Annotated in this window: 54 protein-coding genes and 2 tRNA genes (2 of these 56 cut by a window edge); 24 read left to right on the top strand and 32 right to left on the bottom strand. The window is 63.6% G+C overall.

Annotation, left to right across the window (positions count from 1 at the left end; all coding sequences use genetic code 11):
- A protein-coding gene (locus JNB89_RS07475) for a lytic transglycosylase domain-containing protein (protein WP_220361795.1) crosses the window boundary here: on the bottom strand, positions 1–351 show its 5' end (the start). 861 nt of this gene lie to the left of the window's left edge; 351 of the gene's 1212 nt are visible here — the first part of the coding sequence; its start codon is at positions 349–351; its stop codon lies beyond the left edge, outside the window.
- Positions 352–953: 602 nt separating this feature from the next.
- On the opposite strand from JNB89_RS07475, the gene JNB89_RS07470 reads away from it, so the two are divergent.
- Both JNB89_RS07470 and JNB89_RS07465 read left to right on the top strand, forming a co-directional pair.
- Complete coding sequence (locus tag JNB89_RS07470) at positions 954–2522, top strand: UbiD family decarboxylase (protein WP_220361794.1); 1569 nt, start codon at positions 954–956, stop codon at positions 2520–2522.
- A 50-nt stretch (positions 2523–2572) separates the two neighbouring features.
- Positions 2573–3268, top strand: coding sequence for a LysE family translocator (locus JNB89_RS07465; RefSeq protein ID WP_220361793.1), 696 nt, complete (start codon positions 2573–2575; stop codon positions 3266–3268).
- 72 nt (positions 3269–3340) lie between these two features.
- Here the strand turns inward: JNB89_RS07465 and JNB89_RS07460 are convergent, their stop codons facing one another.
- The 3 genes from JNB89_RS07460 to JNB89_RS07450 form a co-directional block, all read right to left on the bottom strand.
- Positions 3341–4324 carry a threo-3-hydroxy-L-aspartate ammonia-lyase gene (locus JNB89_RS07460; RefSeq protein WP_220361792.1) on the bottom strand — a complete coding sequence of 328 codons (984 nt, stop codon included), beginning with the start codon at positions 4322–4324 and terminating at the stop codon, positions 3341–3343.
- A gap of 173 nt (positions 4325–4497) precedes the next feature.
- The gene (locus JNB89_RS07455; RefSeq protein ID WP_013340236.1) at positions 4498–4794 is read right to left on the bottom strand and encodes a hypothetical protein; all 297 of its coding nucleotides are present in this window, start codon (positions 4792–4794) and stop codon (positions 4498–4500) included.
- A gap of 431 nt (positions 4795–5225) precedes the next feature.
- Positions 5226–5387, bottom strand: coding sequence for a hypothetical protein (locus tag JNB89_RS07450; RefSeq protein ID WP_013340237.1), 162 nt, complete (start codon positions 5385–5387; stop codon positions 5226–5228).
- 255 nt (positions 5388–5642) lie between these two features.
- Here JNB89_RS07450 and JNB89_RS07445 point away from each other — a divergent pair, with 255 nt between their 5' ends.
- The 4 genes from JNB89_RS07445 to JNB89_RS07430 all read left to right on the top strand — a co-directional run bounded on the left by JNB89_RS07445 (position 5643) and on the right by JNB89_RS07430 (position 7909).
- Entirely contained in the window at positions 5643–6572 is a 930-nt protein-coding gene (locus tag JNB89_RS07445; protein WP_135892887.1) for a Rossmann-like and DUF2520 domain-containing protein, read from the top strand.
- Between the two features lie 77 nt (positions 6573–6649).
- Entirely contained in the window at positions 6650–6970 is a 321-nt protein-coding gene (locus JNB89_RS07440) for an EthD family reductase (protein ID WP_135892888.1), read from the top strand.
- 217 nt (positions 6971–7187) lie between these two features.
- On the top strand, positions 7188–7751 hold the full coding sequence (locus tag JNB89_RS07435) for a YggT family protein (protein WP_013340240.1): 564 nt from the start codon (positions 7188–7190) through the stop codon (positions 7749–7751).
- Between the two features lie 84 nt (positions 7752–7835).
- Positions 7836–7909: transfer RNA gene (locus JNB89_RS07430), tRNA-Gly, on the top strand.
- A 32-nt stretch (positions 7910–7941) separates the two neighbouring features.
- Here JNB89_RS07430 and JNB89_RS07425 read toward each other — a convergent pair.
- The gene (locus JNB89_RS07425; RefSeq protein WP_135892889.1) at positions 7942–8325 is read right to left on the bottom strand and encodes a hypothetical protein; all 384 of its coding nucleotides are present in this window, start codon (positions 8323–8325) and stop codon (positions 7942–7944) included.
- 431 nt (positions 8326–8756) lie between these two features.
- On the opposite strand from JNB89_RS07425, the gene trmB reads away from it, so the two are divergent.
- Positions 8757–9536: a tRNA (guanosine(46)-N7)-methyltransferase TrmB gene (trmB, locus tag JNB89_RS07420; RefSeq protein ID WP_135892890.1), complete on the top strand. Its 780-nt coding sequence runs from the start codon at positions 8757–8759 to the stop codon at positions 9534–9536.
- A 140-nt stretch (positions 9537–9676) separates the two neighbouring features.
- Here trmB and JNB89_RS07415 read toward each other — a convergent pair whose 3' ends face one another.
- From JNB89_RS07415 to JNB89_RS07405, 3 genes are all read right to left on the bottom strand, one after another.
- Positions 9677–10519 (bottom strand): undecaprenyl-diphosphate phosphatase, encoded by an 843-nt coding sequence (locus tag JNB89_RS07415; RefSeq protein WP_013340243.1) that lies wholly within the window; start codon positions 10517–10519, stop codon positions 9677–9679.
- 85 nt (positions 10520–10604) lie between these two features.
- Positions 10605–11195, bottom strand: coding sequence for a DUF1439 domain-containing protein (locus tag JNB89_RS07410; RefSeq protein ID WP_220361791.1), 591 nt, complete (start codon positions 11193–11195; stop codon positions 10605–10607).
- A 70-nt stretch (positions 11196–11265) separates the two neighbouring features.
- On the bottom strand, positions 11266–11538 hold the full coding sequence (locus JNB89_RS07405) for a YkgJ family cysteine cluster protein (RefSeq protein ID WP_346656197.1): 273 nt from the start codon (positions 11536–11538) through the stop codon (positions 11266–11268).
- A 332-nt stretch (positions 11539–11870) separates the two neighbouring features.
- Here JNB89_RS07405 and hemN point away from each other — a divergent pair, with 332 nt between their 5' ends.
- Complete coding sequence (gene hemN / locus JNB89_RS07400) at positions 11871–13256, top strand: oxygen-independent coproporphyrinogen III oxidase (RefSeq protein WP_220361790.1); 1386 nt, start codon at positions 11871–11873, stop codon at positions 13254–13256.
- Between the two features lie 105 nt (positions 13257–13361).
- Positions 13362–13446, top strand: a tRNA-Leu gene (locus JNB89_RS07395).
- Between the two features lie 160 nt (positions 13447–13606).
- Here JNB89_RS07395 and JNB89_RS07390 read toward each other — a convergent pair.
- Positions 13607–14992 (bottom strand): amino acid permease, encoded by a 1386-nt coding sequence (locus JNB89_RS07390; RefSeq protein ID WP_220361789.1) that lies wholly within the window; start codon positions 14990–14992, stop codon positions 13607–13609.
- A 212-nt stretch (positions 14993–15204) separates the two neighbouring features.
- Here JNB89_RS07390 and JNB89_RS07385 point away from each other — a divergent pair, with 212 nt between their 5' ends.
- Complete coding sequence (locus JNB89_RS07385; RefSeq protein ID WP_220361788.1) at positions 15205–16065, top strand: alpha/beta fold hydrolase; 861 nt, start codon at positions 15205–15207, stop codon at positions 16063–16065.
- A gap of 61 nt (positions 16066–16126) precedes the next feature.
- Here JNB89_RS07385 and JNB89_RS07380 read toward each other — a convergent pair whose 3' ends face one another.
- The 9 genes from JNB89_RS07380 to JNB89_RS07340 all read right to left on the bottom strand — a co-directional run bounded on the left by JNB89_RS07380 (position 16127) and on the right by JNB89_RS07340 (position 25971).
- A complete protein-coding gene (locus JNB89_RS07380) occupies positions 16127–16960 on the bottom strand; it encodes a M55 family metallopeptidase (protein WP_013340249.1) in 834 nt (277 codons plus the stop codon).
- Positions 16960–18084: a P1 family peptidase gene (locus JNB89_RS07375; RefSeq protein ID WP_220361787.1), complete on the bottom strand. Its 1125-nt coding sequence runs from the start codon at positions 18082–18084 to the stop codon at positions 16960–16962. Before JNB89_RS07375 ends, JNB89_RS07380 begins: the two co-directional genes overlap by 1 nt.
- On the bottom strand, positions 18081–18986 hold the full coding sequence (gene gsiD / locus JNB89_RS07370) for a glutathione ABC transporter permease GsiD (RefSeq protein ID WP_220361786.1): 906 nt from the start codon (positions 18984–18986) through the stop codon (positions 18081–18083). Before gsiD ends, JNB89_RS07375 begins: the two co-directional genes overlap by 4 nt.
- A gap of 7 nt (positions 18987–18993) precedes the next feature.
- On the bottom strand, positions 18994–19914 hold the full coding sequence (gene gsiC, locus JNB89_RS07365; protein ID WP_027212326.1) for a glutathione ABC transporter permease GsiC: 921 nt from the start codon (positions 19912–19914) through the stop codon (positions 18994–18996).
- A gap of 111 nt (positions 19915–20025) precedes the next feature.
- Positions 20026–21588, bottom strand: a complete 1563-nt coding sequence (gene gsiB / locus JNB89_RS07360) for a glutathione ABC transporter substrate-binding protein GsiB (RefSeq protein ID WP_135892899.1) — start codon at positions 21586–21588, stop codon at positions 20026–20028.
- Positions 21589–21690: 102 nt separating this feature from the next.
- On the bottom strand, positions 21691–23613 hold the full coding sequence (locus tag JNB89_RS07355; RefSeq protein ID WP_220361785.1) for a dipeptide ABC transporter ATP-binding protein: 1923 nt from the start codon (positions 23611–23613) through the stop codon (positions 21691–21693).
- A gap of 58 nt (positions 23614–23671) precedes the next feature.
- Positions 23672–24667, bottom strand: a complete 996-nt coding sequence (locus JNB89_RS07350) for an isoaspartyl peptidase/L-asparaginase family protein (RefSeq protein WP_220361784.1) — start codon at positions 24665–24667, stop codon at positions 23672–23674.
- Positions 24664–25683, bottom strand: coding sequence for a MurR/RpiR family transcriptional regulator (locus tag JNB89_RS07345; RefSeq protein WP_220361783.1), 1020 nt, complete (start codon positions 25681–25683; stop codon positions 24664–24666). Before JNB89_RS07345 ends, JNB89_RS07350 begins: the two co-directional genes overlap by 4 nt.
- A 21-nt stretch (positions 25684–25704) precedes the next feature.
- The gene (locus tag JNB89_RS07340) at positions 25705–25971 is read right to left on the bottom strand and encodes a hypothetical protein (RefSeq protein ID WP_220361782.1); all 267 of its coding nucleotides are present in this window, start codon (positions 25969–25971) and stop codon (positions 25705–25707) included.
- 176 nt (positions 25972–26147) lie between these two features.
- On the opposite strand from JNB89_RS07340, the gene JNB89_RS07335 reads away from it, so the two are divergent.
- Together JNB89_RS07335 and JNB89_RS07330 are read left to right on the top strand one after the other, a co-directional pair.
- Positions 26148–26867: a pseudouridine synthase gene (locus tag JNB89_RS07335; RefSeq protein ID WP_220361781.1), complete on the top strand. Its 720-nt coding sequence runs from the start codon at positions 26148–26150 to the stop codon at positions 26865–26867.
- Positions 26868–27046: 179 nt separating this feature from the next.
- On the top strand, positions 27047–27235 hold the full coding sequence (locus JNB89_RS07330; RefSeq protein WP_013340258.1) for a hypothetical protein: 189 nt from the start codon (positions 27047–27049) through the stop codon (positions 27233–27235).
- Positions 27236–27437: 202 nt separating this feature from the next.
- Here the strand turns inward: JNB89_RS07330 and JNB89_RS07325 are convergent, their stop codons facing one another.
- Entirely contained in the window at positions 27438–28478 is a 1041-nt protein-coding gene (locus tag JNB89_RS07325; protein ID WP_220361780.1) for an NAD-dependent epimerase/dehydratase family protein, read from the bottom strand.
- Between the two features lie 157 nt (positions 28479–28635).
- Between JNB89_RS07325 and JNB89_RS07320 the strand changes: the two genes are divergently transcribed.
- The 3 genes from JNB89_RS07320 to JNB89_RS07310 all read left to right on the top strand — a co-directional run bounded on the left by JNB89_RS07320 (position 28636) and on the right by JNB89_RS07310 (position 31734).
- Positions 28636–29667 (top strand): CDP-6-deoxy-delta-3,4-glucoseen reductase, encoded by a 1032-nt coding sequence (locus JNB89_RS07320; protein ID WP_013340260.1) that lies wholly within the window; start codon positions 28636–28638, stop codon positions 29665–29667.
- 398 nt (positions 29668–30065) lie between these two features.
- Positions 30066–31250, top strand: coding sequence for an acetylornithine transaminase (locus tag JNB89_RS07315; protein WP_220361779.1), 1185 nt, complete (start codon positions 30066–30068; stop codon positions 31248–31250).
- Positions 31251–31266: 16 nt separating this feature from the next.
- Positions 31267–31734 (top strand): GNAT family acetyltransferase, encoded by a 468-nt coding sequence (locus JNB89_RS07310; protein WP_220361778.1) that lies wholly within the window; start codon positions 31267–31269, stop codon positions 31732–31734.
- Positions 31735–31900: 166 nt separating this feature from the next.
- Here the strand turns inward: JNB89_RS07310 and JNB89_RS07305 are convergent, their stop codons facing one another.
- The 7 genes from JNB89_RS07305 to JNB89_RS07275 form a co-directional block, all read right to left on the bottom strand.
- A complete protein-coding gene (locus JNB89_RS07305; RefSeq protein ID WP_085955117.1) occupies positions 31901–32605 on the bottom strand; it encodes an ABC transporter ATP-binding protein in 705 nt (234 codons plus the stop codon).
- 17 nt (positions 32606–32622) lie between these two features.
- Positions 32623–33396, bottom strand: a complete 774-nt coding sequence (locus JNB89_RS07300; protein WP_013340264.1) for an ABC transporter ATP-binding protein — start codon at positions 33394–33396, stop codon at positions 32623–32625.
- 79 nt (positions 33397–33475) lie between these two features.
- On the bottom strand, positions 33476–34645 hold the full coding sequence (locus JNB89_RS07295) for an ABC transporter permease subunit (RefSeq protein ID WP_220361777.1): 1170 nt from the start codon (positions 34643–34645) through the stop codon (positions 33476–33478).
- A 22-nt stretch (positions 34646–34667) separates the two neighbouring features.
- The gene (locus tag JNB89_RS07290; protein ID WP_013340266.1) at positions 34668–35618 is read right to left on the bottom strand and encodes a branched-chain amino acid ABC transporter permease; all 951 of its coding nucleotides are present in this window, start codon (positions 35616–35618) and stop codon (positions 34668–34670) included.
- Between the two features lie 229 nt (positions 35619–35847).
- Entirely contained in the window at positions 35848–37050 is a 1203-nt protein-coding gene (locus JNB89_RS07285; RefSeq protein ID WP_013340267.1) for a branched-chain amino acid ABC transporter substrate-binding protein, read from the bottom strand.
- A 540-nt stretch (positions 37051–37590) separates the two neighbouring features.
- Positions 37591–38550 (bottom strand): 4-hydroxy-3-methylbut-2-enyl diphosphate reductase, encoded by a 960-nt coding sequence (gene ispH, locus JNB89_RS07280; protein WP_013340268.1) that lies wholly within the window; start codon positions 38548–38550, stop codon positions 37591–37593.
- Between the two features lie 2 nt (positions 38551–38552).
- Positions 38553–39008: an FKBP-type peptidyl-prolyl cis-trans isomerase gene (locus tag JNB89_RS07275; RefSeq protein WP_025601268.1), complete on the bottom strand. Its 456-nt coding sequence runs from the start codon at positions 39006–39008 to the stop codon at positions 38553–38555.
- A gap of 177 nt (positions 39009–39185) precedes the next feature.
- Between JNB89_RS07275 and radC the strand changes: the two genes are divergently transcribed.
- The 4 genes from radC (at position 39186) to nadB (ending at position 42621) form a co-directional block, all read left to right on the top strand.
- On the top strand, positions 39186–40022 hold the full coding sequence (radC, locus tag JNB89_RS07270; protein WP_220361776.1) for a RadC family protein: 837 nt from the start codon (positions 39186–39188) through the stop codon (positions 40020–40022).
- 274 nt (positions 40023–40296) lie between these two features.
- On the top strand, positions 40297–40530 hold the full coding sequence (gene rpmB, locus JNB89_RS07265) for a 50S ribosomal protein L28 (protein ID WP_006050117.1): 234 nt from the start codon (positions 40297–40299) through the stop codon (positions 40528–40530).
- A gap of 10 nt (positions 40531–40540) precedes the next feature.
- A complete protein-coding gene (gene rpmG / locus JNB89_RS07260) occupies positions 40541–40708 on the top strand; it encodes a 50S ribosomal protein L33 (protein WP_007180630.1) in 168 nt (55 codons plus the stop codon).
- Between the two features lie 314 nt (positions 40709–41022).
- The gene (nadB, locus tag JNB89_RS07255; RefSeq protein ID WP_220361775.1) at positions 41023–42621 is read left to right on the top strand and encodes an L-aspartate oxidase; all 1599 of its coding nucleotides are present in this window, start codon (positions 41023–41025) and stop codon (positions 42619–42621) included.
- A 189-nt stretch (positions 42622–42810) separates the two neighbouring features.
- Here the strand turns inward: nadB and nadC are convergent, their stop codons facing one another.
- The 6 genes from nadC to purN all read right to left on the bottom strand — a co-directional run bounded on the left by nadC (position 42811) and on the right by purN (position 49799).
- The gene (nadC, locus tag JNB89_RS07250) at positions 42811–43740 is read right to left on the bottom strand and encodes a carboxylating nicotinate-nucleotide diphosphorylase (RefSeq protein ID WP_013340272.1); all 930 of its coding nucleotides are present in this window, start codon (positions 43738–43740) and stop codon (positions 42811–42813) included.
- A complete protein-coding gene (nadA, locus tag JNB89_RS07245) occupies positions 43740–44879 on the bottom strand; it encodes a quinolinate synthase NadA (protein WP_135892913.1) in 1140 nt (379 codons plus the stop codon). Before nadA ends, nadC begins: the two co-directional genes overlap by 1 nt.
- Before the next feature lie 129 nt (positions 44880–45008).
- Positions 45009–46205, bottom strand: a complete 1197-nt coding sequence (locus JNB89_RS07240; RefSeq protein WP_013340274.1) for a DesA family fatty acid desaturase — start codon at positions 46203–46205, stop codon at positions 45009–45011.
- Between the two features lie 201 nt (positions 46206–46406).
- On the bottom strand, positions 46407–47804 hold the full coding sequence (locus JNB89_RS07235) for a mechanosensitive ion channel family protein (protein ID WP_220361774.1): 1398 nt from the start codon (positions 47802–47804) through the stop codon (positions 46407–46409).
- 85 nt (positions 47805–47889) lie between these two features.
- A complete protein-coding gene (locus JNB89_RS07230) occupies positions 47890–49149 on the bottom strand; it encodes an RsmB/NOP family class I SAM-dependent RNA methyltransferase (protein WP_220361773.1) in 1260 nt (419 codons plus the stop codon).
- Entirely contained in the window at positions 49146–49799 is a 654-nt protein-coding gene (purN, locus tag JNB89_RS07225) for a phosphoribosylglycinamide formyltransferase (RefSeq protein WP_135892915.1), read from the bottom strand. Before purN ends, JNB89_RS07230 begins: the two co-directional genes overlap by 4 nt.
- Before the next feature lie 116 nt (positions 49800–49915).
- Here purN and JNB89_RS07220 point away from each other — a divergent pair, with 116 nt between their 5' ends.
- The 5 genes from JNB89_RS07220 to JNB89_RS07200 all read left to right on the top strand — a co-directional run.
- The gene (locus tag JNB89_RS07220; protein ID WP_013340278.1) at positions 49916–50911 is read left to right on the top strand and encodes a bifunctional riboflavin kinase/FAD synthetase; all 996 of its coding nucleotides are present in this window, start codon (positions 49916–49918) and stop codon (positions 50909–50911) included.
- Between the two features lie 165 nt (positions 50912–51076).
- Positions 51077–53914 carry an isoleucine--tRNA ligase gene (gene ileS / locus JNB89_RS07215; protein WP_220361772.1) on the top strand — a complete coding sequence of 946 codons (2838 nt, stop codon included), beginning with the start codon at positions 51077–51079 and terminating at the stop codon, positions 53912–53914.
- Between the two features lie 11 nt (positions 53915–53925).
- Complete coding sequence (lspA, locus tag JNB89_RS07210; RefSeq protein WP_041728314.1) at positions 53926–54432, top strand: signal peptidase II; 507 nt, start codon at positions 53926–53928, stop codon at positions 54430–54432.
- 133 nt (positions 54433–54565) lie between these two features.
- Positions 54566–55780, top strand: a complete 1215-nt coding sequence (gene coaBC, locus JNB89_RS07205; protein ID WP_220361771.1) for a bifunctional phosphopantothenoylcysteine decarboxylase/phosphopantothenate--cysteine ligase CoaBC — start codon at positions 54566–54568, stop codon at positions 55778–55780.
- A gap of 59 nt (positions 55781–55839) precedes the next feature.
- Positions 55840–56442 carry the 5' portion of an LLM class flavin-dependent oxidoreductase gene (locus tag JNB89_RS07200; protein ID WP_220361770.1) on the top strand. The gene runs 417 nt beyond the window's last position, so the window shows 603 of its 1020 coding nt (coding positions 1–603); the start codon lies at positions 55840–55842; its stop codon lies off the right edge, out of view.

Here is a 56442-nt window from a genome sequence, read left to right as displayed (position 1 = left end):
GCTGACGCTCATGCCGGCGCTCGTCGCGCTGTTCGCGGCATCTGCGCCGGGCGTGTTGGCCGACAGCGTTTCGTCCGAAGAAGCGCGTCCCGGCGGCCCGAAAGCCGGCAGCGGATTGCCCTGCAACAGACGAGCGGGGCCCGCCTGGACCGCCGCTGACAGCACCGGCATGAGTTTGGCCGCGAGGGTGCCGCGCCACGTGGGCATGAGCCACAGCGCGATTGCCAGCACGACGGCAAAGCCGCCGACAACGCTGAACAGATGATGACTCAATTGCGTGCCACGACGCACTGCACCGCGCACAACCTGCGCGATACGCTCATCGGGACGCCACGATAACCAGGCGTTCATTCAGATCTCCCATGTTGCATGATCCGCAAATTCCGCTGAACAAACAGGCGGTAACACACATTCGCAGAGTCAAGACATCGCGCGCTCTGTCTGGTTAGGGCAGCAGCGATGTCGGGAAAACGGCAAAGACCGTTTGTGGGGAGCCATCCAGAAGCGGTCCGCGGCACGCTCACAGCATGCGGGCGGTGGCTCCCACGCGAAAAACCAGCGTCAGATGGCGCTGGCGAGGACAGCAATAAGACCGACGAATACCGTGCAGGGCTTCGGTAAGCGGTGACGCGTTGCGTCTAATGGGACCGGGGGCAGTGGTAAAAGGTTCACGCCCTGCAACCAACGTGGACGGATTCTAGGGCACGGTTTTATAGATCGTCAACACTAAAACCAGTCAAATGTATAACTAATTGTAATAACAAGTCGCCTCCGGAGGCCCTAGACGACCGCGCCAAGCGCTTTCCGGGGGATTTTGCATACTTGTCCCGTCCTACGCCATTTGGTGGATCTACGTGCGCTCGCCAACGCAGGTAAAATCGACAATCGTTTTGACGCCTGCGATAGCGTGGCGCCCTTCCCTCTTCGCCGCTCGCGGCACTGAACCGCAACAGATGAAATACAAAGACTTGCGCGACTTCATCGGCCGTCTTGAGACGATCGGAGAACTGCGCCGTATCCCGCAAGAGGTTTCGCCCGTCCTGGAAATGACAGAGCTGTGCGACCGCGTGCTGCGCGCCGGCGGACCAGCCCTGCTTTTTGAGAATCAGCAGCGGCATGCGTTCCCTGTGCTCGGCAACCTGTTCGGCACGCCGCGGCGCGTTGCGCTCGGCATGGGTATCGACGCGCAGGCAGGCGAAGGCGACGGCGCGGCTCTTGAGTCGTTGCGCGACGTCGGCCGGCTGTTGTCGGCGCTGAAGGAGCCGGAGCCTCCCAAGGGACTCAAGGACGCGGGCAAGCTGTTCTCGCTCGCCAAGGCGGTGTGGGACATGGCGCCGAAAACCGTGAGCGCGCCGCCCTGCCAGGAAATTGTTTGGGAAGGCAATGATGTCGACCTCCAGAAGCTGCCAATCCAGACCTGCTGGCCTGGCGACGCGGGCCCGCTCATCACGTGGGGTTTGACCGTCACGAAGGGGCCAAACAAGAGCCGACAAAATCTCGGCATCTATCGCCAGCAACTGATCGGGCGCAACAAGCTGATCATGCGTTGGCTCGCGCACCGCGGCGGCGCGCTCGATTTCCGCGAGTTCGCGCTGAGGAACCCAGGCAAGCCGTACCCGGTGGCTGTCGTGCTCGGAGCGGATCCGGCCACCATCCTCGGAGCGGTCACGCCGGTGCCCGACACGCTTTCCGAATATCAGTTCGCCGGGCTGCTGCGCGGCGGACGAACAGAGCTCGCCCGTTGCCTCACGCCCGGCGTGGATGGCTTGCAGGTCCCTGCGCGCGCGGAAATCGTGCTCGAAGGCTTCATCTACCCGCAGCAAGGCGAGGCCGCGGCGGCTCCCGCGGGCGCTCCGCCGCGACCGGCAAAAGGCGCGTCTGCGGCCTATGAACATGCGCTGGAAGGCCCCTACGGCGACCACACCGGCTACTACAACGAACAGGAGTGGTTTCCGGTATTCACCGTCGAGCGCATCACGATGCGCCGCGACGCGATCTACCACTCCACGTACACCGGCAAGCCGCCCGACGAGCCGGCGGTGCTCGGCGTCGCGCTCAACGAGGTGTTCGTGCCGCTGCTGCAAAAGCAGTTCACCGAAATCACCGACTTCTATCTGCCGCCCGAAGGCTGTAGCTACCGCATGGCCATCGTGCAGATGAAGAAAAGCTATCCGGGCCACGCCAAACGCGTAATGTTCGGCGTCTGGAGTTTCCTGCGGCAGTTCATGTACACGAAGTTCATCGTGGTCGTGGACGAAGACGTCAACATCCGCGACTGGAAAGAAGTGATCTGGGCGATCACCACCCGCGTCGACCCGACGCGCGACACGGTGCTCGTCGATCGCACGCCGATCGACTACCTGGACTTCGCGTCGCCGGTCGCGGGACTGGGCTCGAAAATGGGACTGGACGCGACCAATAAATGGCCGGGCGAGACGGATCGCGAATGGGGCCGCCCGATCGAGATGGACGCTTCGGTCAAGCAGCGAATCGACAGCTTGTGGAACGAGCTGGGCCTCTGAGCGCAGACGCGTGCCAACCGAATAACAATATTGATGGAGCAGTAGCGCGGATGCATGCCTTTTCGTTGATGTCCGACGGTTTTTTTCTGTCCTTATCGCTTTGTCTGGACATCGGCCTCGTGAACGTGGCGATGATCTCGCTCGCGCTGTCGCATGGATTCAAACCCGGTTTTTGGCTAGGACTCGGTTCCTGTGTCGGCGATCTGATTTATGCGGCGCTGGCGCTTGCCGGCATGGCCGCGCTGCTGCAGTTCGAATCGGTGCGCTGGGTCGTGTGGATCGGCGGCGCGGGCATCCTGCTTTTTCTGACATGGAAGATGGCGCGTGAGGCCATGTTTCCAGCCTCGGCGCCGCCGGTCGCCGGCGAGGCCGACCTTGGTGCGCCGCATCTGCCGGCGTGGCGCGGCTTTCTGCGCGGCGTGTTGCTGGCGGTGTCGTCGCCCACGGCGATCTTGTGGTTTGCCGCGGTGGGCGGTGCGCTGATTGCCAAGGCCGGTGCAACGAGTGCGGCTACTGCGCCGGTATTTCTCGGCGGGTTCTTTCTCGGCGGCTTGTGCTGGACAGTGTTTATCTGCGGGCTCGGCAGCCACGGCCGCAAACGTGCCGGCACCGGTCTGCTGCGCGCTTGCCACGTATGCTCCGCGCTGTTGTTCGCGTACTTCTCATATAGCGTGATCGTGAACGGCTACCGCGATCTGATACTGCAAACAGCGCAGCACGCGCCGGTAGCTCAAACGGCAAGCTGACAAAAAAGCCCGCCATTTCCACCGGGCGGGCCGTTTTCGCAACAGTCTGAGCGGCTTCGCGCCGCCGGGCGATCAGGCGAGATACTGCGCGAGCTTATCGAGATCGACGTTGCCGCCGCTCACTATCACGCCCACGCGCTTGCCCTGCACCGGCACCACGCCGTTCAGCACGGCTGCGGCCGCAAGGCAGCCGGTCGGCTCCACCACGATCTTCATGCGTTGAGCGAAAAAGCGCATCGTGTCGATCAGTTGCTCGTCGGTAACCGTCTCGATCCGCGCGACCAGCTTGCGAATGATCGCGAACGTGTAGTCGCCCAGATGCGTGGAGGCCGCGCCGTCGGCAATGGTGCGCGGCGTTTCGATATGCACCACCTCGCCGCGCGCGAGCGATTGCTGGCCGTCGTTGCCCGCCTGCGGCTCGATGCCGATCACCGTGCACTCAGGACTCAGTGCCGCTGCCGACAACGCGCTGCCGCCAATCAGGCCGCCGCCGCCCAGGCACACGAACAACATGTCGAGCGGCCCGGTTTCCTCGATCAACTCCTTCACCGCAGTGCCCTGCCCCGCGATCACGTGCGGATGATCGTACGGCGGAATGAGCGTCATGCCACGCTCCTCGGCGAGCCGCCGGCCGATCTCCTCGCGGCTTTCCTTGTAGCGGTCGTAGGTGATGACTTCGCCGCCATAGCCCTTGGTGGCGGCCACTTTCGCGGCGGGCGCATCGTGCGGCATGATGATCGTCGCGCGAATGCCGGCAAGACGGGCGGAGAGCGCAATGGCCTGCGCATGGTTGCCCGACGAGTACGTCAGCACGCCTGCCTTGCGCTGCGCGGCGTCGAAATGCGAGATCGCGTTGTACGCACCGCGAAACTTGAAGGCGCCCATGCGCTGAAAATTTTCGCACTTGAAATACACCGACGCACCGGTGCGCTCGTTGAACGTATGGGAGGTCAGAACCGGCGTGCGGTGAGCGACGCCTTCGAGGCGTGCCGCTGCGTCGAGTACGTCGTCGAAGGTGGGAGCGGGGAGTGATGGCGGGGGTTGCATCGGCTGCATGAGCGGAGAGTTCCAGAGCGGTGGCGAAGCAGGCATTTTCCCAGCTTCGCCGCCGCTTTGGAACGTCGTCAAACACTCAGGCAAGGTAGCCGAAAGCAGAACGGCGTAACCCGGCGGTCATGCCGGCGTTACGCCGTTCATCGGCGGTCTGTCACGACCGAAGGCCAAGCTGCCTAGCGGCGATAGTAACCGTGGCCGTATCCGCGATAGTAGCCGTGGCGATAATAAGGGCGGCCATAACCGTAGTAACCGCCCACCACGACAGGCGCCGGCGCATAGACCACGGGCGGCGGAGCATAGACCACAGGCGGAGGCGGCGGGTAGTACACCGGCGGCGGCGCCGCATACACGGGGTAAGCCGGCGCGACCGGCACCCCGATACCGATACCGACGGAAACGTGGGCCTCGGCGACGGAGGCGAGCCCCACGCCTAGTGCCGCAGCAACCACAAACGGGACGATCTTTTTCACTTTGTTCTCCTGGCGCGGCCCTCTCAGGGTCGCCGTCTTCGCATGCCTTGCATGCTACGAAATCAATTTATCCAAAAAGCCCGCGCAAAGGTGTCCGCATTTGTAGCAAATTGCAATTGACGAAAAGGAAGCGGCGCGGGCGGCCCGCTGGCGGCGTCGGGGCAAAGGCTGGAAGCTCGCGTGGATTCGGGCGATTGCCCGGCTCTACAACGCGCGGGGCGTGAATGACCGGCTTATGCGGGTTCAACGGCAACAATATCGGTAATCTTTAATTACAAATTAGCTTCGGTCCGCCAGAAAGACGACGCCGCAAAGCAACGACCCAACAAAAAGCCCGGCACAAAGGCCGGGCATCGTCTGTACTGCTTGGGCTCCGGGCTCTCGCGCGGGCTCTTGCTTGGGCTCGGTCGCGGGCTCCGATGGGCTCGCACTTAGCCTACCTTCACATACGCAAATTCGCGCGACACATTCGGCGGTACGTACGCGGCGCTAATCCGCACACGCGGGCTCAGACGCTTTTTCTGATCCCACCAGCGACGCCGCTGCGCGTGCGTCAGAAAGCGCAGGTGCTTACGGTAAGAAAAAATGCTCATCGTGACCTCCCCGATTTCGATTGCGAGATTGCGAAGCAGGTACCCATGAAACAGCCACGGCCGTTTCTGCCATTTCGGCCATGCGGAAATTGTGAGCAGTTTTCAAGCCCGCGGGGCCGGCGCCCGGCCATGACGAGCGGCATCTGTCATATCGTCGGCAAACTAATCTGACGACCGCCCTCCAGTCGCGCCACGCGCCAGCCAATGCGCGATACTGCTGTTTTCCTGTCCAAGCCCGTGCGGAGTCCCGTCGACATGTCCCTGCCCCCTCTGCCCCGTCTCGGTTTCATCGGCGCAGGCCGGCTCGCGCGCTGTCTCGCGCTCGGCTTTTGCGCCGCCGGCTATTCCGTCACGGCAGTGGCAAGCCGCACGCCGGCGTCGGCCGGCCGGCTCGCCAGCCAGATTCCCAACTGCGCGGCGCTCGACGATCCGCAAGAAGTTGTCGACAGTGCCGACCTCGTCTTTTTAGCGGTTCCCGACGACGCCATCGGTACGTCAGCGCACACACTGCGCTTCAGCCCAGACGAAGCCCACGGCAAGGCGCTCGTGCATTGCAGCGGCGCGTCGCCGGTTGAACTGCTCGCGCCCGCGCGCGACCAGGGCGCGGCGATCGGCGGCTTTCACCCGCTCTTTCTTTTCGGCGGCGAGCGCAACGACCTCGAACGGATTGCCGGCTGTTCCGTGACCATCGAGGCCGACGGCGCGCTCAAGGACACGTTGACCGCATTGGCCGTCGCATTGCGCTGCCATCCGCTGTCGATTCCGCCGGGCGGCCGCATGCTGTACCACGGCGCCGCGCACTATGCGGCGAGCTTCGCGCTGTGCAGTCTCGCCGAATGCGTCGAGCTCTGGCGCACTCTCGGTTTCGCCGAGGACGAAGCGCTGCGCGCGCTGTTGCCGATGCTCGCCGGCACCATCGAAACGGCGCGCGACAAGGGCCTCGCTAACGCGCTCGCCGGTCCGGTGTCGCGCGGCGACACCGGCGTCGTGCAAAAGCAGTTGGCGCTCTTCGAGAGCCTGGGCGGCGACCATGCCGCGCTGTACGGCCTGCTGTCGCGCCGCGCGGTCGGGCTGGCGCAGCGCCGCGCCACGCCGCCGGCTGCGATCGACGCCATCGCCGAAGCGGTAGAAGAATCGTTGGCCCGCTCACTCAATCAGGCGGCAGCAGGTGCAAGCGGTAAGTAAGCCGTGATAATGTGACGTCCGGCGCCGCGCGCAAGCCGCCGGCGCCTCGCTTCGGGACCAACAGACGAGAACGCACAATGATCAAGGTCAGCATCCTCTATCCGTACCGGGAAAACGGCCACTTCGACGTGGACTATTACTGCGCCACGCACATGCCGCTCGCGGCGGAACTGTTCGGTCCGTCGCTGAAGGGCTGGTCAGTCGACGTCGGGATCAACGCGGGGCCGCCGGGCACGCCGCCGCCGTATGTGGCAGCAGGTCACTTCCTGTTCGATAGTACGGATGACTTCTACAAGGTCTTCAAGCCCGCCTCCGAACGACTGCTCGCGGACATTCCGAATTACACGGACGGCGGCAACGGCACCATTCTCATCAGCGAGATCAAGGTTTCGGTGTAATGGCTCGCGATCGGGGCGAATTGCGGGGCACCTGTGGGCGCCCGATGTTTGCGCCGACCTTGTAGCCAACGCGGACCGCCAGACTGCCATCAAGCAACGTTGCAACGCATGCGGCCCTACCGGCAGCGCATGCGACATGAAAAAACCGCCGCGCGCTCCACGAAAAGCGCCGGCGCCAGGCCGGCAACGGCCGCCATCAGAAGCATAAGGACACGAGATGTTTGGCGATATCGCCCGTTTTCTGCTCAATACCGTCTTCACATTGTTCGGCGCGGCACTGCTGTTGCGCGCGTGGCTCCAGGTCGTGCGCATGCCGCCGTACAACCCGGTCACGAACGCCGTGCTGCAAGCCACCAACTGGATCGTCCTGCCGCTGCGGCGCATTTTGCCGAGCACCCGCAACGTCGACTGGGCGAGCCTCGCCGCGGCGCTGATTGCGGCCATCGTCTACGTGGTACTGATGGTGGTGCTGACGGGCGCCGATCCACTCACGCTGGTTCCGACCTTGCTGATCGTCGCGGTGCTGACGGTAATCAAGTGGGCGCTGAACCTGATCATCTGGATGACGATTCTGATGGCGCTGCTGTCGTGGCTCAATCCGCGCTCGCCTGCCATGCCGATTCTGTATCAGCTGACCGCGCCGTTTCTCAACCCGCTGCGACGCGTCGTGCCGCAACTGGGCGGCATCGACCTTTCGCCTATTCTTCTATTTGTGATCGTGCAGGTTCTGCTGATGGTGGTGACGCGCGCCGCCGTGCAGCTTACCTACTTCGTGATCTGAGACGGCTTCGGCTCGACTGGAATCAGAAAGGGCGGCGGCGCAATTTGCGCTCGCCGCCCTTTCGCGAGTAAAATAGCGCGCTCTGCGGGCGTCGTATAATGGTAATACCCTAGCTTCCCAAGCTAGAGCCGTGGGTTCGATTCCCATCGCCCGCTCCACCACCTCCTCACGCGCATCCCTTCCCGCACGCTCAAATCCACCGGTTAGCCTGCCAGGCCAGGCGCGCGGACGCCGCATTGTGATAGCGGCCGAGAATATATCGAATACCGCCGCGGCATTCATCCACCGCATTGCCGAACGAGCCGATGCCGTCCGGATTCAATTCATATTGCGACGGCAGCAATTGAAAAAGACCACGCGCGCCTGAACGCGGATTGCGCAGATTCACCGTGCCGCCCGACTCCTGCGCCATCAGCCACAGCAGGTCGTTGAACTGAGTGAGCGGCACGCGCTCAATGAGCATGGCTTGACGAAGTGCATGTGCCGATGAAGCCGGAACGCGGTTTGGCTCAATTGCGGTCCAAGCGGTTTTTGCTGCTTTTGCCTCGCGGTGAGGGTGTGCATACTGACTCATAACGGATATTCGCTTGAATTAATCGTTAGAAAGAATTGGCTTGGAGGACGATTAAATCATATAAACGGCGCCGCCCGTTATTGAAACGTAATGTGAGCGCGTTCGCGATTGCCGCCGCGAGGCGCGCTCCGTCTGGACGCGCCCTTTTGCGTTGTGCTACCTTACGCGCACTTGCAACGCCCGCTCCACCTTACTGCTGCACCGTCGGCAGACATCAAGCACGAGCCGCCTCCACGAAGGCGGCTTTTTTATAGCGGCGCTGCCTTGCGCGGCAATCGGCGCGAACCGGCTGCCGCTATAACGCGAGGCGGCATGAGCGCAGCCGGCACCGCGTCCTGATGACGGGGTGCCCGATGTACCCGACGACGCGCCTGATGCACCTGAGCGCGCCGCGCCAATGCAAAGCCATCACCCTTGTAGCAGCATCGACCATGATCCACGACCCAAACGACGCCGGCTTGCCCGACGACCTTCCGCCCCCCGCCAGCGAAGCCGGCACCCCCGCAGCGCAAGCCGCCGCGCAGCAGGACGAAGCCTTGCACCGGCGCCGCATTCGCAGCTTCGTCACGCGCGCTGGCCGTGTGTCGACAGGCCAGCGCCGCGCAATGGAGGAACTCGGCCCGCGCTTTGTCGTGCCGTTCGCGCCGCAGCAGCCCGACTGGAACAGCATCTTCGGCCGTGAAGCGCCGCGCGTGCTGGAGATCGGCTTCGGCATGGGCGCAAGCACCGCCGAGATCGCCGCGCATCGTCCCGGCGACGACTTTCTCGGCGTCGAAGTACACGAACCGGGCGTCGGCGCACTGCTGAAGCTGATGGGCGAGCAGGCGCTCACCAACATCCGCATCATCCAGCACGATGCAGTCGAGGTGCTCGAGCAGATGATCGCCCCCGACAGCCTCGACGGCGTGCACATCTTCTTTCCCGACCCGTGGCACAAGGCGCGCCATCACAAGCGCCGCCTGATCCAACCGAAGTTCGTCGCATTGCTTGCATCGCGCCTGAAGCCGGGCGCCTATCTGCATTGCGCGACCGACTGGCAAAACTACGCGGAACAGATGCTCGAAGTGCTGGGCGCGGAGCCGTCGCTGCAGAATACGGTCGACGGCTATGCGCCTCGCCCCGACTACCGCCCGGTGACGAAATTCGAGCGACGCGGCCTGCGGCTCGGCCACGGCGTGTGGGATCTGGTGTTTCGCAAGCGCGAAGGGTGAACCCGGGTAAGCGGAACAACCGTTACGCCGGAACACTGCCTCCACGAAGACGCCCGCTCAAAACAGAAAGGTCCGCCTATGTCGCCTGGTAAGCGACGGGCGGACCTTCTTTCATTGCGCCGAAAACCAGCGTGGCGGACTCAATCGGCCCAGCTAAGCGCGCCGCTATAGCCCACCAGCAGGATCAGCAAGCCGAAGCCGATGCGATACCACGCAAACGCCGTGAAATCGTGTCCGGCAACATAGCGAAGCAGCCAGCGCACGCATAGGAACGCGCTAACGAACGCAGCCACAAAGCCGAGCGCGAAAACGCCGAGTGCGTCGGCGGACAGCGTGTGCCAGTCTTTGTGCAGCTCGTAGGCGGTCGCGCCGAACATGATGGGAATCGCGAGGAAGAACGAAAATTCGGTGGCCACGCGCCGGTCCAGACCAAACAGCATGCCGCCGATGATCGTCGAACCCGAACGCGACGTGCCGGGAATCAGCGCAAAGCATTGGGCCAAGCCAACCTTCAGCGCATCCATCGGGGTCATGTCGTCGACATCGTGCACGCGAGCCACCTTACTCTCGCCTGCCTGGCCGCGCTGCCGCGCCTCGACCCACAGAATCACCACGCCGCCCACCACGAGCGCGAATGCAACCGGCACCGGCGAAAAGAGCGCCGCCTTGATGGACTTTTCGAGCAGCAGCCCCAGCACGATCGCCGGGATGGTGGCGATGATCACGTTCAGCGTGAAGCGCCGCGCTTCGGGACGGCTCGGCAAGCCGGTGACCACGGTCACAATGCGGCGGCGAAACTCCCAGCACACTGCCAGAATCGCGCCCAGCTGAATTACCACGTCGAAGGTTTTCGCGTGAGCGTCGTTGAAGTTGAGCAGACTGCCTGCCACGATCAGATGCCCCGTGCTCGACACCGGCAAGAATTCCGTCAAGCCTTCGACGATGCCGAGAATCAATGCCTTGCAAGCCAATAACCAGTCCATCCGTGCCCCTCATCCCTATAGATTCGATTGTTGGAACTGGCACGGCCAGCGCGACGACGCGCGGCCCTGCCGGCCGCGCGCAGCGTCACTTCTCGACGATTTGCACGCGTATACCGTTTGTAAGGATGGTGATTGTACCGGGTTCATAATTGACTCCGGCAAATTGCAGCTGTTCGGGCTTGAACGTGTAGATCGGGTAGTTGCTGAGCAACTGCGTGGCGAGCACAGCGGCCGCCGCATTGATCTGTTGCGTGTAGGCCTGTGCGCCGCCGCTCACGCTCACGTTGTCCACGTTCGGTGATTTGAGCACGACGGACTTGCTCGCCGCGTCATAGGCGAGTTCGCTCGACAGTGTGAAGACGCCATCCACCGGTTGCGGCATGAAGGGGCTCGCGAGGTGCGCGTCGAGCTTGACCGCAACGCGGTTCGCCTCGGGCAGGAAGCCGACTATCGGATGGCTCAGCGCGACGTCGAACACCTGGGAGACCGTGCGCTGATACGGGAATTTGCGCTGCACCGCGTCCTGCACCTGCTGCTGCGAGAACGTGTAGTGCGACGGAATGAAGGGAAAGGTCGACGTCGCACATGCGCTGAGCGAGACCATACCAAGCGCGCCTGCGCCTGTCAGCGCGGCGAACAGAAAACGGCGCCGAGCCGGCGCCAACAATCGAGACATAGGGTTTCTCCAATCGGGTTTCTCCAATCGACCGCGCGTGCGGCCTTATCTCTCTGTCAAAGCGCCTGCGTCATGCGACGTCCGGCTGTGTCTGCACTTCGAGTTGCGCGAGCCACAGCAACGCCTCGCCCCGACTGGCGCCGCACATCTCCACCTGCGGCTGCAAGCCCGAACAGCAGGCGGGCCGCTCCGGCTGGCCGAAGATCGCACAACGCAGGTCGTCGCCGAGTTGCACGCAGCGCACGCCCGCCGGCTTGCCTTGTGGCATCCCCGGAATTGGACTCGAAATAGACGGCGCGATACAGCACGCACCGCAATCCGGCCGGCACGCGTGATCCGCCACGTTGAACACAGACTCGCGTCTTGCCACCCGATCGCATGCATCACTCACAACACACTTCCTGAATTGAAACAGAGCACCACGGCGCCAGACCCGCATTGTGCCACTGTGTCGCGTGCGACCTTTTTACACAATCGCGCGCTCGGCGGCTCCCGTACACTAAATCGAACTCAAGGCCACGCTCAAGAAGCGCCGGCGCGCTGCATGCGGTTTTCACGCGGTTTTGACGCGGTCTTCACGCTGCTTTCACACCGTTTCCACGCGGTGAGCAGCAGGACTGCACCAGCAGCACGACCCGCGCCTCCGTCACGGCGGCCATCCATGACGAGCCTCTCATGACTACCGCCAACCCGCTGTTTCGCCCCGACCTGCTCGCCAAGTACAACGCGAACGGCCCACGCTATACGTCCTACCCAACGGCCCTTCAGTTCCGCGACGACTTCGACCCCGGCGCCTATCTGCGCGCCGCGGCCGACCCGGGCGCCTCGGCCCTGGATCTCTCGCTGTACTTCCACATTCCGTTCTGCGACACGGTTTGCTTCTACTGCGGCTGCAACAAGATCGCGACAAAAAACCGCGCGCATGCCCTGCCCTACCTCGAGCGGTTGAAACGCGAAATTGCCTTGCAGGCCGCGTGTTTCGATACACGCCGCCCGGTGTCGCAATTGCACCTGGGCGGCGGCACGCCAACCTTCATGTCGAACGACGAACTCGCTGAGTTGCTCGCCACGGCGCGCGAGCATTTCGCCTTCGTGCCTGACGACGAGGCCGAATATTCGATAGAAGTCGATCCGCGCGAAGCATCGCCCGAGACCATCGCGCATCTGCGCAAGCTCGGCTTCAATCGGCTGAGCCTCGGCGTGCAGGACTTCGATCCACTCGTGCAGAAGGCCATCAACCGGATTCAGCCGCCCGACATGACCGCCTCGGTCATGCAGGCGGCGCGGCATGCGGGCTTCCATTCGATCGGCGTCGACCTGATTTACGGGCTGCCGCATCAAACTGTGGAGAGCTTCAGCCGCACGCTCGACACGATGATCGAGCTTGCGCCCGATCGACTGTCGGTATTCGCGTACGCGCACATGCCGCAGCTCTTCAAGATGCAGCGCCGGATGGATGCGGCGACGCTGCCCTCGCCTGCCATGCGTCTTGCGATCCTGCAGCGCGTGGTGGAACGCCTGAGCGCGGCGGGCTACGTCTATATCGGCATGGATCACTTTGCGCTGCCCACCGACGAACTTGCGCGCGCTCAGGCACAGCGTACCTTGCATCGCAACTTCCAGGGCTACAGCACGCGGGCCGAATGCGATCTGATCGGCTTCGGCGCGTCGTCCATCGGCAAGGTGGGCGACGTCTACGCGCAGAACGCGAAAGAGCTGCCCGCCTATGCCGCCGCGATCGACGCCGGCAAACTCGCGATCACGCGCGGCGTGCGTCTGAGCGCCGACGACCGTCTGCGGCGCGACATCATCACGCAGTTGATGTGCAATCTGGAGTTGCGCTTCGACGAATTCGAGGCGATGTACGGCATACACTTCGCCGATACGTTCGAGCCCGAACTGGAACGCTTGCGCGGCTTCGAGCAAGACGGCCTCGTGTCGCTCAGCAATCGCAAGCTCGAAGTGCAGACGGCCGGGCGCATGCTCGTGCGCAACATCGCGATGGTGTTCGATCACTATCTCGGCCAGCAGACGCTCGAACGGTTTTCGCGCACCGTTTGATCGGGCAGCGATAGCGACTGCAAGCGGCTTGCCCGCCGGCTGATTTTCGGCCATAATCTGCGTCTTCGCCGCGCGAGAGCTTTTGACGCGTGCGCTGCAAGACCTGCCCAGGTGGTGAAATTGGTAGACGCAGGGGACTCAAAATCCCCCGCCGCAAGGCGTGCCGGTTCGATTCCGGCCCTGGGCACCAAACATTTACGTAGTTAGTTTTGAGAAGTCAGTCTCAAGACGAATTCGCAAACCCGCGCTAGCCAAACGCTTCGCGGGTTTTTTGCTTTGGCGGGCGCAAACGCCGCAGTCTTCGTTGTCGGCCGCAAGCGCAGCGCCACGCCGCGGTTGCACGCTCACCTCTACCGCCCCACCACCCGCGCCGTACCATGCGCGGCTGCACGCCGACGCTTCAACGCATACCCCACCCACATCACCACCAGCCAAACCGGAACCAGCAACACCGAAACCGACAGGCCCGGCGTCATCGCAAGAATCACCAGAATCAGCGCCATGAAGGCGAGGCAGATCCAGTTGCTCACGGGAAACCAGAACGACTTGAAAACCAGCGTCTCGCCCGCGGCGACCATCGCCCGACGCGACTTCAAGTGCGTCAGGCTGATCAGCGCCCAGTTCAGGACCAGCGCGGCCACCACGAGCGCCATCAGCAGGCCGAGCGCTTCAGCCGGAATCAGATAATTGACGATCACGCACGTGAACGTGGCAAGCGCCGACAAACCGATCGCCATATACGGCACGCCGCGCCGGTCGACCTTCATCAGCGCGCGCGGCGCGTTGCCCTGTTCCGCGAGGCCGTACAGCATGCGGCTATTCGCATAGACGCCGCTGTTGTACACCGACAGTGCCGCGGTCAGCACCACCACGTTGAGCACGTTGGCGGTGAGCGTCGAACCGATCTGCGAAAAGATCATCACGAAGGGGCTGCCGCCCGCCGCCACCTCGTTCCACGGATACAGCGAAAGCAGCACCGCAAGCGAGCAGATGTAGAAAATCAGAATCCGGTAGATCACCTGATTCACGGCCTTCGGAATGCTCTTTTGCGGCTCGTCCGCCTCCGCCGCGGTAATGCCGATCAGCTCCAGCCCGCCGAACGAAAACATGATGACGGCCAGCATCGTGAAAAGGCCATGAAAACCATGCGGGAAAAATCCGCCGTGACTCCAGAGATTGCTGATCGACGCCTGCGGTCCACCCTGCCCGCTAAAAAGCAGATAACCGCCGAACACGATCATGCCGATCACGGCCGCCACCTTGATGATCGCAAACCAGAACTCGGTCTCGCCGTATGCCTTGACGTTCGCGAGGTTGATCGCGTTGATGCCGGCGAAACAGACCAGCGCCGAGACCCACGTAGGAACGCCCGGCCACCAGTAGTGAACGTACGTGCCGACCGCCGTCAGTTCCGCCATGCTGACGAGCACATACAGCACCCAATAGTTCCAGCCTGACAGGAAGCCGGGAAATTCGCCCCAATACTTGTACGCGAAGTGGCTGAACGAGCCCGCCACCGGTTCCTGCGCGACCATTTCGCCCAACTGGCGCATGATCATGAAGGCGATGATGCCGCCGATGGCGTAGCCGAGAATCATCGACGGCCCCGCGGCCTGCAACACGCTCGCCGAGCCGAGAAAGAGGCCGGTGCCGATCGCGCCGCCGAGCGCGATGAGTTGGATGTGGCGATTCTTGAGCCCGCGCTTCAGGCCGTCTTGCTGTGGTGCATTGTTCAAATTACGCCCCAGTGTATGGATTTCCGATCGCCCGATCAGACTTGTGGTCCGCCCCGGCAGAACCCAAAATTTTACCGCGACCGATATTGTCCAAATACTGGTGGCAACCCGCGCTTCGTGCTTCGCCGCACCTTGGCCCGCAGATAAGAATTGTCACTGCCGCACCGCTTCGGTATGTTGCCGTAGTCGGTTTTTGTCTCCGGAGATTCAGCATGCCGCTCAAACGTCCGCTTTGCGCCGCCGTCTTGTGTCTCTGTTTCGCGGGGTCTGGCGCGTTCGCGCAGAGTTCCGCGCCCACTGCGGCGCCGCAGACTCCGCCTTCGGCCGCCCCCGCCACGACGCCCGCGCGTGAAGCCGCCGCCGCGCCGATGACCGGCCCGGTGCGCAACGTCGTGCTGGTGCACGGCGCATTCGTCGACGGCTCGAGTTGGAATGGGGTCGTCGCGAAACTGCAGCAGAAGGGCTATCGCGTGAGCTCCGTGCAAAACCCGCTCACTTCGCTCGCCGACGACGCCGCCGCTACACGTCGCGTACTGGCCCGTCAGGAAGGGCCGACCATTCTTGTTGGCCATTCGTGGGGCGGCGTGGTCATTACCGAAGTGGGCGCAAATGCGCCGAACGTCGCCGGCCTCGTGTACGTCGCGGCAATTGCACCGGATCGGAACGAGTCGGCAATGGATCTCATGAAACGCGCCGCGCCGATGCCGGCAGGCGCGGGCATCGTGAAGGATTCGAGCGGTTTTCTATGGCTGGACCGCAGCAAGTATCACGCGGATTTCGCCGCCGACGTCTCCGAAAATGTGACGCGCGTGCTGTCCGCCGCGCAAGTGCCGATCGCCGCGGCTGCGTTCGACGAAACGGTCAGCCAGGTCGCGTGGAAAGAGAAGCCGTCCTGGTATGTGCTGACGACGAAAGACCGCGCGGTGTCGCCGGATGTCGAACGATTCATGGCGGAGCGCATGGGCGCGACCATCGTGCCAATCGCGTCGAGCCATCTCGCACCGGTGTCGCATGCGGGCGCGATTGCCGACGTGATCGACCGCGCCGCACGCGAATTGAGCCGCCAGCAGTAGTGCCCGGCCGCGTGCGCTTTCGGCTACCACTTGCGGCCACCACACGGCGACTATACGGCGACTACCGCAGCATGAACGACATCGCCGACAAACAGTTCAGCATGCGCACCGCATGTTCCGCCGACGCCGCGCTAAAGCGCAACGTAACGGCATCGACGCGCGTGAGCGTCGGCCATTGGCAGAACAGATCGGCGAGCCCGCTTGTCTGCACACGCAGTTCGCACTCGACGGGCTTTGCCGCAGCGCGCGCGGCTTGCGGCGCCCGACCCGCGGCGAGATGCTGCTGCACGACCTCGCGGGCCGCACTCTGAATAGCCGCGCGAGCACTCGCAGGCGACTGCGTGACACCGCTCGCGTGCCCCGTCGCGCTCTTCGTCACGACAAAGCGTGCGCCCGGAAAACGCGGCGCGGTTTCCTCGGCGAATACATCGTCGCCGGATAAAAGTGCTACCTGTGCGCCATATTCTTCAGCCAGCGCGCCATACAGACCCGCCTCGCCGACCTCGACACCGTTCAGCGAAACGCGCGCGAACGCAAAGCTGTTGATGGTGTGCGCGAGAATGCCGCGCGTTTGCGCCATCGCGTGATAGCCGATCATGAAGACCAGCGCCGCGCCGTATTCGAGGCCCGCCATCATGCCGAGCGTGCGCGGCTTGCCGAGCACCACCTGCGCGCGCTCGTCGAGCAGATCGGGCAGCAGGTTGCGGAAGCCGCCGTGCGAGTCGTTGACCCATACTTGCGTCGCGCCGCCGGCAAATGCGCCTTCGATTGCAGCGTTGGCTTCGAGCGTCATCCAGCGGCGCGCGGCTTCGTATTCGCCATTGCCGGCCCGCGTCTGCTCCGTGTGAAAAACGCCGGCGACGCCTTCGATGTCGGCAGAAATAAGGACTTTCATCAGGAAGTGTGTTCGAGTAGTTGCGCGAGATCGGGAACGCTCTCGCATAGTGACAGGCGCCGGTGGCCGTCGCGTCCGGTCACGGATTGCGCGCTCCACAGCGCATCGAGAATGGCCTGTTCGACGCTGTCGGCGCAGGCCCGAAACAGCGGATCCATGCACTGATCCGCGACGAGCGGCGGCAACTCGACGTACTGCGCGAGATGCGGCACCGTGTAGGCCGTGGAAAATGCGAGCGCTATGTCGCCGCTGCCGTGGCCATATACGGAGCCCGTCCGCGCAAGGCCCGCTGCTGCGCGCAACGAAAGGCGTTTGAGCTGTCGCGCGTCGAGCGGCGCATTGGTGGCGACGATCATGATGATCGAGCCTTGCTCGGGCTTCGTGCGCCCGGCAAGCTCTACTGCATGCGCCGACGCTTGCACGCCTGCCGTCGCCGCGCGCTGTGCAAGCGCGCGCCCTACAGGATGACCGTCGATAACCAGCATCGGTAAACGCCCAAAGTTCGCGAGCACCATCGCGCCGACCGTGTACTCGCGCCCCGCTGCCTGCACCACTCGCGAAGCATTGCCGATGCCGCCCTTCAGATCGAAGCACGACATGCCGCGCCCCGCTCCGACCGAGCCGCTCGCCACGCTCGTACTGGCCGCAGCGCAGGCGTCGTTGTAATGCTGTTCGTCGACGGCAAGGGCCTGAATGTCGTTCAGGTAGCCGTCGTTGCATTCGAACACCAGCGGATTGACGGTCGGCCACTCGCGGCCGATGCTCGGATTGGCCTGCGTGGCCGCACGAACCTGCGCCTGCGCCACCGCGGCCACGCTGAACGTATTGGTCAATGCAATCGGCGTTTCGAGCGTGCCGAGTTCGTCGAGTTGCACGAGCCCGACACTCTTGCCAAAGCCGTTGACCACCGAAACCGCCGCCGGCACTTTGTCGACAAATGGATCGCCCGCATGCGGACGGATCACGGTCACACCGGTTTGCAGCGCGCCGTGAGCGAGCGTGCAATGCCCGACGCTCACACCGTGGACGTCGGCAATCGTGCCGAGCGGGCCGCCCGGCAATTCGCCGACATGCGGCGGGCGGCGCAACTTCGCCGCGTCATGCGTTGGCGCGACGGGACTCATGGGCGGTCGAGCTTCGGGTCGAGCGCATCGCGCAACCCATCGCCGAGCAGGTTGAACGCGAGCACCGTGAGGAAAATCGCGAGGCTCGGGAACAGCGCGATATGCGGAGCCGTCACCATGTCCGCACGCGCTTCGTTGAGCATGGCGCCCCACTCGGGGGTGGGCGGCTGAGCGCCGAGTCCGAGAAACGACAGACTCGCGGCCGTGATGATCGAGGTGCCGATGCGCATCGTGAAGTACACGACAACCGACGAGATGGTGCCCGGCAGGATATGACGCACGATGATCGTCCCGTCCGACGCGCCGATACTGCGCGCCGCCTCGATATACGTGAGCTGCTTGAGCATCAGCGTGTTGCCGCGCACGAGCCGCGCGAACGCCGGAATACTGAAGATAGCCACCGCGCAGATCACGTTGATCATGCCGTTGCCGAGAATCGCCACCACGCCGATGGCAAGCAGAATGCCCGGAAAAGCGAACAGCACGTCGGCCACGCGCATCGTGATGCGATCCCACCAGCCTTCGTAATAGCCCGCCAGCAAGCCGAAAAACGTGCCGATCACCGCGCCTATCGCAACCGAGAGAAAGCCGGCTTCGAGCGAGATGCGCGAGCCCGCGACGATGCGGCTGAAAATGTCGCGGCCCAATGAGTCGACGCCGAACCAGTGCGCAGCCGAAGGCCCTGCGTTCAACGCGTCATAGTCGAAGAAATTTTCCGGATCGTAGGGCACGATATGCGGCGCGGCAATCGCGACGACGACCAGCAGCAACACGAAAATGCCGGCGGCGAGCGCCACGTGCTGCTTGCGGAATTTGCGCCAGAACTCGCTCCACGGCGTACGGATAGCGCGCTCGGCGCGCACGGGTTTGGCCGCATTCGGCTCGGTGGCTGTCGTGCTCATGCGGGCCTCACTTGAAACGGATAGTCGGATTGATCACGGCGTACAGCACGTCCACGACCAGATTGATGATGATGAATTCCAGCGAGAACAACAGCACCTCCGCCTGAATCACCGGGTAGTCGCGCATCGACACGGCGTCTACCAGCAGGCGCCCGAGCCCCGGCCAGTTGAACACCACTTCCACCACGATCGAGCCGCCGAGCAGAAAGCCGAATTGCAGCCCCATCATCGTGACGACGGGAATCATGGCGTTGCGCAGGCAATGTTTGACGATCACGAGCCGTTCCGGCACGCCCTTCGCGCGCGCGGTACGCACGAAGTCTTCATTCATTACTTCGACGAAGGAGGCGCGCGTGAAGCGCGCCATCACCGCCGCCACAGCCGCGCCTAGTGTGAGCGATGGCAGGATGTAGCTCTGCCATGAACCGTCGCCGACAATGGGCAACCAGCCGAGCTTTACCGAGAAGACCTCCATCAGCAGCATGCCGAGCGCGAACGCGGGAAACGAGATGCCCGACACGGCCAGCGTCATACCGAGCCGGTCTGGCCAGCGATTGCGCCATACCGCCGACACAATGCCGATGCCCATGCCGAGCACCACCGCCCATACCATGCTTGCGATGGTGAGCAGCAGCGTAGGCATGAAGCGCTCGCCGATCTCCTCGCTGACCGGCCGCTTGCTGCGCGTCGAGGTGCCGAAGTCGCCGTGTGCGATCTTCACGAAAAAGCGCGCGAATTGCTGCGGCATCGGCTTGTCGAGCCCGAGATCGGCGCGCACCAGCGCGACGGTCGCCTCGTCGGCATCCGGACCGGCGGCGAGCCGCGCCGGATCGCCCGGTAGCAGATGCACGAATAGAAAGACCAGCACCGCGACGATAAAGAGCGTCGGCAGCAAGCCAAAGAGACGTTTGACGAGGAAGTTCAGCATTAAAGCTCAGTCCGGCAATGATACGGGCAACGAAATATCAGGTACTACGCTCACGCGAACGTGCGGCGCCGCCCGTCCTGGCAGGACTTGCAGCGCCACACGCCCGGCTCGTTACTTGATCGCGATTTCGTCGAAGTTGAACGAACCGTCCGGCGCGACGTAAGCACCCGACAGACGTTTGCTGCGCGCATACACGACCTTTTCCTTGACGAGGAAAATCCACGGCGCGTCAGCCCAGATGCGTTTTTGCGCGTCTGTGTAAAGCGCGGCCTTCTTCGTGCGGTCGGTGGTTTCGAGCGCCTCCTTCAGATCGCTGTCGACAGTGTCGTTCTTGTAGTACGCGGTATTGACCATCTTCGGCGGGAACGAGACCGATGCGAGCAGCGGCGTGATCGCCCAGTCAGACTCGCCCGTCGACGACGACCAGCCTGCGTAGTACATACGCACCGGTGCGGTGGCCGCGTCCTGCGCGCTTTCCACCTTGGCGACGCGCTGCCCCGCCTCGAGCGCTTCCACTTGCGCCTTGATGCCGACCTGTGCCAGTTGCTGCTGCACGAACTGAATGACCTTCTGTGCGGTCGAGTAGTTGTACGCGGACCACAGCGTGGTTTCGAAGCCGTTCGGATAGCCCGCTTCCTTCAGCAGCGCGCGCGCCTTGGCCGGATCATACGGCCACGGCCCGAGCTTCACCGCATAGTCGACGCCTTGCGGCACGACGCCGTCAGCCGGCGTCGCGTAACCGGCGAACACGACCTTGGTCAGTGCCTCCTTGTTGACTGCATAGTTCAGCGCCTCGCGCACCTTGGGATTGTCGAACGGCTTCTGGTTCATGTTCAGGCTGATATAGCGCTGAATGATCGACGGCGACGCGATCAGATCGACCTTCGGGCTCTGCTGCAACTGCGCGGCCTGTTCGAACGGCACCTGGAATGCGAAGTCCGCTTCGCCGGTGCGCATGAGCGCGGCGCGCGTATTGTTGTCGACCACCGGCTTCCAGTCGATTGCATCGATCTTCGGGTAGCCCTTCTTCCAGTAACCGGCGAACTTCTTCACCGTCAGGTCGCCTGCCGGGTCCCACTTCACAAATTCGAACGGGCCCGTGCCGACCGGATGGAACGCGATGTCCTTGCCGTATTTCTTCAGCGCGTCCGGCGAAATCATGACCGCCGACGGATGCGCGAGCACGTTGACGAAAGCCGAGAACGGCGCCTTCAGCGTGATCTTTACCGTGTACGGATCGACCACTTCGGTCTTCTCGATCCGGTTGAACATGTTGTAGCGCTTGAGCTTGTTCGCCGGGTCCGTCACGCGGTCGAAGTTCGCCTTCACTGCCGCGGCATTGAAGTCCGTGCCGTCCTGGAACTTCACGCCGTGCCGCAGCTTGAACGTGTAGACGCGGGCGTCGGCGCTCGCTTCATAGCTGTCGGCGAGCACGTTGACGAGCTTCATGTCCTTGTCGAAGCCGAACAGCCCTTGATAGAACGACTTCGCGACCGCTTGCGAGAGCGTGTCGTTGGCGTCGTATGGATCGAGCGTCGTGAAGGTCGATGCGACAGCCATCACGGCCGTGGTTTCGGCATGCGCGACGTTGCCCGCGAGCATCGCGAACACGACTGCGCCGCCGCCGAGCAGCGCGCGCAAACGAAACGGAGAAGACGGGACCAGCAGGTTCATGAGTGGGCTCCAGGCTGCAAGTTGAAACAGGTTGGGTTGCGATTCGACCATTGCTCCGGCGGCTTACGCCGGCGCTTGTTGTTGACTGCTTTGACCGCTCTTTCAGTACGCGCCTCCCACGCGGTGCTGCGCGACGAAGTGATCCGGGCCGACGGCAACGAGCGGCGCCACAGCGGGTTCATCGTTCAATGCGCGGATCGGGCTTGGAATTTCGTCGGCGGCAAGCATGCGTTTTGCGTGACGCCGCGCCGGGTCCGCCACCGGCACTGCGCCCATCAGCTTTCTCGTGTACGGATGCTGCGGTGCCTCGAACACCGCGCGCCGCGGGCCGATTTCGACGATCTGACCGAGATACATGACCGCCACGCGATGACTCACGCGTTCGACCACCGCCATGTCGTGCGAGATGAACAGATAGGCCACGCCCAGTTCGCGCTGCAAATCGAGCATCAGGTTGACGATCTGCGCCTGCACCGAGACGTCGAGTGCGGACACGGACTCGTCGGCGATCACCACTTTCGGGTTCAGCGCGAGCGCACGTGCAATTGCGATGCGTTGCCGTTGCCCGCCCGAAAACTCGTGCGGGTAGCGGCGCGCGGCTTCGGGCGGCAGGCCGACTTTTTCGAGCAGCCACGCGACCCGCGCCTGTGCCTCGGCGCCTTGCGCGACGCCGTGCACGAGGAGCGGCTCCATGATCGAGAAGCCGACCGTCAGGCGCGGATTGAGCGACGCGAACGGGTCCTGAAAAATAAACTGGATGTCGCGGCGTAGCGCCTGCAATGCGGCGCCCGTCAGCGAACTGATCTCCTTGCCGTTGAATTCGATCGAACCGCTCTGGCTTTCCACGAGCCGCAACAGCGAGCGGCCCGTAGTGGACTTGCCGCAGCCCGACTCGCCAACGAGCGCGAGCGTTTCGCCCGGCCGCAAGTCGAAGCTGACTTTCTCGACCGCATGCACGCGCCCCGTGAGGCGGCCAAAGAGACCGCTTCTGACCGGAAAGCGCGTGACCAGATCGCGCACGCGCAGAATAGGCGGCGTACTTTCGTCGACGCGCGGCTGCGCTTCTTTCGCGACGGCGTCTGCGGGGCGCACCGGCTCGTCGGCGCCGCTCACGCTTGCCTGCTCGACCGTCAGAATGGGGAACTTCGCGGGCTGGTCCGTGCCCTGCATTGCGCCCAGACGCGGCACGGCCGCGAGCAGCGCCTTCGTATAGGCATGCGACGGCGCGGCAAAGAGCGCGTCCGATGCGCCCTCTTCCACCTTTTCGCCGCGATACATGACGAGCACACGATCCGCGACTTCGGCAACCACACCCATGTCGTGCGTGATGAAGATCACGCCCATGTTCATCTCATCCTGCAAGCCGCGAATCAGTTGCAGGATCTGCGCCTGAATCGTCACATCGAGCGCGGTGGTGGGTTCGTCGGCGATCAGCAGGGCAGGCTTGCACGACAGCGCCATCGCGATCATCACGCGTTGGCGCATGCCGCCCGACAGTTGATGCGGGAAGCGCCCCGCCACGCGCCGCGCCTCGGGAATGCGTACCAGTTCGAGCAGGCGCAGCGTTTCGGCGAAAGCGGCCGAGCGGCTCTTGCCCTGATGCAGCGAGATCGCCTCGCTGATCTGGTCGCCCACGGTAAAGACCGGGTTGAGCGAGGTCATCGGCTCCTGGAAGATCATCGCGATGTCGGCGCCGCGAATCGAACGCATGGTGCCCGACGACGCCTTCGCGAGGTCGAGCACACTGCCGTCGCGGCGCCGGAATGCGATGCTGCCGCCGGCAAGGCGCCCACCGCCATGCTCGATCAGCCGCATCAACGCGAGCGAGGTCACCGATTTACCCGAACCGGATTCGCCGACGATCGCGAGCGTCTCGCCGCGCTCCACGGTGAACGACAGATTGCGCACCGCATTGAAAGTGGTCTCGCCGCTGCGAAACGCAACCGACAGGTTGTCGACCGCCAGCACGCGCTGCGGCGGCAGGGTTTCAATAAGCGGGCTGGCGGTGTGCGATGAAGTCGGCACGGTGGTTCCTTTCTGTTCGAACGCGCGGGTGTTGTCCAACAATATTCGGGGTAACGAACTAACGGTAGATGGCCGTCTCCGGCGTTGCGCCGACGCGCGCAAAACCGCGGTACATGCCCTCGGTGTTGAACGGCAGCGCGATGTTGCCGCGCGCGTCCACGGCGATCAGGCCGCCGCGACCGTCGATCTTCGGCAGGCGGTTCATGACCACGTCGTGCGCGGCCTCCTGCAGCGACACGTTGCGATAGGCCATTTGCGCGGCGACGTCGTAAGCGGCCACCATGCGCATGAACATTTCGCCGGAGCCGGTTGTCGACACCGCGCAGGTGGCGTCGTCGGCATAGCAGCCGGCGCCGATCAGCGGCGCGTCACCCACGCGGCCCACCTGCTTGTTGGTGATGCCACCTGTCGAGGTCGCTGCGGCGACGTGGCCATGCGCGTCGAGCGCAACGGCGCCGACCGTGCCGAACTTGCGGTTCGGGTCGAGGGGTTCGTGCGGCGTGGGTTCGCCGTCAGCGGCTGCCGACGAGGAAAACGCGAAGCTCGCGCCATCGTGATCGAGCATCGCGCGTTGCTGGTCGCGCGCGAGCAGCCACTGCCGATGACGCGCCTCGGTGCCGAAGTACGCAGGCTCGACGAATTCCACCCCGTGCGCAGCCGCGAAGCTCTCGGCCCCTTCCCCGGTGAAGAGCACGTGTTCGCTGCATTCCAGCACGCGGCGCGCGGCGAGAACCGGGTTGCGCACGCGCTTCACGCAGCAGACCGCGCCGGCTTCGAGGTTGCTGCCGTCCATGATCGCCGCGTCGAGTTCATGTGTGCCCGCCGCCGTGTACACCGCGCCGTGACCCGCGTTGAAGAGCGGACAGTCTTCCAGCAGGCGCACGGCTTCGCTGACTGCGTCGAGCGCGCTGCCGCCTTCGGCAAGCACGCGCTGACCGGCGGTGAGCACCGCGTGCAAAGCCGCGTGATAGTCGGCCTCGGCGCTGGCCGGGAGCGACGCGCGCAAAATCGTGCCCGCGCCGCCGTGAATGGCAATGACTGCGTTGGTGTTCATCGTTTGGATTTGGGTTGGGGTCTGGCTTTGGTCGTGGAGACTTTGGCAACGGTCGTGCGTGCCGATTCGTGTGCCGATTCACGCGCGGCATCGGCCGACGCGTTGCTGGCCGCAGATGAGGACGCGGAAAGCGGATCGGTGAGCCACGGCAAGACGAATTCGGTGACTTCGGCGGCGGCTTTCACCGAGCGCTTCGCGCGATACGCGACCGCGTCACACAGCGCTTCGATCACGGCAAGCACCGCCGCGTCCGCGTTCGCCGCAAGCCGGCGTTCCGAGCGCACATACAGCGAGAGGTCGGCGAATTGCGCGAGCGGCGAGCGCGGTCCGTCGGTCAGCGCGAGCACACGTGCGCCGCGGGTGGCTGCGCGACGCGCGAGTTCGATCGTGTCGTCGACATAACGCGGGAACGCGATGCCGACCACGAGGTCGCCCTCGCCGCAGTTGAACAGGCGCCGCGCGGCATGCGAGGGACCGCCAATGAACGCAAGCGACTGCACGTTGTCGTGATACGCCATCAGTCCGTGTTCCATCAGCCCGGCGAGAAACGCGCTCGTGCCCGCGCCGAGCACGAACACGCGGCGCGCGGCAAGAATCGCTTCCACCGCGGCTTCGGCGGCGGCGTTGTCGATGGCGGTGCGCGTGAGGTGCAGATTGTTGGCCGCCTGCTCGAGGGACGCGTCCACTACGTTGTCGCCGGCGGCAAGCGACTCCTGCGCGCTGCGCAAGCGCTCGACGGGCGCCAGCGTCGCCTCGAAGCCGCGCACGAGCGCCTCGCGAAACTGCGGATAACCGTCGAAGCCCAGCGTGCGCGCGAAGCGGTTGGCCGTTGCGACAGACGCGCCGACCACGCTCGCCAGTTCGTCGATACGCATGGTGGCCGCGCGAAACAGATTGGCCAGCACGTACTCGCCCATGCGCCGATGAATCGGCGTGAGCGTGGGCATGGCGGCTTCGATGCGGGCGGCGATGGCCTGCTCGGCCCCGTTGGATGCAACCGACGGTTGATGAATCATGCGGGTGATGCAGCGCGGTGGTTAGCGGGCAAAGTTGTTCTTGGGCAAGCTGCGGGCACGTTCGCGGGCGACATGATGGGCGACCTGATAAGCAACCTCGTGCGCCACGTCGCGGCCGGGCTCATCGCCGACTTCATTGGCAGGTTCGTCGTCAAATTGGTCGCCAAGCTGATCGGCAACCTCAAGGCGAGCTTGCCGGCTGCCAGAGGACAGATCGCCTCGCGGTGTAAGCAGAATGCATGAAAGTATATTTACATGGAAATCGTCCGGAAAAAAATTCATTTTCATTTTTCCGGGTTTGCCCTGGTGCTGGTCTTGGTGCCGGTTGTCCGGTCGAGTCGATTTGCGGCAAGCCGCAGCAGGACTTCGCGCACGCGCCCGACAGCAGCCAGCGTCGCACTGAGCCCCGGCTCGGCAGGCCCGCTGCGTGCGCTGTCTTCGTGCAGTGTTATTCTTCGCTCGCCATGAATCTCGAAAGCATCCTCTTCACCCAGGGCTTCGGCTCGCGCCGCCAATGCCGCGCGCTGATTGCCGACGCTCGCGTCACGATCGGCGACACCGTATGCACCGACGCGGACGCTGATTTCCCGGCCGAAGACACGTCGTTCTGCTTCAGCGTAGACGGCGTGATGTGGCCGTACCGCGAGCATGCCTATTTGCTGCTCAACAAGCCGGCGGGCTATGAGTGCTCGCGCGATCCGCAGCATCATCTGAGTGTGTTCAGTCTGCTGCCGCCGCAATTCGCCGAGCGGGGCGTGCAATGCGTCGGCCGGCTGGATCAGGACACCACCGGCTTGCTGCTGCTCTCCGACGACGGCAAGTTCGTGCACCTGTTCACGTCGCCCAAGCGCAAGGTGCCGAAGGTATATGTGGCGAGCACGCGCCATCCTGTCGACGACACGCAGTTGAGCCTGTTGCGCAACGGCGTGCTGCTGCACGGCGAGTCGAAGCCGGTCGCGGCCGTCGACGCGCAGTTGCGCGGCGAGCGCTCGTTGGCGCTCACGGTGATGGAGGGCAAGTATCACCAGGTGAAGCGGATGATCGCCGCGGCCGGTAATCGTTGTGAAGCGCTGCATCGCGAGCGCGTTGGCGGGTTGGCCTTGCCGGCAACGCTCGCGCCGGGCGCATGGCAATGGCTTGACGAAGCCGCGCTAGAAGCGCTCCGGTCAGCGCCGAACGCATAACCCGAATCGCTTGCGCAATGGGCACGCGCGACTGTCGGCGCGATCCATGTGCAATCCATGTGCGCTAGCGCACCTTCAAGGCAACCTTGCCGTACGGACGCTGCGACGCAGCATGCGGTTCGTCATGCCTCGCCCTATACTCGTCTAAACAAAGACTAGAAAGCGCTCAAGGAGGGGCCATGATTGTCCATAGCGGAGTCATGAACTCGTATGTGATGGTGACGTTCGCGCTGCTGGGAGTGTTGCTGATCGGCGGACTGCTGATCGCAATGCGGCTGCGGCACAAATACCATCCCAATCTGATAGGCGCGTTGATCGGCGGATTGCTCTGTTTCCTGTTGCTCGAGGCGCTGCCGGCTCTCACCTGAACGGCGAGAAGGCCGGCGCATCCGGAGCATCCGGCACGAGCGTCGCGCACCGCCGTTGCCGCCAGCCGCCGCGTGTGGCCGCGTCTGCCCGCATTTTTCGCATGGCCCGCACGCCGCGAGCCGTCTTGTCATTGCTGGCGAGTCGAGGCCATTGCGCGGCTGCGCGACGTGACTTGCGCGCTGCCCGCTCGGTCATCTCAGCTTACTTCGCGTCGGCCTTGCCGGTCCCTGCCTCGCGCAGAAAGTGCCCGACACTCGGATAGCGCAGACGCACGCCCAACTCTTCCTTCAGGCGGCGATTCACGAGCCGCCTCGATTCGCGCATGAACGACAGCAAGGTCGGCTCGATCTGCTGCTCCGCTTGCGCTCGCGTAATGCGCGGTGCTCGCGCCAGGCCGAAGGCATCCGCGACGAGATCGAAGTACTCGCCCATCTTGAGCGAGGAGTCGTCGGACGCATGGATCACGCGCGCCGGCCGCCCGTGCGTGGCAAGGCGCACGAGGATCGCGGCGAGGTCGTCGGCGTGAATGTGATTGGTGTAGACGTCGTCCGCGTCGATCAATGCAGGCGTGCGCTTTTCGAGCCGCGCAAGCGGCAGCCGATTGCCCGCATAAATGCCGGGAATCCGCGCGATGCTCGCGGCAATCGTGCCGCGCGCCGTCGCGCGCCGCAGTTGGCGTTCCGCGGACATGCGCCGCTTTGCCCGCGCATTGGCCGGCTTTGCAGCGCGCGTCTCGTCGATCCACGCGCCGCCGCAATCGCCGTACACGCCCGTCGTGCTCGCGTAAACCAGGCGCAGCGGCGCACGCGAAGCGGCGGCGCGACGAACACCCTCGGGTACAATATTGATTGGTTCCGTTGCTGCGCACGAGGCGCGCGCGCGGCGCAAGCGCCCAATCGGCGCAAAGCTGCCAGCCGCACGCGGCAAGGCAACGTCGCGGCGCATGCCCAAGGTGGCGAGCAACGCGCGGGTACGGCGGTCGTCGTCGCCGGTTTTCTGCGGAGGGGCGAGATGCAGCACGGTCGGCGCGAGGCCCGCAAGCCGTTTCAGGCTGCGACGCTCGTCGAGATCGCCGAGCAGCGGCGAGACACCGGCAGCACGCAATTCGGCGCTGCGCTCCGCGTGACTGGTAAGGGCGAAGACGTGAGCGTGCGGCCGCAGCAGGGGCACACAGCGCATGCCGACATCGCCGCAACCTACGATCAACACGCGCGGACGGCGGAAGGTTCGTGTCGCTTTCATGGTGCACGCATTGTAGCCGTCGGGCGCCAGTGGCGCCGGCCCTGTTGGCGCTGTGGCGCCTGCCGGTCTCGCCGGGTTCGCCGGGTTCGCCGGATTCGCTTGTCTCACTGGCCTTGCGGCCAATTTACGATTACCGACTTTTCCATTTCGAACACTTATGGCATTCAACGTCACGCTCCGGCAAAGCGGCCGGCAGTTTCAGGTAGAACAGGACGAACCGGTACTGAACGCAGCCTTGCGTCAGGGCATCGGCCTGCCGTACGGCTGCAAGAACGGCGCGTGCGGTTCGTGCAAGGGAGCCGTGGTGAACGGCCAGGTGGAGCAGCGCGCGCATTCGTCGTCGGCATTGTCGAACGATGAAAAGACGCGCGGCATGGCGCTCTTCTGCTGCGCGACCGCGTGTTCGGACCTGGAAATCGACATTCGCGAAATCGCGGGCGTGGGCGACGTGCAGGTGAAAAAGCTGCCGTGCCGCGTGAACGCAATCGAGCGCAAGGCCGACGACGTGATCGTGCTCAAGCTGCAACTGCCGGCGAACGAACGTCTTCAGTATCTGGCCGGCCAGTACCTCGAATTCATCCTGAAGGACGGCAAGCGCCGCAGCTACTCGATGGCGAACGCGCCGCACACGGAAGGCCCGATCGAGCTGCATATCCGTCACATGCCCGGCGGCGCGTTCACGGACCATGTGTTCAACACAATGAAGGAGCGCGACATCCTGCGCTTCGAGGCGCCTCTCGGCACATTCTTTCTGCGCGAAGAGTCGGACAAGCCGATCGTGCTGCTCGCGTCGGGCACGGGTTTCGCGCCGCTGAAGGCGATCGTCGAGCATGCGGTATTCAAGAACCTCGACCGGCCGATGACGCTGTACTGGGGAGCGCGTCGCAAGAAAGACCTGTATCTGCTCGAACTCGCCGAGCAATGGGCGCGTGAAATTCCGAACTTCAAGTTCGTGCCGGTGCTCTCCGAGCCGGACCCGAGCGACGCGTGGACGGGCCGCGTCGGCTTCGTGCATCGCGCGGTGATCGAGGACCTGCCGGATCTGTCCGCTTACCAGGTGTATGCGTGCGGTGCGCCGGTGATGGTGGAATCGGCACTGCGCGATTTCACGCAGCATCATGGCCTGCCCCAAGACGAGTTCTACGCGGACTCGTTCACGAGCGCCGCGGATCTCGCTAACGCGGTTTGAGCGAACGCAGCGGGCGTAGCCCAACGCAGCCGAAGCCGCCCATGCACGCAAGGCCCGATCAGCACAGCGAGCGGGCTTTGCACACGCGAGTGTTATGTCAGCATCAAGACAGCCGCGCAGAACTCGCATTTGCGCCCTGTGCCGTGAATCGATGCAAATTCATGCAAATTCATGGTTTACACCGGCGCTTTCCTTGTCGTATTCTTTCGCGCATGAACCGCATCCAGTCCGAACTTCGACGTCGCCGCTCGCCGCTTCCTTAGGGACGCCGCCGGCTTCGTCACGGATTCGCGCCATACAAAGCGCAAGCTGTTCGAATCATGAAAGCCACGGCATGCCGTGGCTTTTTTGCTTTTCCGCCTCATCCACCTCTTACCCGCTGTCTGGAGCCTGCCGTCATGAATTTCAATGAGTATCCGATCGAGTCGCTGATGTACATCACCAACCGGCCCGAAATCGTTTTCACGCACGGCAAGGGCTCGTGGCTCTACGACAACAACGGCAAGCGCTATCTGGATTTCATTCAGGGCTGGGCGGTCAATGCTCTCGGTCATTGCAACGAAGGCATGATCGAAGCGCTGAACGCGCAGGCAAAGCTGCTCTTCAATCCGTCGCCGGCTTTCTACAATGAGCCGATGGCGAAGCTCGCCGGCCTGCTCACGCAACATAGCTGCTTTGACAAGGTGTTCTTCGCGAACAGCGGCGCGGAAGCGAACGAAGGCGCAATCAAGCTCGCACGCAAGTGGGGCAGGAAGTTCAAGGACGGCGCGTTCGAAATCATCACCTTCGATCACAGCTTCCATGGCCGCACGCTCGCCACCATGTCGGCAAGCGGCAAGCCGGGCTGGGACACGATCTACGCGCCGCAAGTGCCGGGCTTTCCGAAAGCAGACCTGAACGACATCGCATCGGTCGAAAAGCTGATCAATGCGAAGACCGTTGCGGTGATGCTCGAGCCGATCCAGGGCGAAGGCGGCGTGATTCCCGCCACGCGGGAATTCATGCAGCAACTGCGCGAGCTGACCCGCAAGCACAATCTGCTACTGATCGTCGACGAAGTACAAAGCGGTTGCGGTCGCGCGGGCACGTTGTTCGCCTATGAGCTCTCGGGTATCGAGCCGGACATCATGACGCTCGGCAAGGGCATTGGCGGCGGCGTGCCGCTCGCGGCGCTGCTCTCGAAAGCCGAGGTCGCGGTGTTCGAAGCCGGCGACCAGGGCGGCACCTACAACGGCAATCCGTTGATGACGGCGGTCGGCTATTCGGTGATCTCGCAACTCACGGCGCCGGGCTTCCTCGAAGGCGTGCGCGCGCGCGGCGACTATCTGCGCGCGAAGCTGCTCGAGTTGTCCGAAGAGCGCGGCTTCAAAGGCGAACGCGGCGAAGGTCTGCTGCGGGCGCTGCTGCTCGGCAAGGACATCGGCAACCGGATCGTCGAAAAGGCGCGCGACATGCAGCCCGACGGCCTGCTGCTGAACGCCGCGCGTCCGAACCTGCTGCGCTTCATGCCGGCGCTCAACGTCACCAACGAAGAGATCGACCAGATGATGGCGATGCTGCGTTCGATTCTCGACACGCTGTAACGAAACGGGGCACCTGATGAGCACGAGCGACGCGCTTTCCATTCGCCGCTTCGACGCACACGACACACCTGCGGTGATCGCGCTGTGGCAGCAGGCCTTTCCCGAGTATCGGGACGCGACGAAGCCGCAGCGCAATCCGCATCTGTCGATTGCCAACAAGCTCGCCACTCAGCCGGAGCTGTTCTTTGTGGCGGTGCTGAACGAGCGCGTGGTCGGCACGGTGATGGGCGGCTACGACGGTCACCGCGGCTGGCTCTACTCGCTCGCGGTGGACGAAGCATGGCGGCGGCACGGCATCGGCACGCGACTCGTCGCGCATGTCGAAGCGGCGTTGACCGCGCTCGGCTGCCCGAAGTTGAATCTACAGGTGTTGTCCGCGAAGAGCGACGTGCGTGCGTTTTACGAGGCGCTCGGGTATCGCGCGGACGAAGTGATCAGCCTCGGCAAGCGTCTTGGCGAGTTGGCCGCCACTGCGGCGGGTTGAAGACGGCGCGTCGCACGGCTGCATCAGCGCTCCACAAACACGAAGGCCGCATGCGTCTGCTTACGCATGCGGCCTTTTTTCAACGGCGCTACAGGTGCGAGTGCTTGACTACACGCTCGTCACCTGCGCTTATCAACAGCTCACTCAGCAAATTCACTCAGCTAACTCACTCGCCCAGATAAGCAGCCCGCACCTTCGGATCGTCGAGCATCTGCTTTGCGTCGCCGGACATCGTGACGAGACCCGAGTCCATCACATAGCCGCGGTTCGCCGCTTGCAGCGCGAGACGCGCGTTCTGCTCGACGAGCAGCACGGTCATGCCTTCGGCGGAAATCGCGCGCACCACTTCGAAGATCTTCTCGACCATGATCGGCGACAGACCCATCGACGGTTCGTCGAGCAGCAACAGCTTGGGACGCGAGATGATCGCGCGCGCCATCGCCAGCATCTGCTGTTCGCCGCCCGAGAGCGTGCCCGCGAACTGCGTGGCGCGCTCCTTCAGACGCGGGAAGAAGCCGAACATGCGCTCGACGTCGGCCTTGATGCCGTCGCTGTCGCTGCGCAGGTACGCGCCCATCTGCATGTTCTCGACAATCGACATGCGCGCGAAGATGCCGCGGCCTTCCGGCACCATCGCGAGGCCGCGCTTGAGCAGCTCGTGCGGCGGCACGCCCTTGATCGACTGGCCCATGTACTCGATGTCGCCCGCCGCGTACGGCTTCAGACCCGTGATTGCCTTCATCGTCGTGGTCTTGCCGGCGCCGTTCGCGCCGATCAGCGTGACGAGTTCGCCCTGCCCGACTTCGAGGTCGATGCCCTTGACTGCCTGGATGCCGCCGTAGTTGACCTGCAGGCCCTTGATTTTCAACATGGTTTGCGTCGTGGACATCAGTGGACTCCTGCACCCAGATAAGCTTCGATCACCTTAGGATCCTTCTGCACGTCTTGCGGCAGACCTTGCGCGATCACCTTGCCGTAGTCGAGCACCGTCATCTGGTTGCACAGACCCATTACCAGCTTCACGTCGTGCTCGATCAGCAGGATCGTCTTGCCGTCGGCGCGGATTTTGTCGAGCAGGCGCGTGAGTTCGACCTTTTCCGTCGCGTTCATGCCGGCCGCGGGTTCGTCGAGCGCGAGCAGTTTCGGATCCGTTGCCAGCGCGCGCGCAATCTCCAGGCGGCGCTGGTGGCCGTACGACAGATTGCGCGACGTGTAGTCCGCGTACTGCGCAATGCCGACGTACTCCAGCAGTTCGATCGCGCGCTCCTTGATCTCACGCTCTTCCTTGCGCTCGGCCGGCGTCTGAAACACTGCGCCGAGCAGGCCGTGCTTCGTGCGCACATGCCGGCCCACCATCACGTTCTCCAGCGCGGTCATGCCGCCGAACAGACGAATGTTCTGGAACGTACGCGCAATGCCTGCCTTCGCCACCTGATACACCGCGGTCGGCGTGTAGTTCTGGCCGTCGAGCTTGAAGTCGCCCGAGTCGGGCGTGTAGAGGCCCGTAATCACGTTAAAGAACGTGGTCTTGCCGGCGCCATTCGGGCCGATCAAACCGTAGATCTGGCCGGCCTTGATTTCCAGGCCGACGTCGGACAGCGCCTGCAAACCGCCGAAACGCTTGTTGACGCCTTTCACCGACAGTCGAATGTTGTCGCTCATGTATGTTCTCCTTTGTCGACCGGAGCTCGCTCTTTCGCGCCCTGCTCCGGTCCCATGCGGGGCCGCGGCCCTGCGCCGGTTACGCGCGCACCGGCTTCTTGCCGGCCCGCTTCGACAGTTTCGCAATCTTGTCTTCGTGCTTCGGCGAAGGCCACAGACCCTCCGAGCGGTACAGCATGATCAGCACCATTGCGAGTGCGTAGACCAGCTGACGGATCACTTCCGTGTCGACGACCTCATGGCCGAAGATCATGTGCTGCAGCGGGCCCATCGTCGAGCGCAGGAATTCCGGCAGCACGGCGAGCAGCACCGCGCCCAGAATCACGCCCGGAATATGGCCCATGCCGCCCAGCACCACGCAAGCGAGCACCACGATCGACTCCGGCAGTGTGAACGATTCCGGCGACACGAAGCCCTGGAATGCGCCGAACATCGCGCCCGACAGGCCGCCGAACGACGCGCCCATCGCGAACGCCAGCAGCTTCACGTTACGCGTGTTGATGCCCATGGCCTTGGCGGCGATTTCGTCTTCGCGGATCGCGGCCCATGCACGGCCGATACGCGAATGCTGCAAACGCGTACACACCCAGATCACCAGCAGCGCGGCCAGCACGAACAGGTAGTAGTACGAGTACACCGACGGGAACTGGATGCCGAACAGCGAATGCGTCTGCGAGAGGCTGAAGTCGCCCAGATGCACCGGCGCAATCGCCGTGATGCCCTTCGGGCCGTTCGTGATGTTCACCGGGCGGTCGAGGTTGTTCAGGAAGATCCGCACGATTTCCCCGAAGCCCAACGTCACAATGGCGAGGTAGTCGCCGCGCAGACGCAGCGTCGGTGCGCCGAGCAGCACGCCGAACAGCGCGGCAATTGCCATTGCGCACGGCACGATGATGAGGAACGGCACGTGCAGACCGTTCGGCGCCAACTGTGCAATCCACTCGAACTGCGTGGACAGATGCGGCGAGGACAGCAGTGCCGCGGTGTACGCACCGACGGCGTAGAACGCGATGTAGCCGAGGTCCAGCAGGCCGGCAAAGCCGACCACCACATTGAGGCCGAGCGCGAGCATCACGTAAAGCATCGCGAAGTCGAGCACGCGCACCCAGTAGTTGCCGCCGGCGCCGCCGATGATCATCGGCGCGGCGATCACGAACACAGCGGTGATGATGCCGACCGTCAGCGTCTTCGCCAGGTTGCGTTCGGGAATGAGCGTCGTGGACGGCTCGATCGGTTGGATTGAGGTCATTTGATTTACTCCTTGGCCTGGATCAAGCGCGATCCGCAACGCGTTCGCCGAGCAGACCCGACGGACGGAACACCAGCACGATGATCAGCACGATGAATGCAAACACGTCCTGATAGTTACTGCCGAACACACCACCGGTCAGATTGCCGATGTAACCGGCGCCCAACTGTTCGATCAGCCCCAGAATCACGCCGCCGACCATCGCGCCGCCGAGGTTGCCGATGCCGCCCAGCACCGCCGCGGTAAAGGCCTTCAGACCTGGGATGAAGCCCATGTAGAAGTGCGCGTTGCCGTATTCGGACGCGATCATCACGCCGGCAAGCGCTGCAAGCGCCGAGCCGATCATGAAGGTGGCCGAGATCACGAAGTTCGGGTTCACGCCCATCAGCGAGGCGACGCCCGGGTTCTCGGCAATCGCGCGCATTGCGCGGCCGAGCTTGGTCTTGTGCACGAGGAGCAGGAGGCCCGCCATCACGAGGAACGCGACGACGATGATGACGATTTCAGTCATCGAGATCACGGCGCCGGGCGTCGTGTCGGTGGCCTTGATCACGTTCAGCGGATCGGTGGGCAGGAGCTGCGGGAACGGCAGCGGATTGCGCGACCAGATCATCATGGCCAGCGTCTGCAGCAGGATCGACACGCCGATCGCAGTGATCAGCGGCGCGAGACGCGGCGCCTTGCGCAACGGCCGGTAGGCCACGCGCTCGATCGTGTAGCCGACTACCGCGCAAACCACGGCGGCAATCGCCAGCGCGATGCACAGCGTCGGCACGTTGCCCAAGCCGGGGAAGTGGTTCTGCAGCACGCCTATGGCGGACAGCGCAACCATCGCGCCGACCATCAACACATCGCCGTGAGCGAAGTTGATGATGCCGAGAATGCCGTAAACCATCGTATAGCCCAGTGCGATGATGGCATAAACGCTGCCAAGCACCAGTCCGTTTAGGATCTGCTGGATGAAGATATCCATTTAATGCTCCTTAGCCCGTGCGACTGGATTCGCGTTCTTCATCAGCCGGTGGGCGGTGATGCATCACGGAATCTCAACGGCACTGCGGGTACTGATGTAAAAGACCGGTAAGGGTTTATCTGCCGCCGGTTTGCCACGACGACTGGGTCACAGTCGCTGGCTCGCCTGCGGCGGATGCAAAAACGGCACCGTTGGATGGTTCGGTGCCGTCAGGCTGAACGTCCCGTCATTACATCTTCACGACGTCGAGAACCGCTTTCTTGCCGTCCTTGAAGTCGTAAAGCGTAATGGCGCCCTCTTTCAAATCACCCTTGTCGTCGAACGCGATGCGGCCGATTACCCCGTTGTAATCGGTGGACGGCATCGCAGCCAGCACCTTGGGCGCCTCGATCGAATTAGCGCGCTTCATTGCATCGACAATCACGTACACAGCGTCATACGTGAACGGTGCGTAAATCTGCACCGGCGTGTGGAAGCGGTCGACGTACTTCTTTTCGAAGTCCGCTCCCCTGTCCATTTTCGAAAGCGCAAGTCCCGCTTCCGAACAGACCAGGTTTTGCACGGCGGGTCCCGCCAGCTCACCTACCTTGTCGGTACACACGCCGTCGCCGCCAAGGATTTTTGCCCTGATACCGAGCGCCGCCGCCTGTTTGGCAAACGGCCCGCCCGTTGCGTCCATGCCGCCGAACATGATTGCGTCGGGATGAACACTCTTGATCTTCGTGAGGATGGCCCGGAAATCCGTGGCCCGGTCGTTCGTCGCTTCACGCGCGACGATCTTCGCCCCGTTCGCCTCGACGGTCTTCGCGAATTCTTCCGCGAGCCCCTTACCGTAGGCGGTTGCATCGTCCACTACGGCGATGCGTTTGGCGCCCAGCGCCTTCGTCGCGTAATTGGCGAGCGCCGGACCCTGCTGCGCGTCGGTCGCGACGACACGGTAGGTCGTCTTGAAGCCCTGCTGCGTGTACGCGGGGTTGGTCGACGACGGCGAGATCTGCACGATGCTCGCATCGCTATAAATCTTCGAAGCCGGAATCGACACGCCGGAATTGAGATGACCGACGACCGCCACCACGTGGTCGTCCACCAGCTTCTGCGCGACCGCGGTACCCGCTTTCGGGTCCGCCGCGTCGTCCTGCGCGTCCAGTTGCAGGTCAATCTTGTGACCGTCGATTGTCAGGCCCTGGGCATTGATTTCCTCGACCGCGAGACGCGCGCCGTTTTCATTGTCCTTGCCCAGATGCGCAATGCCGCCCGTCAGCGGGGCTGCATGGCCGATCTTCACGACAATCGCCTCACTTGCCGGCGCCGCGGACGCCGCCGCCGTCGCCGATGCGCCTGCTCCCGCCTCGCCATCCTGTTTTTTGCCGCACGCGGTCAACATCGCAACCGCGGCCGCGATGGACACGGCGTAAGCAAACTTGACTCGCATTAAATAGGTCTCCCGCCCTTGCTAAATCTCGTGTTCGAAAGACCCTAAGGCCTTGAGAACGCGCGCATTGTAACTCCAATTTTGCGACGGGCAATATTGTTGAACCGGCAGGGTTTTCCTGCATTGCAACCGTATTTTGAGACCGCCGCCAAGCAACGGGCGCAACCTGGTTGCGACTCATTTTCGTGCATCAGTTGCACCAGCGCAGTGGCCCGTTACATCAAGTGTTGCAGTCGGATCGCGTCGCGCCCGACCGGAGCGTGCTTCGCGTCAATTTGGGGGCTAACGGAGGCACGCGTCGTCCCGCACCATGTTAGTGCGTCAAAAAAGTTTTCAGTACGATTACGTTCGAAAAAACGGGGCCGCATCCAACCAAAGTGAATTGAGTGTCAGATCGAATTCCAAAAAAGAATCGGCTGAGGCGGTGAAAAAAGTTTGCACCGGCTCGATGTGTCACCGTTTTTCGTCGGCGATACCCGAAGCTCGAATCAAAAAAAAGCGCGCCCGAAGGCGCGCTTTTCGCTGATTGCTTTGGCCGATTCAGGCAGGCAAACCCAAGCCGCGCGGCAGCGGGAACGCGATGTTCTCCTCGATGCCCTCGAGCGCGCGCACATTGCGCACGCCCAACTCGCGCAAACGGGCAATAACCGCCTGCGCCAGCACTTCGGGAGCCGACGCGCCGGCGGTCACGCCGATCCGGCGCTTGCCCTCAACCCAGACCGGATCGATCTGGTCGGGCGAGTCCACCATATAGGCCGGCACGCCGAGCTTTTCCGCCAGCTCGCGCAGCCGGTTCGAATTCGAACTGTTCGGGCTGCCGACCACGATCACTACGTCGCACTGCGGCGCCATGAATTTGACTGCGTCCTGCCGATTCTGCGTGGCGTAACAGATATCCTGCTTTTTCGGCTCGCGAATGGACGGATATTTGGCCTTCAGCGCGCGGATGATCTCCGCTGCGTCGTCTACCGACAGCGTGGTCTGCGTGACGAACGCAATCCGCTCCGGGTCGGCGAGCTGAAGCGCCTGCACGTCTTCAATGTCTTCGACCAGATGCATGCCTTCGCCCGCCTGGCCCATCGTGCCTTCCACTTCAGGGTGACCCTTGTGGCCGATCATGACGATGTCGAAGCCGTCCTGGCGCATCTTGGCGACTTCAATATGGACTTTGGTCACGAGCGGACAGGTCGCGTCGTACACGCGCAGCCCGCGCGACTCCGCCTCGCTGCGCACCGCTTTCGACACGCCGTGGGCGCTGAAGATAACCGTGTTGCCGGGCGGCACTTCTTCCAGCCGCTCGATGAAAATTGCGCCCTTCTTGCGCAGATCTTCGACGACGTACGCGTTATGGACGATCTCGTGACGCACGTAAATCGGCGAGCCGTGCAGCTTGATGGCGCGCTCGACGATTTCGATAGCCCGATCGACGCCGGCACAGAACCCGCGCGGCTGCGCCAGCAGGATCTCGGTTTCGGCTAGGGTCGTATCCGCGATGCTCATGTTTACAGAATCCCGATGATTTTCACTTCGAACGCCAGCGCCTGACCGGCAAGCGGGTGGTTGAAATCGAACAGGGCCGACGTTTCGTTCACTTCTTTCAGAACGCCGGCGTAGCGGCCGCCGCCCGGCGCGTTGAATTCGACCAGGTCGCCCGGCGAAAAATCCTCACCGATCATGCTGTTTTCGCGCAGCGTGGCGAGCGACACGCGCTGGATCAGCTCCGGATTGCGCGGACCGAACGCGACGCCCGGGGCTAGCTGAAAGGTCGAATGGTGCCCGACTTTCAAACCCAGCAGAATGTCTTCCAGCGGCGGCGCGAGCTGACCGGCGCCGAGCAGCAGCGTGGCGGGCTTGTCGTTGAAGGTGTTGATGACTTCGGCGCCATCGGCAAGGGAAAGCCGGTAGTGAAGCGTCACGTGTGAACCGGGCTTCACTTCGGAAATGTCGATGATGCTCATGCAGTGCTCGCTCAGTCGAAGCGCGCTCTCACGCGTGCGCCGCTGGCGCAGCCCGACGCGTGCGGCAAACCGTCGGCGTGCCGTGCGCAAAGCGTCTATTGTAAGCCACATGGCCGGCCTCGGCTTGCGTCCATCACGCGCACCGGGCCCGAACCCCAGCGGAGGAATTGTCTGTATATGTCTGATTATGCGTCCACAATCGACGAAGCAACGTTGGATTTCGCTCGTTCTCCGCCTGCTACTCGCGCTCAGGGTGCGTCTGAATGCTCTGAACCCTCAGAGGGCTCCGAGACAGCCGGGGCGCACGAGGTAAGCGAGACGCCTGAGGCACGCCGGGCGAGCAAATTGCAGAAATGGCGCAAGCACGACATGCCTCGCGAGAGGCTGATCGAGCAGGGTCCCGGCGTGCTGTCGGATCTCGAGATGATCGTGCTCGTGCTCGGCTCGGGCCTGCCGGGCCACGACGTGTTCAGCGTGGCGCGCGAGCTGCTCGACCGCTTCGGCTCGCTGCGGGCGATGCTCGACGCGACTTACGCGGATTTCGACGGCCTGCGCGGCATCGGCCCCGCGAAAAAAGCACAATTGCTCGCCATCATGGAAATGGCGCGCCGCTCGCTCGTCGACAAAATGCGCCGGCGTTCGCTGATGAATTCGCCCGAGGTCGTCGAAAATTACCTGCGGCTTCTGATTCGCGGCCGGCCGCAGGAGGTGTTCGTCTCGCTATTCCTGGACGCCCGGCATCGGTTGATTCGCAGCGAGGAGAGCGCGCGCGGCACGCTTACGCGCATGGCCGTGTATCCGCGCGAGATCGTGCGGCGGGCGCTCGCGCTCAACGCGGCGAGCCTGATCGTCGCGCACAATCATCCTTCCGGGGCCGTGCAGCCGAGCGCGAGCGACTGCAGCCTGACGCGCTCGCTGCGCGAGGCGCTCGCGCTGATCGACGTGCAACTGGTCGATCACCTGGTCATTGGCGCAGAAGGCGTGTACTCGTTCGCCCGCGCCGGCTGGCCGTGAACTTGCGGGATCGGCCGCCTGCCGGCGGTGTTCGGGCCGCATCGGGAAAGCGTGAACCCGGCCGTAAATGGCCTGGGGGCGCGTCTTGTCGCCGCAAATAAGGTTTGATTTTGCGGCCTTTTTCCTGCTAGAATTCCGGTTTGCCTATTTCCAACCCCCTGTTCCGAAGCCACCAAGGCGTTCCGGAAAGGATACGTGCCTGATTTCAGCGCGACTCTTTTCGGGAAACTTTCACGGCGTTCGAACTCAGAATTAGCGTATTAGGAGTGCTCTCATGGCACGCGTATGCCAAGTAACTGGGAAAGCGCCGATGAGCGGCAACAACGTTTCCCACGCGAATAACAAAACCAAGCGCCGGTTCCTGCCGAACCTGCAAAGCCGCCGTATTTGGGTGGAAAGCGAAAACCGTTGGGTGCGTCTGCGTATTTCGAACGCCGGCCTGCGCCTGATCGACAAGAACGGTATCGACGCTGTGCTCGCAGATCTGCGCGCACGCGGTGAAGCCTAAGGAGTAAATCATGGCGAAAGGCGCACGCGACAAGATCAAGCTGGAATCGACCGCAGGCACGGGTCACTTCTACACGACCACGAAGAACAAACGCAACATGCCGGAAAAGATGCTGATCAAGAAGTTTGATCCGGTCGTCCGCAAGCACGTTGAGTACAAGGAAACCAAGATCAAGTAAGTCTTGGATCTCCTGCCTTTTGACGAAGGCAAAGACATGTGCAAAAAGCCTCGCATCAGTGCGGGGCTTTTTTGTTTGTGCTTTCTTTCTGACCGGGCCGTCCCTTTCCGGGCAGGGTTTTCCTTTTTGGGCGCCCCATTTTTCGCGGGCCGTTCGCCCGACAAACCATCCGCGTGACCGCTCTCTTCGCGCTGACATAGTCCTATACCACCCGGCCAGCTTTCCCTCCACCGCCGCGGCGCGTATCCTTTCTCGTTTTAGCAGTGTGTGAATCGCGCGCTGGCACAGCAAAACGAAAGACGGAGATGCAAGCAATGGAATTCGATGTGGCGATTGTCGGTAGCGGTCTGGCGGGCCTGAGCGTCGCGCTCAATCTCGCAGAGACGCGGCGGGTTGCGGTGATCGCCAAGCGGTCGATGACCGAAGGCGCGAGCGACTGGGCGCAAGGCGGCATTGCCGCGGTGCTCGATTCCGCAGACAGCGTCGAAAATCACGTGCGCGATACGCTCATTGCAGGCGGCGGCCTGTGCGACGAAGCGGCGACACGTTTCATCGTCGAAAACGGGCGTGCCGCCATTGAATGGCTGATCGAGCAAGGCGTACCGTTCACAAGGGACGACGCTGCGGAACTCGGCTTTCACCTCACTCGCGAAGGCGGTCATAGCCACCGGCGCATCATTCATGCGGCCGACGCAACCGGCCACGCGGTAGTCACCACGCTGAGCGAGCGGGTGCGTCGGCATCCGAACATCACGCTACTCGAAGATCACTACGCGATCGACCTGATCACGTCCGACCGGCTCGGACTGCCGGGCCGCCGTTGCCACGGCCTTTATGCGCTCGACGTGCAACGCAGCCGCACCGTCACCATTGAAGCGCCGCACACTGTGCTCGCCACCGGCGGCGCCGGCAAAGTCTATCTCTACACCACGAACCCGGACACGGCGACGGGCGACGGCATCGCCATGGCGTGGCGCGCGGGCTGCCGCGTCTCGAACATGGAGTTCATCCAGTTCCACCCGACCTGCCTGTTTCATCCGTACGCGAAGTCGTTCCTGATCTCAGAAGCCGTGCGCGGGGAAGGCGGCCTGCTGAAGCTGCCGGACGGCACGCGCTTCATGCCGAATCACGATGAACGCGCCGAACTGGCGCCGCGCGACATCGTCGCTCGCGCAATCGACTTCGAGATCAAGAAACGCGGCATTGATTGCGTGTATCTGGACATCAGCCATCAGCCCGCGGACTTTCTTCGCGAGCATTTTCCGACCATCCTCGCGCGCTGCCTCGAGTTCGGCATCGACATCACCAAGGAACCCATTCCGGTCGTGCCGGCGGCGCACTACACGTGCGGCGGCGTGGTCACCGACCTCGCGGGCCGCACCGACCTCGCGGGTCTCTATGCAGTCGGCGAAACATCGTGCACCGGGCTGCACGGTGCCAACCGCCTCGCCAGCAATTCGCTGCTGGAGTGTCTCGTGATTGGCCGTTCGGCCGCCCACGCCATGGAACAAGAAGGCTTTAGCGGCGCAGTTCACGCGCCATTGCCGGATTGGGACGAAAGCCGCGTGTCGGACCCGGACGAGGAAGTGGTGGTCGCCCACAACTGGGACGAGCTTCGCCGGCTCATGTGGAACTACGTCGGCATTGTGCGAACGGACAAACGGCTCGCCCGCGCGCGGCACCGGCTCGCCCTATTGCGCGAGGAAATCCACGAGTACTACGCGAACTTCAAAGTGAGCCGCGACCTGCTCGAGTTGCGCAATCTGGTGGACGTGGCTTCGTTGATTGTCGACGGCGCCCGCTCCCGGCGCGAGAGCCGCGGCCTTCACTTCAGCCGCGACTGGCCAGCAACCTTGCCCAAAGCGTTGCCGACGGTGCTCTCGCCCGAGCATGTGCGGAACCGGAACGTTTGAGCCGAGCGGGCGTGGGCGGGCAGGTGCCGGAGGGCGTCGCGCCTGGCGTGGCGCTTGGCGTTGTGCCCGCAGGCATCCGTTCGCGGCGTGTCGACGGCGGCGGACAACGCAGGTACAAACAGAAACGCCATTGCAGCCCGCCCGGGCCGCAATGGCGTTAGCTAAACCGCGCGGCGCAGCAAACCCGCGTCAGACGATCCGCAACGAGTAATCGGTCGCGCGCACATCTTTCGTCAGCGCCCCGATGGATACACGGTCAACGCCCGTCTCCGCAATCGTCTTGACCGTATCGAAGTTCACGCCGCCCGACACCTCGAGCACCGCACGTCCAGCGGTGATGCGGACGGCTTCACGCATTGCGTCGAACGTGAAATTGTCGAGCAGAACGGATTGCGCGCGATGCGCAAGCGCGGTTTCCAATTGCTCCAGCGTCTCGACCTCGATCTGTATCGGCACGCCGGCGTTCAGTGCCAACGCTGCGTCCATGGCGGCACCCACTCCGCCCGCGGCGGCGATGTGGTTTTCCTTGATCAGAATGCCATCGTACAAAGCGAGCCGTTGGTTCGCACCGCCGCCCACGCGCACCGCGTACTTCTGCGCGAGCCGCAAACCTGGCAAAGTCTTGCGCGTGTCCAGAATGCGCGTGCGCGTATGGGAAATTGCGTCGACGTAGCGGCGCGTGGCAGTCGCCACGCCGGAGAGCAACTGCAGGAAGTTGAGCGCGTTGCGTTCGGCTGTAAGCAGCGCGCGGACCGGCCCGCGTAGTTCGCACACCGGCGTGTCCGCCGACATCCGGTCGCCTTCGCGATAACACCATTGGACTTCGATGCGCGGATCCACCTCGCGCAACACGGCATTGAACCAGGGCACGCCGCACAGCACTGCGTCCTCGCGAACGATTACGCGTGCGTCGCGCACTTCGTCCGCAGGGACAAGGCGGCCGGTCTGATCGCCGCTGCCAATGTCTTCGGCAAGCGCGTCCGCCACGTTGCGCGCGAGCGCAGCGTCGAACGCCGCGCCATACTGCGAGCGGATTTCGGCGAACAGCGGCGATACGGCGTCGGCCGGGCTATAAGCGGCGGATCGGCCTGCTGCTGAGCTTTGCGCAACCGCGTTCATCAAGCCGCCCCCACGTTCGAATACAACTGCGCGTCGCGCGCCAGGTCGCCGCTTGCCCGCACGCGCTTTTTGTGACGTGCCGCGAAGTCCAGCATCCGGTCAATCGGCACGCGCGCCCGCTCGCCAATAGCACGGTCGACGAAAATCTCATTGTGGCCACGCTCGAGCACATCCGCCAGGTTCGCAAGACCGTTCATGGCCATCCACGGACAGTGCGCGCAGCTCTTGCACGTGGCGCTATTGCCGGCCGTGGGCGCGGCGATCAGCGTCTTGCCCGGCGCGGCGAGCTGCATCTTGTGCAGAATGCCCAGGTCCGTGGCCACGATGAAATGCGTCGCATCGAGCGTGCGTGCGGCGTCGATCAACTGAGTGGTGGAACCAACGACATCGGCAAGCGCCACCACGTTGGCTGGCGACTCCGGGTGCACGAGGACTTTCGCACCCGGATACTCCGCGCGCAGCAAGTCCAGTTCGATGCCTTTGAATTCGTCGTGCACGAGACACGAACCCTGCCACAACAGCATGTCGGCACCGGTCTTCTTCTGGATATAAGCGCCCAGGTGTCTGTCTGGCGCCCAGATGATTTTCTCGCCGCGCGCGTGCAGGTCGGCGACGATCTCCAGTCCGATGGAGGAAGTCACCATCCAGTCTGCGCGAGCCTTCACCGCGGCACTGGTATTTGCGTACACCACCACCGTGCGGTCCGGGTGGGCGTCGCAGAAAGCCGAAAACTCATCTGCCGGGCAACCGAGGTCGAGCGAACACGTCGCGTCGAGATCGGGCATCAAAATGCGCTTGTCGGGACTCAGGATCTTCGCGGTCTCGCCCATGAAGCGCACGCCTGCAACGACCAGCGTCTGCGCGTCGTGATCGCGCCCGAAGCGCGCCATTTCCAGCGAATCGGCCACGCAGCCGCCGGTTTCGTCGGCAAGCTCCTGCAATTCGGCATCGACATAGTAGTGCGCCACGAGCACAGCCTTCTCGCGCGCGAGCAATGCGCGGATGCGCTCCTTCAGCGCCACCCTCTGCTCCGCCGACGGCGTTTCGGGCACCTTCGCCCACGCCTGCCCGATCCCGCAGGAAGTGCCCTGCGCCTGCGGACGATCGTATTCGATCGTCTTGATCGCCTGCTGATCCATAGTTTCCTCTGCCTTCGCTTTGCTGCCGCCGACTACCCTCGTGTCATGCTGCATTTTCGGCGGCCCAAAAAGCAAAACCCCGCCAACGCGGGGTTTTGTGACGTAACGAAATTTTAATGGATTTCGTGATCAAGCATAACGGCGCAGTCGCATCGCGAATTCCTGCAGCGCCTTGATGCCGCTCGCCTCGGCGCGGTGGCACCAGTCCTGCAATTGAACCAGCAACTGATCGCGCGACGCATTCGAGCGCTCCCACATTGCCGCGAGTTCATTGCGCATGTCGATGTACGTCTTGAGCTTCTGGCTGTTCGCGAAAATTTGCGGCAGCAGACGTTTCTGCGGCTCGTCGAGGCCCGCTTCTTCCTTGTGGAACCAGCTGCGCGCGCCACGCATGAGCTGGTATTTCTCGCGCGCGCCGACTTCCTTCAGATGCGCGAGCTCCTGACGGTAGGCGCGCTTGAGCGCCTTGCCATAACGGGCCATGACTTCGTAGCGGTTGGCGAGAACGGCCTGCAGCGTGTCCTGGTCGAGCACAAGCTTGCCAGTAGTCAGACGCGGCGTGGGCGCGACCTTCTTCACCTTCGCAAGGCGAAATGCCGACATGATACGGATGTACATCCAGCCAATGTCGAACTCGTACCACTTGTTCGACAGCTTGGCCGACGTCGCATACGTGTGGTGATTGTTATGCAGCTCTTCGCCGCCGATGATGATGCCCCACGGGAAGATGTTCGTGCTGGCGTCCGACGAATTGAAGTTGCGGTAGCCCCAGAAGTGCGCCAGACCATTGACCACGCCGGCAGCCCAGAACGGAATCCACACCATTTGCACGGCCCAGACGGTCAGGCCGACAACGCCGAACAGCGCGACGTTCAACACCATCATCAGGCTCACGCCGAGAATCGGGTATTTCGTGTAGACGTTGCGTTCCATCCAGTCGTTCGGCGTGCCGTGACTGAACTTGCGCATGGTTTCTTCGTTTTTCGCTTCGGCGCGATACAGTTCTGCGCCTTCCAGCAACACCTTCCAGATGCCGCGGGTTTGCGGGCTGTGCGGATCTTCTTCCGTCTCGCACTTGGCGTGGTGCTTACGGTGAATCGCCGCCCACTGGCCGGTCAGCATGCCGGTGGTCATCCACAGCCAGAAACGGAAAAAATGACTGACGACGGGGTGCAGCTCCAGCGCGCGGTGCGCCTGGCAGCGGTGCAGGTACACCGTCACACCGATGATGGTGACGTGCGTAACCGCGAGTGTGTAGAGCACAAGTTGCCACCACGAGAAGTGCATCAGGCCGTGGGCAAGGAAATCGAGCAAAGAATTCAACAAGGCAATTTACCTGTGGAACGAGAGACACGAGGCACGCGCGGACCGCGCGTGTCAAGAAAGTGAAAGCATACAGCGGGATTGGACGACATTCTACTGGAAGCGTTCCAAGTGTTTGTAACAAATAGGGATTTTTTGTGCGGCATCAACCGGCGATAGCGTCCGGCGAAGCAGTTTCGACCCGCCGCACGCCTGAAAGTGCCCTCAGAGCGCGTTGTTTGCCTGGTGGTCTGCGTCGTGGCCCGCTTGGTTTGCAGCAGTGCCGGTCATAGTTACCGATTGGGCCACCGGGTTACCGAGGTTCGCGATGGCGCCAGGCGTCCCGACGATGCGCACTTCGCGTTGCGCGAAGGGAATGGAAATGCCGTGCGCGGAAAACAGCTGCCAGATGTTGCGGTTGACCGCCGAGCGCACCGCCGACGTGCCGGTTGCGGCATCGGCGATCCAGAAACCGAGCTCGAGATTGATGCCGTCGGCGCCGAAGCCCACCAGGTAAGGGGTCGGCGCCGGGTCCGCCAGCACGCGCGGCACGTTCTCGGCGGCTTGCGCGAGCAGCGCCATGGCCTGCTCCACGTCGGCCGTATAGGCGATCTGCACGGCCGCCTTCGCATAGCCGCGCGTCAGGTAGGACGACTGGTTCTGCACCACGTCGGTAATCAGCTTTTCGTTCGGGATCAGCGTCTCTATGCCGTCCAGGCCGCGCACCACCGTGTAGCGGGTGCGGATCTGCGTGACCATGCCTTGCAGGCCGCTCACGTTTATCGTGTCGCCGATCCGCAAGGACCGGTCGATCAGGATGATGAAGCCCGACACATAGTTGCTCGCGATCTTCTGCAGCCCGAACCCGAGTCCCACGCCGAGCGCCCCGCCAAACACGCCCAGCACCGTAATGTCGATGCCGACGAGCGACAGGCTGATCAGCACCGCCGCCAGCACGAACGCCGCGCGGCCGACGCGCGCCACCACGACTTTCAGATTGGCGTCGAGCGTGGTGGCGCGCATGAGGCGGTCTTCGAACGCCGAGCCGAGCCACATTGCGACGATCATCGTCACGCACACCCACAAAAGGCCGGTGCAAAGCGACAGCAGCGTCATGTGTGCATTCGCGACGCGGAAATGCACGCTCGCCATCCACGCGATCACGTCGTCCTGAATGCCCATAACGGTCAGGACCATGCCGACCCAGACCAACAGCGAAACGATCTTTTCGACGAGGAAAAGCCACGGATGCGTCTCGCCGTCCTGGCTGAACACACGCCGCGCGAAGAAAAACACGATGTAGATCAGGCCGATGCCAAACAGCGGCACCAACGCGAGATCGAGTAGCGACGTGTGGATGAAGCGGCCCGCGATTGCGCGCGCGAGCCACACCAGCACTGCGCCGATCAGCGGGAAAAACGCGCGGTTCAGGCTTTCCGCGCCGAAGCGCAACGTTTGGTAGCGCGTCTGACGGCGCAAGTCGAGCGCCCTGCGCGCGAGGCGCGCGAAGAGCCAGGCCAGTGCGAGGGTCCCGACCAGCACGGCGACTTGCCAGAGCATCACAGGCTGGCCGAAGTCGCGCGCAAGATCGCCGAACAGATGAGCAAAGATACGGTTTTGCATGATGTCGCTGAAATGGCCGGCTCACAGCGGATGAGACCCGACGCGCCAGGCCGGCCCACAGACCTATGGAATTGCGTTCCGCCGCTTAGCTCTGCCGTTCGAGCACGGCGGCGAAAAAGCCGTCCGTCGCATGACGGTGCGGCCACAGCGACAGGTAATCGCCCATTTCAAGGTCGATGCGCTGGTCGGCCAGCACCTCGCGCGCCGGAACCAGCGCGAAATCGGGATGATCGGCAAGGAACTGCTGCACGACCGCTTCGTTTTCCGCTTCCAGAATCGAGCAGGTAGCGTAGACGAGCCGCCCGCCCTTCTTCACGAGCCGCGCGGCGCTCGCCAGAATCGACGCCTGCTTGGGCGCGAGTTCCGCGACCGACTCCGGCGACTGGCGCCATTTCAGATCCGGATTGCGGCGCAGCGTGCCCAAGCCGCTGCACGGCGCATCCACAAGCACGCGGTCGATCTTGCCGGCAAGGCGCTTGATTTTCGCGTCGTGTTCGCTGTCGATCAGCACCGGATTCACGTTCGACAAGCCGCTGCGCGCAAGGCGCGGCTTGAGCTTGGCGAGGCGCCGCTCCGAGATGTCGAACGCGTACAGGCGTCCGGTCGAGCGCATTGCCGCGCCGAGCGCGAGCGTCTTGCCGCCTGCGCCCGCGCAGAAGTCCACAATCATTTCACCGCGCTTGGGCGCGACCAGCGAGCACAGCAACTGGCTACCTTCGTCCTGCACCTCGAGCCAGCCCTGCTGGAACGCGTCGAGTTTGGTAAGCGGCGGCTTGCCGGCCACCCGCACGCCGAACGGCGCGAACGGCGTGGCGCCGGCTTCGATGCCCGCCTTCGAGAGCGCGCTCAACACTTCGTCGCGGCTCGCCTTGATCGCGTTGGCGCGCAGATCCAGCGGCGCCGGGTAATTGAGCGCGGCGGCCAGTTGCGCCAGCTCGGCGGCTTCGAAGCGTTTCGCGAGCGCCTGGTGGATCCAGTCGGGCAGGTTCAGGCGAATCCGCAGCGGCAGGCTTTCGGGGTCGATGGTCGCGACGTGGTCGAGCCACTTCGACTCCGCTTCCGACACGAACGGCTTGAGCGCGCTGCGGCCGGCCGTCTGCATCAGGCCGAGCAGCGCCATGCGGCGCGCCGGGCTGCCCGTGCCGCTTTCGGCCAGATGCGCGAACTCCATGCGCCGGCGCAGCACCGCGAACACCGCCTCGGCGATCACGCCGCGCTCGCCGTGGCCGAGCTTGGGATGCGCGCGGAAAAAGCGGCTGGTGGTGGCGTCGGCAGGGCCGTTCAGTCTTAAGACTTCGGCGAGCAACGTCTCAGTTTGTCCAATCAGGAAACCATGTAATCTCATGCGCCCTCTCCGGCGGTGTGACCGGCAAAGAGCCATTGCGGCTCCGGCGGCGTAAGCGTGACGCGCAGGCCGTCGAGCGCAACGCGCCCTTCGACGAACCAGCGCACCGCGCGTGGATAAATAATGTGTTCGGTGGCAAGCACGCGCTCGGCGAGCGTAGCGGGCGTGTCCCCTGCCACCACGGGCACCGCCGACTGCACGACGATCGGCCCGTGATCGAGCTGCGAGGTCACGAAATGCACGGACGCGCCGTGCACGCGCACGCCGGCGTCGAGCGCCTGCTGATGCGTTTTGAGACCCGGAAAGCTCGGCAACAGCGAAGGGTGCACGTTCAGCATGCGCCCCGCGTAACGGTCGACGAAACCGGCCGTCAGCACGCGCATGAAGCCGGCGAGCACGACGAGGTCCGGCGCAACGCTGTCGATCTGTTCGGCGAGCGCCGCGTCGAAGCGCTCGCGATCGGGAAACTGGCGGTGATCGACCACCGCCGTGGCAATGCCGTGCGACGCCGCGAACGCAAGGCCCGCGGCGTCAGGACGGTTGGCAATCACGGCGGCGACCTGCGCCGGCCAGCCTTCGTCGGCGCACGCGCGAACGATGGCTTCCATGTTGCTTCCCCGCCCTGAAATCAGGATGACGAGTTTTTTCATGCGCGGATTTTATCATTCGGGGGCAGCCAAACCGCGACGCGCCGCCGTGCGCGGCGCCGAGCGTTTATAATCGTTTGTTTTGCGGCACCCTGCCCGACCTACCCCGACGCGCTATCGTGAGAGTCTTCCGCGGTCTTCCCAACGCCGAGAGCCGTGCGCCCTGCGCACTGACCATCGGCAACTTCGACGGTGTCCACCGCGGCCATCAGGCTTTGCTCGCGCACGTGCGCGCTGCCGCGGACGCGCGCGGCCTGCCCGTCTGCGTGATGACTTTCGAGCCGCACCCGCGCGAATTCTTCAACCCGGCGGGCGCGCCGCCGCGCATCGCGATGCTGCGCGACAAGCTGGAGGCGCTGCGCACCAACGGCGTGGACCGGGTCGTCGTCGAGCACTTCAATCACACGTTCGCGAGCCAGTCGCCGGACGCGTTCGTCGAACGGATCATCGTCAACGGGCTGCACGCGCGCTGGGTAATGATCGGCGACGACTTCCGCTACGGCGCGCGCCGCGCCGGCGACTTCGCGTCGCTGAAAGCGGCGGGCCAGCAGTACGGTTTCGAAGTCGAGCAGATGGCCACGGTGGCCGATCCGTCCGGGGCGCGCATTTCCAGTTCGGGCGTGCGCGCGGCCTTGGTGGCGGGCGACCTGGACGCGGCGCGCGCCGCGCTCGGCCGCGACTATCTGATTAGCGGCCACGTCGTGCACGGCATGAAGCTCGGCCGCGATCTCGGCTTTCCGACGCTGAATCTGCCGATCGCGCACAAGCGCCCGGCGCTCGCGGGCATTTTCGTCGTGCGCGTGCATGGTGTGACCGACGAACCGCTGCCGGGCGTTGCGAGCCTGGGCCTGCGCCCCACCGTCGACGATTCGGGGCGCGTGCTGCTCGAAGTGCACCTGCTCGACTGGCACGGCGACGCATACGGCAAGCTGGTGCGCGTGGAATTCCTGAAAAAACTGCGCGACGAGGAAAAATACGTCGACCTGGAAACGCTCACCGCCGCCATTGCGCGCGACGTCGCCAACGCGCGCGCGTGGTTTGCGGCCGTCGGCGCGGGCACGCCGGGCAGCCGTTCCACCGGCTTCGCCACGTCGGCCACCGACCGAATTAGATAGCCGCCGCGGTCCCTGCGCGTTCAACACCGCATGGACCTTTGCTGCGCGCATCGAAAGGCGTCCGTGCAACCGCACGACATGCCCGCCGGGCGCGCCCAACGCTCTCGCGCAGCGTGCGCAACCCGCGCCCCGCTACGCTTATCAAGAATTCACCGCGACCACATCATGAGCAACAAGAAAGCCGATTCGAAACCGCAGTCACGCTACCCCGTGAACCTGCTCGACACGCCGTTCCCGATGCGCGGCGACCTGCCCAAGCGCGAGCCGCAATGGGTCAAGGAATGGCAGGAACGCAAGGTCTACGAAAAGATCCGCGCGGCTTCCAAGGGCCGCAAGAAGTTCATCCTGCACGACGGCCCGCCGTATGCGAACGGCGACATCCACCTCGGCCACGCGGTGAACAAGATTTTGAAGGACATGATCGTCAAGGCGCGCAACATGGCGGGCTTCGACGCGGTCTACGTGCCGGGCTGGGACTGCCACGGCATGCCGATCGAAATCCAGATCGAAAAGCAGTTCGGCAAATCGCTGCCCGCAGCGGAAGTCATGCAGAAGGCGCGCGCCTACGCGACCGAGCAGATCGAGAAGCAGAAGGTCGGCTTCCGGCGGCTCGGCGTACTCGGCGAATGGGACAATCCGTACAAGACCATGAACTTCGCGAACGAAGCCGGCGAGATCCGCGCGCTCGCAAAGATCATGGAGAAGGGTTACGTGTTCCGCGGCCTGAAGCCGGTCAACTGGTGTTTCGACTGCGGCTCGGCGCTCGCCGAGGCGGAAGTCGAGTACAAGGACAAGACCGACCCGACCATCGACGTGCTGTTCAGCTTCGCCGAGCCGGAAAAAACGGCGCAAGCGTTCGGCCTGAACGCGCTGCCGCGCAACGAAGGCGGCATTGTGATCTGGACCACCACGCCGTGGACCATTCCGGCGAACCAGGCGCTGAACCTGCACCCGGAAATCGTCTATGCGCTCGTCGACACGCCGCGCGGTCTGCTGATTCTCGCTGAAGAACGCGTCGAGGCCTGCCTGAAGGCCTACAACCTGGAAGGCACGGTAGTCGCCACCACGCCGGGCGCGAAGCTCGTCAATCTGCGCTTCAATCATCCGCTTGCGTCCGCGCATCCGGGCTACAAGCGCACCTCGCCCGTCTACCTCGGCGACTACGTGACGACCGAAACCGGCACGGGCATCGTGCACTCGTCGCCGGCCTACGGCGTGGAAGACTTCGTGTCGTGCAAGGCGCACGGCATGGCCGACTCGGACATCATCAATCCGGTGATGGGCGACGGCCGTTACATCGAATCGCTCGCGTTGTTCGGCGGGCTGTCGATCTGGGCGGCAAATCCGCAGATCGTCGAAGCGCTGCAAGGCGCGGGGTCGCTGCTGCGCACCGAAAAGTACACGCACAGCTACATGCATTGCTGGCGCCATAAGACGCCGATCATTTACCGTGCAACCTCGCAATGGTTCGCCGGCATGGACGTGAAGCCGAACGACAACGGCAGGACGCTGCGCGAAACGGCGCTGGAAGGCATCGAGAATACGGCGTTTTATCCCGCATGGGGCAAGCAGCGCCTCTTCAGCATGATCGCGAACCGCCCGGACTGGACCTTGTCGCGCCAACGCCAATGGGGCGTGCCGATGGCCTTCTTCGTGCACAAGGAAACCGGTGAATTGCATCCGCGCACGCTGGAGTTGCTGGAAGAAGTCGCGAAGCGCGTCGAGCAAGCGGGTATCGAAGCGTGGCAAACGCTCGATCCGCGCGAGCTGATCGGCGACGAAGCGAACCTGTACGAAAAGAACCGCGACACGCTCGACGTTTGGTTCGATTCCGGCACCACGCACTGGCACGTGCTGCGCGGCTCGCACAAAGACGAACTGCAGTTCCCCGCCGATCTGTACCTCGAGGGCTCGGACCAGCATCGCGGCTGGTTCCATTCGTCGCTGCTCACTGCATCCATGCTGGACGGGCGCCCGCCGTACAACGCGCTGCTCACGCACGGCTTCACCGTCGACGGCGAAGGCCGCAAGATGAGCAAGTCGCTCGGCAACGGCATCGACCCGCACGAAGTGGCGAACCGCCTTGGCGCAGAAATCATCCGCTTATGGATCGCCTCGACCGATTACTCGGGCGAACTCGCTATTTCCGAAGAAATCCTGAAGCGCGTGACGGAGAGCTATCGGCGCATTCGCAACACGCTGCGCTTCCTGCTCGCGAATCTGTCGGACTTCGACTACGCGAAGAACGCACGTCCGGTGGAAGACTGGCTCGAGATCGACCGCTACGCGGTGGCGCTTACGGCGAACCTGCAGAACGACATCCTCTCGCACTACGACAAGTACGAGTTCCACCCGGTGGTCGCCAAACTGCAGACGTTCTGCTCCGAAGATCTGGGCGGCTTTTATCTGGACGTGCTCAAGGACCGTCTGTACACCACGGCGGCCGACTCGGTCGCGCGCCGCTCGGCGCAAACTGCGCTGTATCACGTCGCGCAAGGTTTGCTGCGTCTGATGGCGCCGTTCCTCTCCTTCACCGCCGAAGAAGCGTGGAAGGTGTTCCAGCCGGACAGCGAAACCATTTTCACCGAGACGTATCACGCGTTCCCGGCCGTGCCGGACGCCGGCACGCTGCTCGACAAATGGGCGCTGTTGCGCGCCGCCCGCGGCGACGTGACCAAGGCGCTGGAAGAGGCGCGCGTCGCGAACCTGATCGGCTCGTCGCTGCAGGCGGAAGTGGAAATTCGCGCGAGCGGCGCACGTTACAACGCGCTGACGAGCCTCGGCGACGACCTGAAGTTCGTGCTGATCACGTCGGCCGCAAGCGTCGTGAAGGTAGACAGCGAAGCGGAAGAAGGCGTCGAGGTGATCACGTCGAAGTATCTGAAGTGCGAGCGCTGCTGGCACTACCGCGCGGATGTCGGCGCCGACGCCGAGCACCCCACGCTGTGCGGCCGCTGCGTGAGCAATCTGTTCGGCAACGGTGAAGCGAGGAGCGCGGCATAATGGCTAGAAGCATGGCGAAATCCACATCGAAAGCTTCCGCGGCAAACAGCTCGCTGGCGCCGTGGCTGGGCGTCGCGCTCATCGTCATTCTGTTCGATCAGCTGACGAAAATCGCGGTGCAGAAGGTGTTTGCCTACGGTGTTCCACACGAGGTCACGTCGTTTTTCAATCTGATTCTCGTGTACAACCGCGGTGCCGCCTTCAGTTTTCTCGCCATGGCGGGCGGCTGGCAGCGCTGGGCTTTCACGGCGCTCGGCGTAATCGCCGCGCTGGTAATCTGCTATCTGCTCAAGCGTCACGGCGCGCAAAAAATGTTCTGCACGGCGCTCGCGCTGATTCTCGGCGGCGCGCTCGGCAACGTGATCGACCGGCTCGCCTATGGGCACGTGATCGACTTTCTCGACTTCCACGTGCGCGCCTGGCACTGGCCCGCGTTCAATCTCGCCGACAGCGCGATTACCGTCGGCGCGGTTCTGCTCGTGATCGACGAGTTGCGGCGCGTGCGCGGCTCACGCTAACGGCGCCCCTTCAACAGCGCGCGGCGGGTTCGGCTACGTTCAGACCCGCGGCGGCGCGCCGCAGGTCCGCTTTGACGGCCGGCAACGGTGCAAGCGCGCCGCCCCGGCCACCACGCTTTGTCGGAGGCTTTCGTTGGCAACCGCAGAACTCGCAGGAAAACACCTCGTCCTCGGCATGACGGGCGGCATTGCCTGCTACAAGATCGCCGAACTGACGCGTCTACTGACCAAAGCCGGCGCCACCGTGCAGGTCGTCATGACCGAAGCGGCCACGCAATTCATCACCCCCGTCACGATGCAGGCGCTCTCCGGCCGTCCGGTCTACACGAGCCAGTGGGACGCGCGCATTGCGAACAACATGGCGCACATCGATCTGTCGCGTGAAGCGGACGCGATCGTGATCGCGCCGGCCTCCACCGACTTCCTCGCCAAACTCGCGCACGGCATGGCCGACGATCTGCTCGCCACGCTGTGCGTCGCGCGCGATTGCCCCCTGCTCGTCGTACCCGCAATGAACCGGCAGATGTGGCAAAACCCGGCGACGCAGCGCAATGTCGCGCAATTGCGCGCAGACGGCATTGAAGTGCTTGGCCCGGACTCCGGCCCGCAGGCGTGCGGCGAGATTGGCGACGGCCGCATGCTGGAGGCCGCGGCGACCTACGAAGCCATCGCATCGTTCTTTGCGCCCAAGCTTCTTTCCGGACGCCGCGTGTTGCTGACCGCCGGTCCGACGTTCGAACCGCTCGATCCCGTGCGCGGCATCACCAACCGTTCGAGCGGCAAGATGGGTTTCGCGCTCGCCCGCGCGGCGCAACAAGCCGGCGCCGAAGTGCATCTCGTTGCCGGACCGGTGGCGCTCGACACGCCGTGGGGCGTGTTCCGCGAAGACGTGCAAACGGCCCAGCAGATGCACGACGCGGTGATGCGCTCGGTGGCGGATGCGGACATCTTCATTGGCGTGGCCGCAGTCGCCGACTGGCGCGTCGATCACGCGAGCGAGCACAAGATCAAAAAGGCAGCGGACCGTGCGCTGCCCACTTTTTCGTTCGTTGAAAACCCCGACATTCTCGCTTCGGTCGCCGCGTTGCCGCATCCGCCGTTCACTGTGGGGTTCGCTGCGGAAAGCGGCGAGCTGGAAGTACACGGCGAAGAAAAACGCATACGCAAGAAGGTGCCGCTGCTGATCGGCAATCTGGGGCCGCTTACTTTCGGCAGGGACGACAACGAGGTCGTCCTGTTCGAAGCCGGCGGCGCCACCCGGTTGCCGCGCGCCGACAAGCAGACGCTCGCGCGCGCGTTGATCGCCGAGATCGCGAAGCGTCTGCCCGACACCAGTCTGATCCGCTGAACCTGCCGCTGCGCATCGCGACGCAGACCAAGCGGACAGAAGCACCTGGAGCCACTGACATGACGCTACTTTCCGTCCTCGATCAAACGCCCGCCATTGCAGGGCACTCGGTGGCGGACGCAATCGCCGCCACGGTCGAACTCGCGCAACTCGCCGACGACCTCGGATATACGCGCTACTGGTGCGCCGAGCATCACGGCTTACGCGGGGTGTCAAACCCGTGTCCCGAAGTGATGCTGGCGCGCCTTGGCAGCGTCACGCGGCATATCCGGCTTGGCTCCGGCGGCATCATGCTGCCGTACTACAGCCCCTTCAAGGTCGCCGAGCAGTTCATGATGCTGGAGGCACTGTTTCCGAACCGCATCGACCTCGGCGTGGGCCGCGCGCCCGGCGGCGACATGCGCACCGCGCAGGCCGTGGCCGCAGGCGACTACAACCGCGGCGAAATTTTCACGCAGCAGGTGGCCGATCTGGTCGGACTCATGCACGGCACGCTGCCCGCAGACCATGTCGCGCAAGGCGTGCTGCTGCAACCGCAGGTCGCAACGCGTCCGCAGCTATGGATGCTCGGCTCCAGCGAGTTCGGTGGCCTGCTCGCAGCACAGTTGGGCATTCGCTTCGCGTTCGCGCATTTCATCAATGCCCACTTTGGGCACCAGGTC

The sequence above is a fragment of the Paraburkholderia phenoliruptrix genome, assembly GCF_019511605.1.
Taxonomy (GTDB): domain Bacteria; phylum Pseudomonadota; class Gammaproteobacteria; order Burkholderiales; family Burkholderiaceae; genus Paraburkholderia; species Paraburkholderia phenoliruptrix_A.
This window is presented reverse-complemented; position numbering and strand designations above follow the sequence as displayed.

What these genes read in the sequence shown, in the direction of transcription:
- JNB89_RS07470 (WP_220361794.1), top strand. Translation starts at nt 954, where the DNA reads ATGAAATACAAAGACTTGCGCGACTTCATCGGCCGTCTTGAGACGATC.
- JNB89_RS07465 (WP_220361793.1), top strand. Translation starts at nt 2,573, where the DNA reads ATGCATGCCTTTTCGTTGATGTCCGACGGTTTTTTTCTGTCCTTATCG.
- JNB89_RS07460 (WP_220361792.1), bottom strand. Translation starts at nt 4,324, where the DNA reads ATGCAGCCGATGCAACCCCCGCCATCACTCCCCGCTCCCACCTTCGAC.
- JNB89_RS07450 (WP_013340237.1), bottom strand. Translation starts at nt 5,387, where the DNA reads ATGAGCATTTTTTCTTACCGTAAGCACCTGCGCTTTCTGACGCACGCG.
- JNB89_RS07445 (WP_135892887.1), top strand. Translation starts at nt 5,643, where the DNA reads ATGTCCCTGCCCCCTCTGCCCCGTCTCGGTTTCATCGGCGCAGGCCGG.
- JNB89_RS07440 (WP_135892888.1), top strand. Translation starts at nt 6,650, where the DNA reads ATGATCAAGGTCAGCATCCTCTATCCGTACCGGGAAAACGGCCACTTC.
- JNB89_RS07435 (WP_013340240.1), top strand. Translation starts at nt 7,188, where the DNA reads ATGTTTGGCGATATCGCCCGTTTTCTGCTCAATACCGTCTTCACATTG.
- JNB89_RS07425 (WP_135892889.1), bottom strand. Translation starts at nt 8,325, where the DNA reads ATGAGTCAGTATGCACACCCTCACCGCGAGGCAAAAGCAGCAAAAACC.
- trmB (WP_135892890.1), top strand. Translation starts at nt 8,757, where the DNA reads ATGATCCACGACCCAAACGACGCCGGCTTGCCCGACGACCTTCCGCCC.
- JNB89_RS07415 (WP_013340243.1), bottom strand. Translation starts at nt 10,519, where the DNA reads ATGGACTGGTTATTGGCTTGCAAGGCATTGATTCTCGGCATCGTCGAA.
- JNB89_RS07410 (WP_220361791.1), bottom strand. Translation starts at nt 11,195, where the DNA reads ATGTCTCGATTGTTGGCGCCGGCTCGGCGCCGTTTTCTGTTCGCCGCG.
- hemN (WP_220361790.1), top strand. Translation starts at nt 11,871, where the DNA reads ATGACTACCGCCAACCCGCTGTTTCGCCCCGACCTGCTCGCCAAGTAC.
- JNB89_RS07385 (WP_220361788.1), top strand. Translation starts at nt 15,205, where the DNA reads ATGCCGCTCAAACGTCCGCTTTGCGCCGCCGTCTTGTGTCTCTGTTTC.
- JNB89_RS07380 (WP_013340249.1), bottom strand. Translation starts at nt 16,960, where the DNA reads ATGAAAGTCCTTATTTCTGCCGACATCGAAGGCGTCGCCGGCGTTTTT.
- JNB89_RS07375 (WP_220361787.1), bottom strand. Translation starts at nt 18,084, where the DNA reads ATGAGTCCCGTCGCGCCAACGCATGACGCGGCGAAGTTGCGCCGCCCG.
- gsiD (WP_220361786.1), bottom strand. Translation starts at nt 18,986, where the DNA reads ATGAGCACGACAGCCACCGAGCCGAATGCGGCCAAACCCGTGCGCGCC.
- gsiC (WP_027212326.1), bottom strand. Translation starts at nt 19,914, where the DNA reads ATGCTGAACTTCCTCGTCAAACGTCTCTTTGGCTTGCTGCCGACGCTC.
- gsiB (WP_135892899.1), bottom strand. Translation starts at nt 21,588, where the DNA reads ATGAACCTGCTGGTCCCGTCTTCTCCGTTTCGTTTGCGCGCGCTGCTC.
- JNB89_RS07350 (WP_220361784.1), bottom strand. Translation starts at nt 24,667, where the DNA reads ATGAACACCAACGCAGTCATTGCCATTCACGGCGGCGCGGGCACGATT.
- JNB89_RS07345 (WP_220361783.1), bottom strand. Translation starts at nt 25,683, where the DNA reads ATGATTCATCAACCGTCGGTTGCATCCAACGGGGCCGAGCAGGCCATC.
- JNB89_RS07340 (WP_220361782.1), bottom strand. Translation starts at nt 25,971, where the DNA reads ATGAAAATGAATTTTTTTCCGGACGATTTCCATGTAAATATACTTTCA.
- JNB89_RS07335 (WP_220361781.1), top strand. Translation starts at nt 26,148, where the DNA reads ATGAATCTCGAAAGCATCCTCTTCACCCAGGGCTTCGGCTCGCGCCGC.
- JNB89_RS07330 (WP_013340258.1), top strand. Translation starts at nt 27,047, where the DNA reads ATGATTGTCCATAGCGGAGTCATGAACTCGTATGTGATGGTGACGTTC.
- JNB89_RS07325 (WP_220361780.1), bottom strand. Translation starts at nt 28,478, where the DNA reads ATGAAAGCGACACGAACCTTCCGCCGTCCGCGCGTGTTGATCGTAGGT.
- JNB89_RS07320 (WP_013340260.1), top strand. Translation starts at nt 28,636, where the DNA reads ATGGCATTCAACGTCACGCTCCGGCAAAGCGGCCGGCAGTTTCAGGTA.
- JNB89_RS07315 (WP_220361779.1), top strand. Translation starts at nt 30,066, where the DNA reads ATGAATTTCAATGAGTATCCGATCGAGTCGCTGATGTACATCACCAAC.
- JNB89_RS07310 (WP_220361778.1), top strand. Translation starts at nt 31,267, where the DNA reads ATGAGCACGAGCGACGCGCTTTCCATTCGCCGCTTCGACGCACACGAC.
- JNB89_RS07305 (WP_085955117.1), bottom strand. Translation starts at nt 32,605, where the DNA reads ATGTTGAAAATCAAGGGCCTGCAGGTCAACTACGGCGGCATCCAGGCA.
- JNB89_RS07300 (WP_013340264.1), bottom strand. Translation starts at nt 33,396, where the DNA reads ATGAGCGACAACATTCGACTGTCGGTGAAAGGCGTCAACAAGCGTTTC.
- JNB89_RS07295 (WP_220361777.1), bottom strand. Translation starts at nt 34,645, where the DNA reads ATGACCTCAATCCAACCGATCGAGCCGTCCACGACGCTCATTCCCGAA.
- JNB89_RS07290 (WP_013340266.1), bottom strand. Translation starts at nt 35,618, where the DNA reads ATGGATATCTTCATCCAGCAGATCCTAAACGGACTGGTGCTTGGCAGC.
- JNB89_RS07285 (WP_013340267.1), bottom strand. Translation starts at nt 37,050, where the DNA reads ATGCGAGTCAAGTTTGCTTACGCCGTGTCCATCGCGGCCGCGGTTGCG.
- ispH (WP_013340268.1), bottom strand. Translation starts at nt 38,550, where the DNA reads ATGAGCATCGCGGATACGACCCTAGCCGAAACCGAGATCCTGCTGGCG.
- JNB89_RS07275 (WP_025601268.1), bottom strand. Translation starts at nt 39,008, where the DNA reads ATGAGCATCATCGACATTTCCGAAGTGAAGCCCGGTTCACACGTGACG.
- radC (WP_220361776.1), top strand. Translation starts at nt 39,186, where the DNA reads ATGTCTGATTATGCGTCCACAATCGACGAAGCAACGTTGGATTTCGCT.
- rpmB (WP_006050117.1), top strand. Translation starts at nt 40,297, where the DNA reads ATGGCACGCGTATGCCAAGTAACTGGGAAAGCGCCGATGAGCGGCAAC.
- rpmG (WP_007180630.1), top strand. Translation starts at nt 40,541, where the DNA reads ATGGCGAAAGGCGCACGCGACAAGATCAAGCTGGAATCGACCGCAGGC.
- nadB (WP_220361775.1), top strand. Translation starts at nt 41,023, where the DNA reads ATGGAATTCGATGTGGCGATTGTCGGTAGCGGTCTGGCGGGCCTGAGC.
- nadC (WP_013340272.1), bottom strand. Translation starts at nt 43,740, where the DNA reads ATGAACGCGGTTGCGCAAAGCTCAGCAGCAGGCCGATCCGCCGCTTAT.
- nadA (WP_135892913.1), bottom strand. Translation starts at nt 44,879, where the DNA reads ATGGATCAGCAGGCGATCAAGACGATCGAATACGATCGTCCGCAGGCG.
- JNB89_RS07235 (WP_220361774.1), bottom strand. Translation starts at nt 47,804, where the DNA reads ATGCAAAACCGTATCTTTGCTCATCTGTTCGGCGATCTTGCGCGCGAC.
- JNB89_RS07230 (WP_220361773.1), bottom strand. Translation starts at nt 49,149, where the DNA reads ATGAGATTACATGGTTTCCTGATTGGACAAACTGAGACGTTGCTCGCC.
- purN (WP_135892915.1), bottom strand. Translation starts at nt 49,799, where the DNA reads ATGAAAAAACTCGTCATCCTGATTTCAGGGCGGGGAAGCAACATGGAA.
- ileS (WP_220361772.1), top strand. Translation starts at nt 51,077, where the DNA reads ATGAGCAACAAGAAAGCCGATTCGAAACCGCAGTCACGCTACCCCGTG.
- lspA (WP_041728314.1), top strand. Translation starts at nt 53,926, where the DNA reads ATGGCGAAATCCACATCGAAAGCTTCCGCGGCAAACAGCTCGCTGGCG.